This window comes from Winogradskyella eximia (assembly GCF_003386165.1).
GTDB lineage: Bacteria > Bacteroidota > Bacteroidia > Flavobacteriales > Flavobacteriaceae > Winogradskyella > Winogradskyella eximia.
This window is the reverse complement of the sequence record NZ_QRDV01000005.1, coordinates 230687-288357: the sequence shown is the minus strand read 5'-3', so window position 1 is coordinate 288357 and position 57671 is coordinate 230687. Positions and strand designations below refer to the sequence as shown.

61 protein-coding genes (1 of these 61 cut by a window edge) are annotated in these 57671 nt (G+C 31.5%); 46 read left to right on the top strand and 15 right to left on the bottom strand.

All coding sequences use genetic code 11. From position 1 onward, the window contains the following. Positions 1-141 precede the first annotated feature (141 nt). The 22 genes from DFQ10_RS12495 to DFQ10_RS12390 all read left to right on the top strand — a co-directional run bounded on the left by DFQ10_RS12495 (position 142) and on the right by DFQ10_RS12390 (position 17794). Positions 142-606 carry a hypothetical protein gene (locus DFQ10_RS12495; protein WP_115817765.1) on the top strand — a complete coding sequence of 155 codons (465 nt, stop codon included), beginning with the start codon at positions 142-144 and terminating at the stop codon, positions 604-606. Positions 607-740: 134 nt separating this feature from the next. Continuing rightward, positions 741-965, top strand: a complete 225-nt coding sequence (locus DFQ10_RS12490) for a hypothetical protein (RefSeq protein ID WP_115817764.1) — start codon at positions 741-743, stop codon at positions 963-965. 1 nt (position 966) lies between these two features. Then, the gene (locus DFQ10_RS12485) at positions 967-1332 is read left to right on the top strand and encodes an arsenate reductase family protein (RefSeq protein WP_115817763.1); all 366 of its coding nucleotides are present in this window, start codon (positions 967-969) and stop codon (positions 1330-1332) included. Positions 1333-1431: 99 nt separating this feature from the next. Continuing rightward, positions 1432-1818, top strand: a complete 387-nt coding sequence (locus DFQ10_RS12480; protein WP_115817762.1) for a hypothetical protein — start codon at positions 1432-1434, stop codon at positions 1816-1818. 174 nt (positions 1819-1992) lie between these two features. After that, the gene (locus tag DFQ10_RS12475; protein ID WP_115817761.1) at positions 1993-3267 is read left to right on the top strand and encodes an MgtC/SapB family protein; all 1275 of its coding nucleotides are present in this window, start codon (positions 1993-1995) and stop codon (positions 3265-3267) included. A 139-nt stretch (positions 3268-3406) separates the two neighbouring features. Continuing rightward, positions 3407-3679, top strand: a complete 273-nt coding sequence (locus DFQ10_RS12470; protein ID WP_115817760.1) for a DUF5661 family protein — start codon at positions 3407-3409, stop codon at positions 3677-3679. Between the two features lie 128 nt (positions 3680-3807). After that, complete coding sequence (locus DFQ10_RS12465; protein ID WP_115817759.1) at positions 3808-4317, top strand: ferritin; 510 nt, start codon at positions 3808-3810, stop codon at positions 4315-4317. A 56-nt stretch (positions 4318-4373) separates the two neighbouring features. Next, on the top strand, positions 4374-5192 hold the full coding sequence (locus DFQ10_RS12460) for a DUF1269 domain-containing protein (RefSeq protein WP_115817758.1): 819 nt from the start codon (positions 4374-4376) through the stop codon (positions 5190-5192). A gap of 43 nt (positions 5193-5235) precedes the next feature. Next, positions 5236-5619: a SpoIIAA family protein gene (locus DFQ10_RS12455; protein ID WP_115817757.1), complete on the top strand. Its 384-nt coding sequence runs from the start codon at positions 5236-5238 to the stop codon at positions 5617-5619. A gap of 64 nt (positions 5620-5683) precedes the next feature. Continuing rightward, complete coding sequence (locus DFQ10_RS12450) at positions 5684-6394, top strand: 2,3-bisphosphoglycerate-dependent phosphoglycerate mutase (protein ID WP_115817756.1); 711 nt, start codon at positions 5684-5686, stop codon at positions 6392-6394. Positions 6395-6398: 4 nt separating this feature from the next. Next, a complete protein-coding gene (locus tag DFQ10_RS12445) occupies positions 6399-6857 on the top strand; it encodes a hypothetical protein (protein ID WP_181897633.1) in 459 nt (152 codons plus the stop codon). A gap of 23 nt (positions 6858-6880) precedes the next feature. Then, positions 6881-7381, top strand: coding sequence for a hypothetical protein (locus DFQ10_RS12440; RefSeq protein ID WP_147299218.1), 501 nt, complete (start codon positions 6881-6883; stop codon positions 7379-7381). Between the two features lie 12 nt (positions 7382-7393). Next, positions 7394-7972, top strand: a complete 579-nt coding sequence (locus DFQ10_RS12435; RefSeq protein ID WP_115817753.1) for an HdeD family acid-resistance protein — start codon at positions 7394-7396, stop codon at positions 7970-7972. A 5-nt stretch (positions 7973-7977) separates the two neighbouring features. Further along, complete coding sequence (locus tag DFQ10_RS12430) at positions 7978-9570, top strand: oleate hydratase (RefSeq protein ID WP_115817752.1); 1593 nt, start codon at positions 7978-7980, stop codon at positions 9568-9570. A gap of 55 nt (positions 9571-9625) precedes the next feature. Further along, on the top strand, positions 9626-11218 hold the full coding sequence (locus tag DFQ10_RS12425; RefSeq protein WP_115817751.1) for an oleate hydratase: 1593 nt from the start codon (positions 9626-9628) through the stop codon (positions 11216-11218). Between the two features lie 62 nt (positions 11219-11280). Then, positions 11281-11925: a DUF2238 domain-containing protein gene (locus tag DFQ10_RS12420; RefSeq protein ID WP_115817750.1), complete on the top strand. Its 645-nt coding sequence runs from the start codon at positions 11281-11283 to the stop codon at positions 11923-11925. A 160-nt stretch (positions 11926-12085) separates the two neighbouring features. Then, a complete protein-coding gene (locus tag DFQ10_RS12415) occupies positions 12086-13438 on the top strand; it encodes a ferredoxin reductase family protein (RefSeq protein ID WP_115817788.1) in 1353 nt (450 codons plus the stop codon). 397 nt (positions 13439-13835) lie between these two features. After that, on the top strand, positions 13836-14489 hold the full coding sequence (locus tag DFQ10_RS12410; protein WP_115817749.1) for a BON domain-containing protein: 654 nt from the start codon (positions 13836-13838) through the stop codon (positions 14487-14489). 172 nt (positions 14490-14661) lie between these two features. Next, entirely contained in the window at positions 14662-15324 is a 663-nt protein-coding gene (locus tag DFQ10_RS12405) for a BON domain-containing protein (RefSeq protein ID WP_115817748.1), read from the top strand. A 37-nt stretch (positions 15325-15361) separates the two neighbouring features. Further along, on the top strand, positions 15362-16258 hold the full coding sequence (locus tag DFQ10_RS12400; RefSeq protein WP_115817747.1) for a 3-hydroxyacyl-CoA dehydrogenase: 897 nt from the start codon (positions 15362-15364) through the stop codon (positions 16256-16258). Between the two features lie 91 nt (positions 16259-16349). Further along, positions 16350-17003, top strand: a complete 654-nt coding sequence (locus DFQ10_RS12395) for a BON domain-containing protein (RefSeq protein ID WP_115817746.1) — start codon at positions 16350-16352, stop codon at positions 17001-17003. Between the two features lie 26 nt (positions 17004-17029). Further along, positions 17030-17794 carry an exodeoxyribonuclease III gene (locus DFQ10_RS12390; protein ID WP_115817745.1) on the top strand — a complete coding sequence of 255 codons (765 nt, stop codon included), beginning with the start codon at positions 17030-17032 and terminating at the stop codon, positions 17792-17794. A 22-nt stretch (positions 17795-17816) separates the two neighbouring features. Here DFQ10_RS12390 and DFQ10_RS12385 read toward each other — a convergent pair whose 3' ends face one another. The 5 genes from DFQ10_RS12385 to DFQ10_RS12365 all read right to left on the bottom strand — a co-directional run bounded on the left by DFQ10_RS12385 (position 17817) and on the right by DFQ10_RS12365 (position 20744). Next, positions 17817-18173: a hypothetical protein gene (locus tag DFQ10_RS12385; protein ID WP_147299217.1), complete on the bottom strand. Its 357-nt coding sequence runs from the start codon at positions 18171-18173 to the stop codon at positions 17817-17819. A 29-nt stretch (positions 18174-18202) separates the two neighbouring features. Next, positions 18203-18514, bottom strand: coding sequence for a thioredoxin (gene trxA / locus DFQ10_RS12380; RefSeq protein WP_115817743.1), 312 nt, complete (start codon positions 18512-18514; stop codon positions 18203-18205). Between the two features lie 65 nt (positions 18515-18579). Continuing rightward, positions 18580-18993 (bottom strand): hypothetical protein, encoded by a 414-nt coding sequence (locus DFQ10_RS12375; RefSeq protein WP_115817742.1) that lies wholly within the window; start codon positions 18991-18993, stop codon positions 18580-18582. Between the two features lie 15 nt (positions 18994-19008). Further along, positions 19009-19956 carry a DnaJ C-terminal domain-containing protein gene (locus DFQ10_RS12370; protein ID WP_115817741.1) on the bottom strand — a complete coding sequence of 316 codons (948 nt, stop codon included), beginning with the start codon at positions 19954-19956 and terminating at the stop codon, positions 19009-19011. 17 nt (positions 19957-19973) lie between these two features. Then, entirely contained in the window at positions 19974-20744 is a 771-nt protein-coding gene (locus DFQ10_RS12365; protein ID WP_115817740.1) for an RNA polymerase sigma factor, read from the bottom strand. A 168-nt stretch (positions 20745-20912) separates the two neighbouring features. Between DFQ10_RS12365 and DFQ10_RS12360 the strand changes: the two genes are divergently transcribed. The 4 genes from DFQ10_RS12360 to DFQ10_RS12345 all read left to right on the top strand — a co-directional run bounded on the left by DFQ10_RS12360 (position 20913) and on the right by DFQ10_RS12345 (position 23653). Beyond that, positions 20913-21563 carry a BON domain-containing protein gene (locus DFQ10_RS12360; RefSeq protein ID WP_181897632.1) on the top strand — a complete coding sequence of 217 codons (651 nt, stop codon included), beginning with the start codon at positions 20913-20915 and terminating at the stop codon, positions 21561-21563. Positions 21564-21695: 132 nt separating this feature from the next. Beyond that, on the top strand, positions 21696-22244 hold the full coding sequence (locus DFQ10_RS12355; protein WP_115817738.1) for a hypothetical protein: 549 nt from the start codon (positions 21696-21698) through the stop codon (positions 22242-22244). Between the two features lie 155 nt (positions 22245-22399). Beyond that, the gene (locus tag DFQ10_RS12350) at positions 22400-22795 is read left to right on the top strand and encodes a hypothetical protein (RefSeq protein ID WP_115817737.1); all 396 of its coding nucleotides are present in this window, start codon (positions 22400-22402) and stop codon (positions 22793-22795) included. A 15-nt stretch (positions 22796-22810) separates the two neighbouring features. Then, positions 22811-23653, top strand: coding sequence for a universal stress protein (locus DFQ10_RS12345; RefSeq protein ID WP_115817736.1), 843 nt, complete (start codon positions 22811-22813; stop codon positions 23651-23653). Positions 23654-23694: 41 nt separating this feature from the next. Here the strand turns inward: DFQ10_RS12345 and DFQ10_RS12340 are convergent, their stop codons facing one another. Beyond that, positions 23695-24177 (bottom strand): hypothetical protein, encoded by a 483-nt coding sequence (locus DFQ10_RS12340; protein WP_115817735.1) that lies wholly within the window; start codon positions 24175-24177, stop codon positions 23695-23697. 230 nt (positions 24178-24407) lie between these two features. Here DFQ10_RS12340 and DFQ10_RS12335 point away from each other — a divergent pair, with 230 nt between their 5' ends. Genes DFQ10_RS12335 through DFQ10_RS18670 form a run of 3 tightly spaced genes read left to right on the top strand, consistent with a single transcriptional unit; the run spans position 24408 to position 25307 of the window. Next, complete coding sequence (locus tag DFQ10_RS12335; RefSeq protein WP_115817734.1) at positions 24408-24740, top strand: YtxH domain-containing protein; 333 nt, start codon at positions 24408-24410, stop codon at positions 24738-24740. Positions 24741-24742: 2 nt separating this feature from the next. Continuing rightward, a complete protein-coding gene (locus DFQ10_RS12330) occupies positions 24743-25108 on the top strand; it encodes a hypothetical protein (RefSeq protein WP_115817733.1) in 366 nt (121 codons plus the stop codon). Next, positions 25089-25307, top strand: coding sequence for a DUF6327 family protein (locus DFQ10_RS18670; protein WP_115817732.1), 219 nt, complete (start codon positions 25089-25091; stop codon positions 25305-25307). The genes DFQ10_RS12330 and DFQ10_RS18670 overlap by 20 nt, the downstream gene beginning before the upstream one ends. An 84-nt stretch (positions 25308-25391) precedes the next feature. On the opposite strand, the gene DFQ10_RS12320 is transcribed toward DFQ10_RS18670, so the two are convergent. The 6 genes from DFQ10_RS12320 to DFQ10_RS12295 all read right to left on the bottom strand — a co-directional run bounded on the left by DFQ10_RS12320 (position 25392) and on the right by DFQ10_RS12295 (position 32894). Further along, complete coding sequence (locus DFQ10_RS12320; protein WP_245940702.1) at positions 25392-26465, bottom strand: response regulator; 1074 nt, start codon at positions 26463-26465, stop codon at positions 25392-25394. Next, positions 26462-28843 carry a sensor histidine kinase gene (locus DFQ10_RS12315; protein ID WP_115817730.1) on the bottom strand — a complete coding sequence of 794 codons (2382 nt, stop codon included), beginning with the start codon at positions 28841-28843 and terminating at the stop codon, positions 26462-26464. Before DFQ10_RS12315 ends, DFQ10_RS12320 begins: the two co-directional genes overlap by 4 nt. 34 nt (positions 28844-28877) lie before the next feature. Then, a complete protein-coding gene (locus DFQ10_RS12310; RefSeq protein WP_147299216.1) occupies positions 28878-29933 on the bottom strand; it encodes a mechanosensitive ion channel family protein in 1056 nt (351 codons plus the stop codon). A gap of 68 nt (positions 29934-30001) precedes the next feature. Then, positions 30002-30781 carry a patatin-like phospholipase family protein gene (locus tag DFQ10_RS12305; protein WP_115817728.1) on the bottom strand — a complete coding sequence of 260 codons (780 nt, stop codon included), beginning with the start codon at positions 30779-30781 and terminating at the stop codon, positions 30002-30004. A gap of 71 nt (positions 30782-30852) precedes the next feature. Continuing rightward, entirely contained in the window at positions 30853-32280 is a 1428-nt protein-coding gene (cls, locus tag DFQ10_RS12300) for a cardiolipin synthase (RefSeq protein ID WP_115817727.1), read from the bottom strand. Between the two features lie 14 nt (positions 32281-32294). After that, positions 32295-32894: a DUF6134 family protein gene (locus DFQ10_RS12295; RefSeq protein WP_115817726.1), complete on the bottom strand. Its 600-nt coding sequence runs from the start codon at positions 32892-32894 to the stop codon at positions 32295-32297. Between the two features lie 277 nt (positions 32895-33171). On the opposite strand from DFQ10_RS12295, the gene DFQ10_RS12290 reads away from it, so the two are divergent. The 5 genes from DFQ10_RS12290 (at position 33172) to DFQ10_RS12270 (ending at position 38792) form a co-directional block, all read left to right on the top strand. Next, complete coding sequence (locus tag DFQ10_RS12290; RefSeq protein ID WP_115817725.1) at positions 33172-34665, top strand: TolC family protein; 1494 nt, start codon at positions 33172-33174, stop codon at positions 34663-34665. Then, positions 34662-35636 (top strand): HlyD family secretion protein, encoded by a 975-nt coding sequence (locus DFQ10_RS12285; RefSeq protein WP_115817724.1) that lies wholly within the window; start codon positions 34662-34664, stop codon positions 35634-35636. Before DFQ10_RS12290 ends, DFQ10_RS12285 begins: the two co-directional genes overlap by 4 nt. A gap of 8 nt (positions 35637-35644) precedes the next feature. Then, positions 35645-36826 (top strand): ABC transporter permease, encoded by a 1182-nt coding sequence (locus tag DFQ10_RS12280; RefSeq protein ID WP_115817723.1) that lies wholly within the window; start codon positions 35645-35647, stop codon positions 36824-36826. Further along, positions 36823-38004, top strand: a complete 1182-nt coding sequence (locus tag DFQ10_RS12275) for an ABC transporter permease (RefSeq protein WP_115817722.1) — start codon at positions 36823-36825, stop codon at positions 38002-38004. Before DFQ10_RS12280 ends, DFQ10_RS12275 begins: the two co-directional genes overlap by 4 nt. Before the next feature lie 62 nt (positions 38005-38066). Next, positions 38067-38792, top strand: a complete 726-nt coding sequence (locus DFQ10_RS12270; protein ID WP_115817721.1) for a peroxiredoxin — start codon at positions 38067-38069, stop codon at positions 38790-38792. 87 nt (positions 38793-38879) lie between these two features. Here the strand turns inward: DFQ10_RS12270 and DFQ10_RS12265 are convergent, their stop codons facing one another. Continuing rightward, positions 38880-39314, bottom strand: a complete 435-nt coding sequence (locus DFQ10_RS12265; protein ID WP_115817720.1) for an Hsp20/alpha crystallin family protein — start codon at positions 39312-39314, stop codon at positions 38880-38882. Between the two features lie 362 nt (positions 39315-39676). Between DFQ10_RS12265 and msrB the strand changes: the two genes are divergently transcribed. The 10 genes from msrB (at position 39677) to DFQ10_RS12215 (ending at position 52586) form a co-directional block, all read left to right on the top strand. Next, complete coding sequence (gene msrB, locus DFQ10_RS12260) at positions 39677-40138, top strand: peptide-methionine (R)-S-oxide reductase MsrB (RefSeq protein WP_115817719.1); 462 nt, start codon at positions 39677-39679, stop codon at positions 40136-40138. An 18-nt stretch (positions 40139-40156) separates the two neighbouring features. Continuing rightward, on the top strand, positions 40157-41725 hold the full coding sequence (locus tag DFQ10_RS12255) for a protein adenylyltransferase SelO (protein WP_115817718.1): 1569 nt from the start codon (positions 40157-40159) through the stop codon (positions 41723-41725). Between the two features lie 42 nt (positions 41726-41767). Beyond that, complete coding sequence (gene msrA / locus DFQ10_RS12250) at positions 41768-42274, top strand: peptide-methionine (S)-S-oxide reductase MsrA (RefSeq protein ID WP_115817717.1); 507 nt, start codon at positions 41768-41770, stop codon at positions 42272-42274. A gap of 16 nt (positions 42275-42290) precedes the next feature. Next, a complete protein-coding gene (locus tag DFQ10_RS12245; protein ID WP_115817716.1) occupies positions 42291-43250 on the top strand; it encodes an aldo/keto reductase in 960 nt (319 codons plus the stop codon). Positions 43251-43293: 43 nt separating this feature from the next. Further along, on the top strand, positions 43294-43575 hold the full coding sequence (locus DFQ10_RS12240; RefSeq protein ID WP_115817715.1) for a DUF427 domain-containing protein: 282 nt from the start codon (positions 43294-43296) through the stop codon (positions 43573-43575). Positions 43576-43612: 37 nt separating this feature from the next. Next, entirely contained in the window at positions 43613-44128 is a 516-nt protein-coding gene (locus DFQ10_RS12235; protein WP_115817714.1) for a peptide-methionine (S)-S-oxide reductase, read from the top strand. A gap of 6 nt (positions 44129-44134) precedes the next feature. Continuing rightward, on the top strand, positions 44135-45358 hold the full coding sequence (locus tag DFQ10_RS12230; RefSeq protein WP_115817713.1) for a bifunctional alpha/beta hydrolase/OsmC family protein: 1224 nt from the start codon (positions 44135-44137) through the stop codon (positions 45356-45358). Between the two features lie 571 nt (positions 45359-45929). Beyond that, on the top strand, positions 45930-51563 hold the full coding sequence (locus tag DFQ10_RS12225) for a PAS domain S-box protein (protein WP_115817712.1): 5634 nt from the start codon (positions 45930-45932) through the stop codon (positions 51561-51563). A gap of 184 nt (positions 51564-51747) precedes the next feature. Continuing rightward, on the top strand, positions 51748-52176 hold the full coding sequence (locus DFQ10_RS12220; protein ID WP_115817711.1) for a hypothetical protein: 429 nt from the start codon (positions 51748-51750) through the stop codon (positions 52174-52176). Next, positions 52173-52586, top strand: coding sequence for a DUF7793 family protein (locus DFQ10_RS12215; RefSeq protein ID WP_115817710.1), 414 nt, complete (start codon positions 52173-52175; stop codon positions 52584-52586). The genes DFQ10_RS12220 and DFQ10_RS12215 overlap by 4 nt, the downstream gene beginning before the upstream one ends. Here the strand turns inward: DFQ10_RS12215 and DFQ10_RS12210 are convergent. Then, positions 52583-54388, bottom strand: a complete 1806-nt coding sequence (locus tag DFQ10_RS12210; protein WP_115817709.1) for an SLC13 family permease — start codon at positions 54386-54388, stop codon at positions 52583-52585. The two genes, DFQ10_RS12215 and DFQ10_RS12210, sit on opposite strands and share 4 nt — an antisense overlap. Positions 54389-54660: 272 nt before the next feature. Here DFQ10_RS12210 and DFQ10_RS12205 point away from each other — a divergent pair, with 272 nt between their 5' ends. After that, positions 54661-55518, top strand: a complete 858-nt coding sequence (locus tag DFQ10_RS12205) for a phospholipase A (RefSeq protein ID WP_115817708.1) — start codon at positions 54661-54663, stop codon at positions 55516-55518. A gap of 15 nt (positions 55519-55533) precedes the next feature. Here the strand turns inward: DFQ10_RS12205 and DFQ10_RS12200 are convergent, their stop codons facing one another. Next, positions 55534-56532: a metal-dependent hydrolase gene (locus DFQ10_RS12200; RefSeq protein WP_115817707.1), complete on the bottom strand. Its 999-nt coding sequence runs from the start codon at positions 56530-56532 to the stop codon at positions 55534-55536. Positions 56533-56663: 131 nt separating this feature from the next. On the opposite strand from DFQ10_RS12200, the gene DFQ10_RS12195 reads away from it, so the two are divergent. Further along, on the top strand, positions 56664-57671 hold the 5' portion of the coding sequence (locus tag DFQ10_RS12195) for a c-type heme family protein (protein WP_115817706.1). The gene runs 27 nt beyond the window's last position; 1008 of the gene's 1035 nt are visible here — the first part of the coding sequence; its start codon is at positions 56664-56666; its stop codon lies beyond the right edge, outside the window.

The window sequence follows — 57671 nt, the reverse complement described above, 5'->3', positions numbered from 1 at the left end:
TCTATTTAATAATACCTCATTAATATGTAATAATTCATATTTATGTTTAGACTGATTCAGGTCATTTTGTAACCCTTATTTCATTATTACTTTTAATTGTCAAAAGCTTTTTTTGATATAACGTTATAAACCAATGCAATAATGAAAGATTTTAGAATTAGACCAAAAGATAATTACATAAATGAAGCCAGTTGGGAACAATTGTATGTACTTACAGAACACTGGAAATCTGATCTTGTTTTCTACCATAAGGATTTAAGATTTTTACATCTTCTTATAGATAAATATTTTATGTGGATTTCTAATAAGGAAAATATAGATATGGTGTATGATATTGAAATGAATCTATTAGAAGTAGATAAACAATGTGCGTTACTGCTAGCTAAAGTGAATTCACATTTGCATCATTTGGCAGAGTTAGTTGATGATCCGCTTACCTATGTTTCTCCTAAATTTAGAGAAGAACATCAATTAATTGAGGATGAAATGGCAGATTTTGTGAAGGTGTTTAGAAACAACAGAAAAGAAATTTTTAAAGTCACTGAATACATGATTGATAAGGAGAAAATGGTACAACAATTAGATTTTACGCATACCAAAAATTAAGCAGTATACTTAATCTATAACGCTGTTTTACCTCTACCTATAAAATGGAGATGTAATTAGAGATATCGTTAATTTTAATTGAATGCGATGATGTTTTTTATACGGATAAGATCCTATTATCAAAGCTACTAATAATGAAAAGTTTACAGAATATACTAACAGAAATAAGTGCACTCACATTAAATATTGAAACCAACTATCCTGAGCTTTATCGCTCATTAGACGAAAGCCCAATGACCTTACCAGTAAGTCAACATCCACATTTAGACAAGGTGGTTATGGAGGAATATTTAACGGGTTTAAAAGCGTTATTAGAACATTATGTAGAAGAAGAAAAGATAAAAAATAAACTTAAGTGACATGGGAGAAATTGCGACATCAAACCGACAAATCACATTGTTTTATAACTCTAAATCAGTAAGAGCCAAACAAACTTTGGCTTATGCAAAATCAGAAGGTTTAAAACTTGACAACATTGATATTCTAAAAACAAATCTCACTGGTACTCAAATAGTAGAACTTGCCACTAGATTACACATGGAAGTAGCAGATCTAGTAAATCAAGACCATCCTGCTTACAATACAAATTTTGAGCCTCATAATTTTTCTACTGATGATTGGATTAAGATGATTCAACATCATCCTGAGATTATGAAACAGCCTATTGCATTGAGAGGCAGTAAAACTATTTTAATAGAAACACCTACAGATATTATTAAAATTTAAACACTTTTTTCTGAATTTTTTACCACAATGATTCAGATCATTTTGAATGTTTCAATATTAAACAACCTTTGTAATATAGAATTTTTAAAAAATAATACTATGAAAACTGATGTTTTATACAATTCGAACATGCATTTTGAACACGAACTTTGGAAAGGAGAACTCGACTTTTGGAAAGATGAATTAAAATCGTTCAATAACCGTTTAAGTGAATTAGTAACACGCTGGACAGATAAGGATGTTTTAGCACAATTAGAGCATTATCAAAATGAATTTGTGCTTCATGGTAGTGTCATTGAAGATTTAGAAGAAGTTATTGAAGAACACGAAACCCGTATTGAAGGTCAAAGTATCGAAGGCGAAGATGCTATAGATATGCCTTTAGCTAAAAAACATATCGAATTTAGAAACCGCATAGAAACGCAACGCGAAATTTACTCAAAACTAAAAAAAGAGTTTTTTAGATTTCTTGAAAAGTATATGTAAAATAAAATCAGCTATTGAGTATTTTAAATTTTACTCAATAGCTGTGAAATGGCTTAAATGCTATTATCAACGCTATACTATTTGCGATGATTATAGCCGTTTTAAGTAGTTGTTCTTCAATTCTTAATTTTTAAAAATTACCGCTTTTAATTCCTGATAAATTAAAAGACATTTATGAATGCTTTTCAAGGTATAACTGAATTTATGGACTCTTATATTTTAGGAGTACTCATTAGTTTGGGAATTGGCCTTATCATTGGATTAGAAAGAGAATATGATAAACTAAAAGAAGAAAAAGGCATCGCTGGCATACGCACTTTTCCTATCGTTGCTATTTTAGGTTTTTCTTTAGCCAACTTAACGGCACTTTATACACCTTGGTTACTAAGTATAAGTTTGGGTGCGTTTATATTGTTTCTAGCGTTTCATTACTTTGTACAAGAAAAGGAAGAATACAGCCAAGGCTTAACCACAAATTTAGCCTTAATAGCAACCTTTGTTTTAGGTATAATGGTTTCTGCAGAATATTACCGAGATGCAGTGGCTACGGCTGTTATTATTGTAACATTACTTTCTCTTAAAACACGGTTTAGATCATTTATAAGTAACATCACTTCAGAAGAGCTTTTTGCATTTATAAAATTCTCAATTATTGCATTGTTAATTCTTCCCTTTCTACCCAACAAAACATTTGGTACTAACAACTTATTAAACCCTTTTGAAATTGGTTCAATCATAGTAATTGTATCGTTTTTAAATTTTATAGGTTACTTTTTAGTGAAGTTTGTAGGTTCTAAAAAAGGCATCATTCTTACCGCTATTCTTGGAGGTCTTATATCTAGTACTGCTGTTGCTTGGAATTACGCATCAAGAAGTAAAGAATCACCAGAGCTTTCCAAAAAATATAGTGCAGGTATTATTGTTGCATCTGCCATTATGTTTCCAAGGCTGGCGCTGTTGGCTTATATATTTAATCTCGAAATATTAAAATATTTAGTCTTGCCATTTGGTTTATTAACATTGGTCTGTATCATAGCAACTTTAATACTAATGCATAAGGATGATAATAAACCAGATACAGATATTAAACTTGGTAACCCTTTAAATATTTTAAATGCAATAGGTTTTGGGGTTATGTATGTTGTGATTCTTTTTGCTGTGTTCTATAGTCATCAGTTTTTTGGAGAAAGTGGCTTATACTATTCTGCGTTAATTGCTGGTTTGGCAGATACTGATGCCATTACTATAAGTATGGCGAAGTTTTCATTAGATAACACAAAACTAGAGCTTGCTGCATCTGTTATTATTACGGCTACCATAAGTAATATGCTTGTAAAATTGGGTATTACGGTATTTAAAGGATCTAAAGCTACAGGAAAATTAGTAGCACTTGCTTTTGGAAGTGTTATTCTAATTGGTATTATCTACATCCTTATAAACAGAGGGTAATTAACTCAACTTTTCTTCTTTAATATTTCCTTAGTTCTTCATATTAAAACCTAAAAAATATAGGTTTTTTATCGCTCTGACCTAGGTCAGTGCTAATCTTTAGATATCCATCTAATTTTGAATATTAAATAGAAATGAAATGAAAAAATTGAATGTATTAGAAGCAAAAGAGATAGGTAATAATCTTGGTATTAATTGGAATAAAATACAATTGAATGAATTCACCAAAGGTGTAAATGTTGAATTTGAACATGGCACACGTTATCCAGAAACTAATGTTACTAATGATGATAAAGCTTTAACAGGAAAAATTGCTTGGGCACATTTAAAAGAGTTTCCAGATTACTATACACGCTTAGAAAAAATGGAAAATGAAGCTGAAGTATATTGGAAAGCACGAGCTTTAAAATGATTTGTGTCAATTTTAATGCGCTGACCCAGATCAGTGTAATCCGTTTTAGAACACTTTAATTTTGACATGTAATAACATATTTACAATAAACTATTACCACTATAATTCATATTTAAAACATAAATAAAATGAAAACTAAATCAGAATTTTTAAGCGAAGCAATGGTGAAATTGCTCAATTATAGAGTAGAACAAGAAGAGTTTTCTTCAAGAATATATTTAGCCATGTCAACCTGGTTAGATGATAAAGGGTTTGTAGGAGCTGCAAGGTTATTTAAGCAATATAGTGTAGAGGAACTAGTGCATGCAGAGAAAGCCAAAAAAATGCTTTTAGCTAATGGCATTAGACCTGTTACACCAGCATTAAAACAACCAAAACAAGATTTTATTAGCCTTCCGGATGTGATCATTTCTGCATTGGCACACGAAAAAGAAATTACCACACAATGTTATGCACTTACAGAAGCGGCTCATAAAGAAGGAAACTTTATGGTAGTAGAATTAGGCTTGTGGTATTGCAAAGAACAAGCAGAGGAGCTAAGCAAAGTTCAATATCTTATAGATAGATTAGAAGCTTTTGGTGAAGAGTCTATTATGCTAAGAGAGTTAGATGAAGAAATGGGAGAGTTAGCAGATTAGCTTCTAAATGAATTTAAATTAAGTAAATACATATTAATAATAAAAAATTAGAAAAAATGGCAAACATTATCGTCGTTTCTTTTAAGGAAGAAACAAAAGCTATAGAGGCTTTGCACAAAATAAAAGAATTAGATGCTTATGGAGATATTACACTCTATGAACATATGATGATTCGTAAAAAAGAAAACAATCATTACGAAGTATTAAATGACCAAACAGATGGAGAAGGCTGGAGAACATTTACAGGCTTAGCTCTTGGCGGTATTATTGGTGCATTTGCAGGTCCATTAGGATTAATAATAGGCTTATATACAGGTACAGCAGTAGGTGCTATTTGGGATGTTAGTCGCTATGATTTTGAAGATAATTTTATTAAAAAAGTCAGTAATAAAATGAATGTAGGCACTATTGCTATTGTTGCAGAAGTAGCAGAAGATAGTTCAGTGTTTGTAGACGATGCTCTTGTAGGATTAAGCTCAGAAATTATAAGAAGCGAAGCCGGATTAGAATTTGATGATTACGTGGATGATCAAATCGAAGATTTAGAAGAAGACATCGATGACCAACGTCAAAAACTTAAAAAAGCAACTGCAGAAGAAAAAACTAAAATTAAAGCTAAAATAGCCGACTTAAAAGCCAAACGAAAAGCTAAAATAGCTGAATTAGAAACTAAAAGAAAATCAGCTTTAAAGGAAATTAAGACATCTACAAAAGCACGAATTAACAAATTAGAATCACGTTTAGAAAGTTATAAAGATGCCATTTCTGATTCTTACAGTCAAGCAAGAAAAAACAGGCTAAAAAAACGTATTAAAAGAGAAGAAGAAAAATTATATCAACTACATAGTGCTTTAGGTGAAGACATAGTAGATTGATGCTAAATGTATCGAAGGCCTAATTTATTAAAATTCAAAAGTTATGATTGAGCAAATTGAAAAATTCAATAACAACACATTGTTTATAGAAGTTATTGACGGTTTCACTGAGACTGATGAAAAATATTGTCAACAGTTGTTTGAAGAAAAGATAGAACAAGGATTTAAGCAAGTTAACCTATTGGTTAAGCTCGATGAGATGAAACTATCAAATAGCAGTACAAAAGCTTTTTTTGAAGATACGCTCTATGTACTCAGAAATTATAAAAAATTAGGCCATTTGGCTATAGTTGCACATAGCAATATCTTAAAAGTATTAATTCCTATAGATAGTATTTTCTTTTCCAGAGCAAGTAAAGGAAGACAAGAACGCTATTTTGATGTTTCACAAATAGATGAAGCAAAAGCTTTTGTTATGCTTGAATAAAAACAAGATTGATGTTTTTTAGTATGGTATTAAATGCGATAGTAAATGATAAAGATAAATTGAAATGGGAAAGTTAATTCTTATAAGACACGGAAAAAGCATCTGGAATGTAGAAAACATTTTTACTGGATGGACAGATGTAGACCTTGCACCTCAAGGGATCGCTGAGGCTAAAATGGCAGGAGAGATGATTAAAGATCATAATGTGAACATTGATATTTGTTTTTCTTCTTATTTAAAAAGAGCAATAAAAACAGCTTCAATTATAATGGAGACTGCAGATATTACACACATAGATTTTATTAAAAGTTGGAAATTAAACGAACGTCATTATGGTGTCTGGCAAGGACAACATAAAGATGAAGTAAAACGTGAAGTAGGTGAAGACCTTTTCTGGAAAGTGAGACGAGGCTATAATGACGCAGCACCTGCGCTTTCAATAAATGATAAAAGGCACCCAAAATTTGATTATAAATATCAGAATCTAAAAAGCTCAGATATACCAGTAACCGAATCGCTTAAAGATACTAAGCAAAGAGCTGTTCAATATTATTTTGAAGCAATCGTGCCACAATTAGTAATGGGGAAAACAGTACTCGTTTCTGCTCACGGAAATTCTATTAGAGCATTAATGACAGAGATTTTAGATATACCAGCTACTGAAATTTCAAAAGTAGAAGTGCAAACAGGTGTCTTAAATATTTATGATTTTGATAGCACTATGGTTTTAAAAGAACACTATAAATTAAAACGAGAAGTTGAATTAGTAATGTAAAATTATGCTCAAAAAAACAAACATATTGTTCTTGTTTGTCATAGTGACTTTAATGGTAACACTATTAATAAGTTGTGGTTCTGTGGCTAAAAAAGATAAAGATCCACCAATAGGTTCTCAAAAAGAATTTAAAGTGACCGAAAATGTAGATTGGGAAAAATTTAGTAGTGATGCTCAGGTTGCAATTAAAGAAAGAGAAGCTCAAATAGAAGCATTACGAAAGGAAATTTTACTAGTCAGAAAAAAAGAACAACAAAAATTAAATACTGCACTCGATGTATTAGAGCAAAAAAAGAATAATCTAAAAAAGAGCTTAGCAGATATTAATAAAAAACTAAAAACAAATTTAAATAATGTTAATGAATCCGATAAAGTCTTAAAAACAACTTTTGAGCATGCATTTGTAAACGATATGAATGAACTTTTGGTTGGACTTAAAGATTTTTGGAAAACAAACAAATAAAATAATTTTTAAAACAATAAATTATGAAAACAAATATTTTATCCTTCATCATAATAATATTTATGACAGGAACAGTTTTAACAAGTTGTGGACAAACATCTAAACAAGATGCTAAACAAGTTAAAGAAGATGTAAAAGAGCTTAATAAAGATTTATCACAAGGAGCAAAGGATACCAGTGAAGAAATTAAAACGACAGTAAAAGCGGATTGGCAAAAATTTAAAACAGCTTCAGAAGCAACTATTGAAAACACAGAAAAGGAAATTGCAGCATTGAGATTAAAAATTTCAAAAGCTAATGACAATGAAAAAGAAAGATTGACAACAGCATTAGATAAGTTAGAACAAAAAAACATCGAACTCAAAGAGAAATTAGCTCAAAGATCTAAAAAATTCAAAGAAGATATGATCACTTTTAATGAAACCGCAAAAGCAAATGAACAAAAATTTGAACGCGAGTTTACTCACGATACTAATGAGCTAGGGACTGCCTTAAAAGACCTTTTTAAAGACAATGTAAATTAAAAAAATAAGGTTATGGCAACTACAGTTTTAAGTTCAGTACAGTCTGCTGTAAAACATTGGTGGATATCACTAATATTAGGTGTATTATACATTATAGCAGGTATTTGGGTGTTTCAAACACCATTAGCAAGTTATGTGTCATTAAGTATTGTTTTTAGCGTATTTATTTTTGTCTCAGGGATTTCTCAAATTGTATTTTCTATTTCTAGTAGAAATGAAATAAATAATTGGGGATGGTATTTGGCAGGTGGCATCATAGATTTAATTATAGGTCTATTATTAATAAGTCATCCAATGCTTACAATGGCAATTTTACCATTTTATGTCGGATTTTGGCTTTTGTTCCAAGGATTTATGGCAATAGGATTATCCTTTCAGTTTAAATCCATAGGAGTCGCTTCTTGGGGATGGCTTTTATTTTTAGGATTCCTTACGTTAATATTTTCATTTCTGTTATTAGCTAATCCTGTTTTTGCAGGTTTAAGTATTGTTTATATGACGGCTATGGCATTTGTTTCTGCTGGTATTTTTAGAATATTTCTGGCCTTTGATTTAAAGAGATTGAATAATATTCTAGACCAAAAAGTATAGAAATAATGAGAACTAATATAAAAGAAACTAAAGCCTATTTAGTAGGTGGAGGTATCGGGTCCATGGCAGCTGCTTCATTTATGATCAGAGATGCTAAGATTCCAGGAGAAAATATTACAATTTATGAAGCATTACCTGTATTGGGTGGCGTTTTGGATGCAGCTGGTAATGCAGAAAGTGGTTACTCAATGCGTGGAGGACGCATGTTATGTGCAGACATCTATGAGTGCATGTGGTCACTAATGAAAACAATTCCATCACTTACCGATCCTAATAAATCCGTTTATGATGAAACTGTAGAATTCAATAAAGTGGTTAAAACAGATGCTCACGCACGTATTATCAATAAAAACCGAGCGGTTCCAGATCTTTCTTCATTGGGTCTCTCAATGCACAATCGATTTGAACTTTTGAGGCTATTAGAAACCAGTGAGGAAAAGCTTGGTAATGATAGAATTACAGATTGGTTATCGCCAGAACTTTTAGAATCAAATTTTTGGTACATGTGGATTACTTCATTTGCTTTTGAACCATGGCATAGTGCTGTAGAGTTCAAACGCTATATGCATCGTTTTTTAAAGCAGTTTACACAAATTGCAACTATGGGTGGAATTTCACGTACGGTTTACAATGAATATGATTCTATTGTTCGTCCTTTAGAAGCTTGGTTGGTAGAAAAAGGAGTTAAGATTTTAAAAGGACACAAGGTTACTGACTTAAATCTCGATTTTGATGATGAAGATGGCAAATGGGCTGTAAACCAACTAGAATACGTTTTTGAAGGGAAAACAGAAACGATTCCTATTAGTAAGAATGACCTGGTATTTTTTCAAAATGGTTCTATGGGAGATGCAACCAGTATTGGGTCAATGACAAGTCCACCAAAGCATTTAACCAAGGAAGATAGTAAAGGTTGGGTTTTATGGGAAAAACTAGCAAAAGGACGTCCTGAATTTGGTAATCCTGCTGTATTTAATTCTAGCATACCAGAATCTAATTGGGAGTCATTTATTGTAACATTAAAAGACCCTGTGTTTTTTGATAAAATGGAAGCGTTAACAGGTAACAAACATGGTACAGGAGCACTAGTGACTTTTAAGGATTCAAATTGGTTATTGTCAATTGTATTAAAACACCAAAGACGTTATCCACAACAACCAGATGGCGTACAAGTGTTTTGGGGCTATTCTTTACGACCAGATCGTATTGGTGACTTTGTTAGTAAGTCAATGACTGATTGTAATGGTCAAGATATTCTTAAAGAAATCTGTGGTCATCTTCGATTTGATATGGATGAGGTATTTTCAAAAGCAACTTGTATTCCTTGTAAAATGCCATATATCACTAGTATGTTTATGCCACGTACCAATACGGATAGACCATTGCCAGTGCCAAAAACTTCAAGAAATTTGGCCTTTGTGAGTCAGTTTGTAGAAATACCACACGATACTGTTTTTACAGTTGAATATTCTGTTAGAGCAGCACAGATGGCAGTTTATGAATTATTGGATATTGATTTGGAAATTCCACCAATTACACGCCATGACAAAAATTTAAAAGTAAATCTTGAAGCAGCTCTTAGAACATTAAAACATTAAGTAAACAAGTCCTCAAGAAAAGTAGTCCCTTTTCTTGAGGAAATAAAATAAAATTATGAAGCGACATAAAAATAAAAACCCAGAAGACGCTAAAGTCTATCTCATTGGTAGCGGAATAGCTTCCCTTGCAAGTGCTGTTTTTTTAGTTAAAGATGCAGGCGTACAAGGACATAATATACATATTTTAGAAAAAGATACTATCCTTGGAGGAGCTTTGGATGGAGCAGGAGATAAAGACCAAGGTTTTGTAGTACGAGGAGGTAGAATGCATGAAGCACATTATGCTTGTTATTGGGATCTGTTATCTAACATTCCTTCTTACGATGATCCAAATGTTTCCGTACGCGATGAGTCGTTTGAATTTAATAAACGATTTGTATCTAACGGACAAGCGCGACTTTTGAAAGAAGGGAAAATAATGGATGTGTCTTCTTATCGACTATCTAAAAAACAGCAAGCAGAATTTTTAAAACTGATATTCGCTTCCGAGAAATCGTTAGGTAATAAAAGAATCGAAGATTGGTTTGATCAAGCCTTTTTTGAAACTAACTTTTGGTATATCTGGTCTACCATGTTTGCTTTTCAAAAATGGAGTAGTGTTGTTGAAATGAGACGTTACATGAAACGCTTTATTCATTTAATAGATGGTTTAAAACGATTGGGTGGAGTGATGCGTACCAAATACAATCAATACCATTCTGTCGTTATTCCATTAAGAAACTATTTAAAAGATTACGGTGTGCATTTTGATTTGGGTCACGAAGTCGTGGATATTGATTTCAATCTGTCTTCAGATAAAAAAACAGCATCTGTTATTCATTTAAAAGATAAAAATGAAATCGTACTCGGAGCAAATGATTACGTCTTTATTACCAATGGTTCTATTACAGAAAGCACCGATAATGGTGCTTGGGAAAGACCAGCAAAATTAAAAGGAATTGCGGAATCAGGATCTTGGCAACTATGGAAAACATTAGCGAAAAAAGATAAAGCTTTTGGTAATCCAAATCCTTTTTGTGATCACATCGATTTACAAAAATGGTACTCTTTTACAGCAACATTAAAGGATAGTACATTTCATGATTATATGGAGAATTTTTCGGGTAATGTAGATGGCACAGGAGGTTTAGTAACCATGACCGATTCTAATTGGCTCATGTCCATAGTCATTGCACGTCAACCACATTTTCCAAACCAACCAGAGGATGTAAAAATATTTTGGGGATATGGCTTATACCCAGATAGAAAAGGAAACCATTTAAATAAAACAATGGCAGAATGTACTGGTAGAGAAATACTAGAAGAATTATGGTATCATTTAAATGTACAAGATTTAATGAATCCGGTAGTACATGCAGGTAAGGTAAACTGTATACCAACAGCAATGCCATATATTGATAGTTTATTTATGCCAAGAAAAATTGGGGATAGACCAAAAGTATTACCTAAAGGCGCTACTAATTTTGCATTTTTAGGACAATTTGCAGAGGTACCAAAAGATGTTGTGTTTACCGTAGAGTATTCTGTAAGAACAGCGCAAACTGCAGTTTTTGGTTTATTTGAAACCGATAAAAAAGTATTGCCAGTTTACGATTCTATACATAGTCCGAAAGCGTTACTAACCGCTGTTAAATCTATTAGTGGCTAATGAAATTTTAAAATGAAAGTTAATTATTTCATTCGTTATTCATTATAAAGAATTATTTTAAAATGAAACTATACAGCAGTGTTATAACTGTAATGGGACATAAGCTTTTTTGGTATGGTTTGCTATTTGTTGTTGTTTGGTTAGATTCTTTAATTGGTACAACCGACCTAAATAATTGGCTTATAGAAAATACGTTAACGGTTATTGCACTGCTTTTTTTAATTCTTACGTTTAAAAAATACAAATTTAGCAACTTTAGTTATTTGCTGATTTGTATTTTTTTATGCCTTCATGTTTATGGTTCTAAATACACTTATGCCCATAATAATTTTGGTTATTGGCTTCAAGATATAATGCATTCTTCAAGAAATCAGTACGACCGATTGGTACATTTTTCTTTTGGCTTATTATTATATTATCCACTTCAAGAATTCCTTTTTAAAGGGTTTAAATTTACAAAACAGATAGCACTTAAAATTCCTGTGTTAATAATTCTTTCAGCAAGTGGATTATATGAAATTATAGAGTGGCTAGTTGCCGATATTTTTTTCGTAGAAGAAGGTGTTTCTTACCTAGGTACACAAGGTGATGTTTGGGATTCTCAAAAGGATATGGCAATTGCTTTTTTTAGTGTTGTGATTGCTGCTACCCTCTATTATGTGTACTCAAAATTAATAAATGCAAGAAAAGATTCAATACTGATTTAGGTCAGGTCTATTGTTAATTTCATCTAATATATTTACCTGTAAATAATTGAACGTGCTACATAACGTCTCTATTATTCCTTTTTTAAAAATGGATAAAAACGTTGTTATAATCTATAAATATTAACCAAATATGTTTGGTTATAGCCTAAAATAAATGACTATGCTTAGAAATATCAAAATCTCATTGTGGATAGTTCTAGTAGGTTTAACTAGTTTATGGGTATTTGCGAATGTACCTTTTCCAGATACAATGTCAGGTAAAACTATTCGCGGTTTATTCATTCAATATTCTGGAGTTATAGGTATTGGTGTAATGAGTATTGCGATGTTGTTGGCACTTCGTCCTGTTTGGTTAGAACCCATTTTTGGTGGACTAGATAAATCTTATAGGCTTCACAAATGGTTAGGGATTATTGGTTTTGGAGCTGCGATTTTTCATTGGGTAGCTACAAAAGCGCCACATTGGTTATCTAGCCTCGGATTAATAGAAGGTGGTCATGGTCGTGGTGGTGGTGGCTCACATTTAAAATCCAATTCACTAAATCAAGTTCAGGCATTTTTTGATAGTCTACATGGACCTTCAAAAATCATTGGAGAATGGGCTTTCTATGGTTTGGTTCTACTAATTATATTGGCTTTAATCAAGCGATTTCCCTACCGGCTTTTTGCCAAGACACACACCTTAATTGCAGTGGTTTATCTTGCTTTGGTATTTCACACAGTAGTATTATTTAACTTTACTTCATGGACAAAGCCATTGGGTATTGTAATGGGATTTTTGTTAATAGTTGGAGTAGTATCAGCTATACTTGTTTTGGCACAGCAGGTTGGTAAACGACGAAAAGTAGAAGGTACTATAGAGTCACAACACTATTTTTCAAAAATGAAAGTACTAGAAACGTTGATTCTACTTAAAGATGGTTGGAAAGGACATAAGAGTGGTCAATTCGCTTTTGTTAGTTTTGATAAGAAAGAAGGGCAGCATCCATATACTATTGCCTCTGATTGGGATGAAAATAATCCTCGTATTATGTTTATCACCAAAGCATTGGGTGATTACACAAATCACTTACCCGAAAAACTAAAAGTTGGCGACAAAGCAATTGTTGAAGGACCTTATGGCTGTTTTACATTTACAGATGATGCTAAACGTCAAATCTGGATAGGTGGAGGAATAGGAATAACACCTTTTATTTCTCGGATGAAATATCTTTTTCATAATCCAAAAGCTCAACCTATAGATCTATTTCACTGTACAAGCGAAATAGAACCTGATGCCTTGACGAAGTTAACTGCAGATGCTGCAGCTGCCAATGTGAATTTACATGTAATAATTGACAGTAGGGACGGTAAATTAAATGGAGAAAAGATTCGAAAATTAGTGCCAGATTGGAAATCGGCAAGCGTTTGGTTCTGTGGTCCTATTGGATTTGGGAAAGCGCTGCATAAAGATCTGTTGAAAAACGGTCTATCTACTAAATCTTTTCATCAAGAGCTTTTTAGTATGCGTTAAGAATATTTACAAATATATCTGAGGATACGAGGAACGATGTATTCTTTTTATGGAGTACCAATTTTGTGCTAGATAACTTGGTTTTGTAGGATACAACATGAAATAATTAGTTTAAAAGATATTAAAAAAAAATATAAGAATTTTAGATTGCTAGGTTTGTTATAAAAAGCTTCGAGAATAATTTCGAAGCTTTTTTATGGTTAAAAAAGGAAGCTCTGATTAGGTGTTAAATATGATAATAGCTTTTACTTAGTAAATCTTTTTATTTCATATTCTATCTAAAAAACAAAACCTATGTTAAAACTTTCAGAAAAAAAATGTGGTCTGATGTAGGTCAGTGTCAATGCTTTAAAACCACAATACCTTTATACTATTATTAATTTAAATATATAATATTATGAGAACAGATTTAAGTATCAAAGAAGATGTTTTGGAAGAATTACAATGGCAACCAAACATCGATGAGACACAAATTGGAGTCGTTGTAAAAGATGGTATTGTAACACTATCAGGTACAGTAAATAGTTATGTAAAAAAACGTGAGGCAGAAAATGCAGCTAAAAGTGTACTAGGAGTAAAGGCCGTGGCTGAAGATATTCAAGTACAATATTCTAGTGGTTTTGATAAATCGGATACAGAAATTGCGAGCTCTGCTGTTAATGCTCTAAAATGGAATATTTCAGTACCTCAGAATAAAATTGATATTAAGGTAGATGATGGTTGGATTTATTTATCTGGTGAGGTCATGTGGGCTTTTGAAAAAAATGCAGCTAAAAAAGCTGTTGAAGATTTACCTGGTGTTAAATATGTAGTCAACAATATCACTTTAAAAAACGTAGTAGATTCTGGTGATATAAAAGATAAAATTAAAAAAGCCTTTGAACGCTCTGCAGATATTGATTCAAAAGGAATTAATGTGCTTACAGAAGGACACACCGTGAAGTTAACAGGTAAAGTACATTCATTAAAAGAAAAAGATGATGCCAGAAGAACAGCTTATTATGCACCAGGTGTTTGGACGGTTGACAATGAGTTAGAGGTTGTTTATTAATTATTAATGTAGAATCTAAGAAATCCATTTTATGGGTTCTTATAGAAAATTGCCCTAATTCAATACTATCAATTAGGGCAATTTTTTATACTGATCTGGGTCATTAATTATTGCTATTAACTGTTCTAATTTTACAATAAACAAAGCGTAATTGAACTAAAATAAAGAGACCATGAAAACAGATTTAGAAATTAAAAACGACGTTTTAGAGGAACTAGAGTGGCAGCCAATTCTTAAAGACGCGCAATTAGGAGTAGACGTCGTTAATGGCATTACAACGCTTACTGGCACAGTAAACAATTTAGCTGAAAAAGTAGCTACAGAAAACGCTGTAAAAGGTGTAAAAGGAGTAAAAGCGATTGTAGAAAAGCTAAAAGTTAGAAATGATAAAAACGTTACAGATAAAGATGTTGCAAAAAGAATTATAGATGATTTAGAGTGGAATGCGTCAGTAGAGCAAGAAGATATTAATGTAAAAGTTGAAGATGGTTATGTTTTCTTATCAGGAAAAGTAAAGTGGGCTTATCAAAAAAATGAGGCAGAACAAAGCTTAGAATATATTGAGGGTATAAAAAGTATTACCAATGATATTAGGGTAACAGAAAAAACCATATCCAACAATGTCGCACATCAAATTAATAAAGCCTTTAAGCGCTCAGCAAGTATTGATGCTCATAATGTTTCTGTAACTGTTGAAGGTAATACAGCAACGCTACAAGGCACCGTAAATTCAATAAAAGAGAAAGATGATGCATTAAGAGCAGCATATTTAGCAGATGGCATCACTGATGTAAAAAATGAACTTAAAGTAGAGTACGATGCCATCTATATGTAAGTACACTTCTTTATGTTATTAATAAAAAACTATTAAAATGAATTATAAAAATATAACCATAGCAGGAAGCGGAGTTTTGGGATATCAAATTGCATTTCAAACCGCATTTCATGGATTCAATGTCACTGTTTATGATATTAAAGATACCACTTTAGAAAAAGCAAAACTAAAGTTTAATACCATGAGTGAAGCATTTAAAAGAGATCTAAATGCCACACAAGAACAACTTGATAAGACGTTTAAAAACTTAAGCTATACTTCGGATTTGGCAGAAGCAGTAAAAGATGCAGACTTATTAATTGAAGCTGTGCCAGAAAACCCGAAAATTAAAGTAGATTTTTACAATAAATTGGCAAAAGTAGCTCCTGAAAAAACCGTTTTTGCAACCAATTCTTCAACCTTATTGCCAAGTCAATTTGCAGAAGCCACAGGAAGACCTTCAAAATTTTTAGCCTTGCATTTTGCTAATACCATTTGGATTCATAATACGGCAGAAATTATGGGTCATCCTAATACGGATCCAAGTGTTTTTAAAGACGTTGTTGCATTTGCAAAGGCCATAGGTATGTTAGCATTGCCATTATATAAAGAGCAACCAGGCTACATTCTAAATTCATTATTGGTGCCATTATTGAGTGCTGCAACTAGCTTATTAGTTAACGATGTTGCAGAACCAGAGATTATAGATAAAACGTGGATGAAAGCTACAGGTGCACCATTAGGACCATTTGGTATTCTCGATGTTGTTGGTATTACTACAGCCTACAATATTGATAAAATGGCTGCTGAGAAAACTAATGATCCATTAAAAATTAAAACAGTAAAATACCTAAAAGAGAACTTTATAGATCAAAATAAATTAGGAGTTTCAACAGGAGAGGGCTTTTATAAATATCCAAATCCGACTTATAAAAATTCAGATTTTTTAAAATAGATATTACCAATTAAAAGTCTTTGCAAACTAAAAATTACATCTTAATAAATTATTAATGCTTAATTAAATTAAGTTCTAACAACTAGAAATCATGAGAACAGATTCAGAAATTAAAAGTGATATATTAGAAGAGTTAGCTTGGCAACCTAATGTAGATGAAACCGAAATTGGAGTGGTAGTAGAGGATGGTACCGTAATGCTTACAGGTGTTTTAGATGATTATCGCAAAAAAGTGGCAGCAGAAGACGCAGTGAAAAACGTAAGAGGAGTAAAAGCTTTAGTTGGAGATATTCAAGTTAAATATGGTGCAAATTACCAAAAGACCGATTTAGAGATTAGTAAGGCTATAGTGAAAGCTTTTGAGTGGAATACAGCTGTGCCTGAAGATGAAATTTCGGTTGAAGTCCGTGATGGTTGGGTTAATTTATCTGGTGAGGTAGATTGGGCTTACCAAAAAGATGCTGCTAAACGTGTGGCAGAAAATATTATTGGTGTAAAATGGATAAATAATGCCATTACTATTAAACAATCCATACAACCAGCAGATGTGAAAGAACAAATAAATAAAGCTTTTTTGCGCTCAGCAGATATTGAAGCGAATGCAATAACTGTGGAAGCCACAGAGGGTTTAGTAAAACTATTTGGTACAGTACATTCCATCGCTGAAAAGAAAGCAGCTGAAGATGCAGCTTATTTATCTCCTGGTGTTCATATTGTGATAAATGAATTAGAAGTTATAGATTAGTACACTAAATTGAAACAAAATATAAAATGAAAATAGTCTCATGGAATGTTAATGGTATAAGGGCCATCGTAAAAAAAGATTTTTTTGAAACTATTGAGAAATTGAATCCAGATATTTTGTGTTTACAAGAAACAAAGGCGCAAGATAAAGAGGTACAGAAAGCCTTGGCGCAATTAAATGGTTATCAACAATATTATAATTCAGCAGAAAAAAAAGGGTACTCTGGGACTGTTATTTTAAGTAAAATAAAACCAGTTTCAATGACTAACGATTTAGGAATTACTAAACACGATGCAGAAGGGCGATTACAATGCGCGGAATATGAGAGTTTCTATTTAGTAAATGTTTACGTGCCTAATTCTGGTCAGAATCTAGATCGGCTTGATTATCGTAAACAGTGGGATTTAGATTTTTTAAACTATGTAAAACAGCTAGAGCGCACTAAACCAGTAATTATTTGTGGCGATTTAAATGTGGCTCATAAAGCAATCGATTTAAAAAATGATAAATCAAATTACAATAAAACAGCTGGTTATACTCAGGTTGAAATAGATGGCATGGATAATTTTATCAATGCCGGATTTGTAGATACCTTTCGGTATTTAAATCCAGAAGAGGTTGCTTATACCTTTTGGAGTTATCGCTTTAACTCTAGAGCAAAAAATGCAGGTTGGAGAATAGATTATTTTTTGATTAGTCATTCGTTGATTACAAAAGTAAAATCAATAGACATAAATTCCCAATACTTTGGGTCAGACCATTGTCCGATAAGTTTAAAGATTGATTTGTAATTACATTTAATTAATTAAATCTTTACAAGGTATTGAGATACCCTTTTAAAACATCAATTTGAAACTCACTCACAACAGGCAAGCTTGTGTCTGCATTCATCAATACTAATCCGTAGCCTAAATGAGAAAGTTTGCAATCTTGAATAATTCCTTGGCCTAATCCACTAAATACAGGCATAAAATGTTTGTTGGTATCAATACCCGAAGATTTAGCCACTTTTATGGCTTCTAAAACGGCATCATTAATTTGATTAGCTGATAATCCTTTTTCTAAAAGATCGCTTGCTAAATGGTTTAAATTAATAGCGTGATAAAAATTCATGAAAGTCTGAATAGTATCTTCCATATCATACGTACTGCTGTATATTGCTAATTCCATAATCGTACTCTTTTTAATTAATATTTTTTTTAACTCATTACTGTGGTGTATTGTTTAATCACACTTAGAAGTTGAGATTTACTTTGTACACCAGATTGTCTCCAAACAATTTGTCCTTCATTGAATAAAACCAATGTTGGTACGCCTCTTACATTATAGCGTTGAGCAATAGCCTGATTTTTATCAATATCTATTTTTATTACACGGACTTTTCCACCTACTTCTTGGGCCAATTCCTTAATTATAGGTGATTGTGCTTTACATGGTCCACACCATTCTGCATGAAAATCAACCAGAACTGGTATATTTCCATTTACTATTTTATTAAAATCCCCTTTCATGAGTATATTTTTTTAATTGTTAACTATTAATTCGTGTTTTGATATTCACGAATTAATGGCGTTTTTTATAACTTTAGACGTTTTGAATAATCAAAAACGATTTTTTTAAACGTTTTAAAATCATTAGAAAAAGTGTTCATTTTATTATAAATGTGTTGGTGCTTTTCTCTGTAATCGTTATCAGATAATCCCTTTTCAGCGAGTTCTATTCTAGATAATAACTGTTCGTGCTTTATGATGCTTTCTTTTAAATCATCAAATAAATCTTTGTGAATTTTATCTAGATCCTTTAGCATTTTCTCATATTCGGGATTATTGTTTTTTGAAGCCTCTTTTTTATTCAATAAGTTTTCAAAAAATCTAACTTCATCGGTGTAGAAATCTAGGGTGTCTAGCCATTCTCTGCTTTCAAAGTGTAAAACATCTAGTCCTGCACCTAAAAGATATTGTGCTTTTGGGTTTGCAATTAAAGTATTCATAATTCTATTTTTTTTTTAGTTTGTATTTGCAGTTTGTGGTTCTCTTAAACCTTGTAGCTTTTTAAATAAATTCTGTTCTTCAGTAGTTAAGTCTTTAGGCATACTTACATTTAGTTTTACTAGTAAGTCTCCATGGGTTGAAGGTTTACCATATTTTGGCATGCCTTTACCTTTAAGTCTAAGTGTTTTTCCTGTTTCGCTACCTTTAGGTATCGTTACCATAACACTTCCGGTAAGAGTAGGGACTTTTATTTTTCCACCTAATATGGCTGTATATAAATCTACAGAAGCGTTATATATTAAATTGTCCCCTTTTCTTTCAAACTGAGCATCTTGTTGTACTCTAAGTATAATGTACAAATCTCCTCTATGACCACCTTGTACTCCTTGTTGACCTTTGCCTTTTATTTTTAGTTGTAAACCATCATAAGCGCCAGGTTTAATGGTAATACGTAATTTTTCGTTATGTATCTCAAAAGTACGTTTGCTACCTTTGTAGGCTTCTAAAAGTGTTATGGGCATTTCCGCTTGAGTATCACCACCAGAATGTGTTGGGCGTTGACCTCTTGCGCTTTGTCCACCAGCTCCAAAGAATGTTTCAAAAAAGCTTGAAAAATCACCACCTCCTTGACCAAAGATATCTGAAGGATCTCCTTGATACGAATAAGAATTTCTTGGACGTTGACCTTGCTTTGCACGATTAGCATAATCTCGCCAATCATCGCCAGTGTTTTGGTAAGCATCCCAATTAGAGCCTAATGTGTCGTATTTTTCTCGTTTTTCTTTATCGCTTAAGACTTCATTAGCCTCATTGATTTCTTTAAATTTTTCTTCAGAAGTTTTATCATCCGGATTTTTATCTGGATGAAATTTGGCCGCTAATTTGCGATATGCTTTTTTGATCTCCTTGGTAGTAGCATCCTTACTAACACCTAATATTTTATAATAATCTTTGTAATTCATTTTACAATGATATTTTGTTAATTCACTGAATATCTATTGAATAAGCTGATTTGTAATGCTTTTTTTGCATCACTTAAAAGTTGTTTAACTTCCTCTAATGTATTATGTCTTATTTGTGCAATTTCTTCGAGTTCTAAATGTTGAGTAGTAGCTAACTCAAAAACAGTACGCATGTTTACAGGTAAATTATGTAATACCATTTCTATGTGATGTTTTACATCTTCATCATTTAGGTCTTTATCTATTTTTTGTACTAAAGCTTTTTCATCATTCTCTATAAATACTTGATTTAGAGTATAGTCATTGTGATTATAAGACATATCATCTAATTCTTCTATCAATAATAAATCACCACCACCATCTGTACTATATTTTTCTTGCATTTCATCCCATTCTGGTCTGGTATAATCATCGATGTTTTTAAAGAAAAATTCATCAAATTCTTCCTCAACAGTGATGTCTTCTAATAAGTCATTTGTTTTTTTAAATAGCCATACATAAAAATCGTTTTCTTGTTTAACGTCTTCTATATGGTCATAGATTTCAATAAAAAGCTGATCTATAATATCATCTGCCTTAAACTTATTTTTAGAGAAGTGCCCTTTTCTTATGGCTACGTTTAGTTGGGTATTAATATACTGTCTAATTTGAGGCATAATTTTAAGCACTAAGGCATTAAAAGAAGCTTGATCTCCTTCTTTTTTCAGTTGTATTAATTGAGAATAGGATTGTGTTACGAATAATCGGAACTCCTTTTTATTTTGATAATAAGAAACATTGGTTTTCATAAGTCAACTACTTGAAAGTTATAATATAAAGGTCTAAAATTCATTGTTTTGGTGAAATGACACAGATCAGTCTGTAAAATAATTTTGTACTGACCTCTATCATTTGAAAGGCTGTATGAGCTAATTAATTTTGAATAGAAATTAGGTGTAATTAAAAATCAGATGATTATGAGGTCAGATTTAAGTATTAAGGAAGATGTGCTTTCAGAATTAAATTGGCAACCCAATATAGACGAAACGCAAATAGGTGTAACTGTAAAGAATGGTGTGGTTACTCTTAGTGGTGTTGTGGATAATTATACTAAGAAACGTGCTGCTGAAAATGCTGTAAAAAGCGTTGCTGGAGTAAAGGCTATAGCAGAAGATATAAAGGTGCAATATGCAGGCAACGATAAAAGAACTGAAGCAGAAATTGCTAAAGCATCAGTAGATGCGTTGATGTGGCATTCCTCTATTCCCGAAAACGTAGTTGAGGTTAAAGTAGATAATGGTTGGGTTTATTTGTCTGGAGAAGTGGAGTGGGATTATCAAAAAGACTCTGCTAAACATGCCGTTGAGAATTTAAAAGGAGTGCTTGGCGTTACGGATGACATCACTTTAAAACGAGTAATAAAACCTATTGAACTTAAAGAAAAAATTAGAAGAGCTTTTGAACGGATGGCAGATAGGGAGTCTAATAATATTAGCGTTGAGGTAGAAGGACATACGGTAAGGTTAAGCGGAAAAGTACATTCTATTTTAGAAAAAGATGAAGCTCGAAAAATGGTTTTTAATGCGCCTGGAGTGTATGAGGTTAAGAACGAAATAGAGGTGATCTAGTGAAATGAATATAAAATATTAAAAATCTGAGCGGTTGATCTAAGTCATTCTGCGATTTTATAGACAGCTTTAGATTTGTGATACAAATTATTATAATAGTGTAATATCAGTAAAAACTTAAATATTAATAAAATGAAAAAAATAATTTTAGGCCTGTTTTTAATAGGAATAGCAATGCATTCCTATGGTCAAGATGTGGTTTTTAAAGCAAAAATCAAAAGAGAAATCGTTCCAGTAACAATTATAGAAGCCATTGATGTTGACTTTAGGGGTTTTGAGGTGATTGAGTTTTATGGAGTACCTGTAGAATTTATAGAAGAAGATGTGTATATCAATGATGATATTGAAAGCGATGAAGATTATGAAACCTTTCAGGTTACTTTAAAAGGTGAGCATGGCAAATTGGTGGTTACTTATAATAAAGAAGGGCAATTATTAAGTTCTGTAGAACATTTAAAAAATATCTCACCTAATATTGATGTTAGAGAGGCTGTTGCTAAAGCTTTTCCGGGTTGGACACTCACAAAGGATTATTATAAAATGACTCATTTTGCTAACAAAGCCACTAAAGAACGTTACAAACTTATTCTTAAAAAAGGAGATGAAGAAAAAGTGGTTTTTATGGATGGTAAGGGAGAGATTTTAAAAGTTCATAAAAAAATAAATGTAAACCTTAAATAGCACTTGTATCAGTTTATACTTTAAAGAAATTTTATAGTATAATTGATAACCGAACTTATTAAATTAAGTTCATTAAAAAGGAAGTCTTGGTTGGTTGGCTTCCTTTTTTTTTAGTTTCAATGATATGTTTTTAATCACTTTAAAATAGTAATGTTATGGCTTATAATTTTCATTCAAAAATGTTTAGAACTATAATACCCATTCTTCTTTTTATGTTTATCAGTTGTTCGTATCCATACACTTATGGTGCTAACGGTAAAACTATAGAATTAAGTGAAGATGATCCATTTCAAATTGTATTAGAAGGTAATTCTGGTACCGATTTTTATTGGGAAATTATTTCTAAAAACACCTATGTTAAATTGCAAAAACCAGTATCCATAACTACAGATGCTGAAAAAAGCATTTACACATTCGATTTTAAAACGGTCTCTGATGGTGAAGAGCATATAGAAATAATCTACACTAATGGTAAGACTATTGAAAATACCTTTCAATTAAATGTTATTGTTGGCACTATTGGACTTATCACTTCAGAATTAATACAATAATACCAGTTTGTTAAAATGGAAAAGCGAATTTTATGTTACACAGATTTTTCTGAAAATGCCCAAAATGCTATTGATTATGCTGTACAGCTTTACAATCAGCAGACTTGTACATTTTATTTTTTAAATGCCTTCCAGGCAGATGCAGATGCCTCAGATATTGAAGCGCTTATTCCAGATGTAGAAAATGACATTTTTAAATCAGAAAAGAAAACATCAGAAACGGGTTTAAATAAAATAATAAACACCATAACATTAAAGTATAAAAATAACAAGCATAACTACAAAGTGCTATCAAGCTATAACGCTTTACTTTATGCTTTAAAAGATTCAATTAAAACGAATGCCATAGATTTATTAGTCATTGGTGCCAAAGATGTATTCGATAACCAAGAAGATAGACAAATACCAACCTTAGATATTATGGAATATATTACGGAATGTTCCATATTGGCAGTGCCTGGAGACTTTAAGTTTTGTAGTCTTACAGAAATTGTACTTCCTGTTAATTATGAAGAAGCATTGCTTGAAACTAGTTTTTCAGAATTGCTTAATCTTGCCAATTTATACAACACAGAGATACAAATTCTTCACATTAAAAAAGAACATAATTTAGATGATAATCAATTAGAAAATAAAACCAAGTTAGAGCACATTTTTAAAGGTCTAACATGTAATTTTCATACCCTTGAGCGCATGAATGTGAATAAAGGTATTAACAGCTTTGTAGAGAATGATCGTTGTAATCTCATCGCATTTATAGGAGAACAATCTAACTATATTGGTAATGATCTTCCGAGACCTTTATTAAAAGAATTAGATACTCATTTATCGGTACCTGTATGGTTGATAAATAGATAACGCTATGTTTGCACTAAATTACTATTATACAAAGCGTTTGTCTATATTTTTAGGAGCGTTTCTAATGCAATCATTTCATCTTTATTGCCTCTAATAATCAATAAGAAGTTGTTGGTATGTAATGCTTTTGAATACGTAACTACGCTATTTTGGTCTATGCCAAGACCTCTTAAGATACCATACAAACCTGTAGATAAGGAGCCTATTTTTTTACCATCAATTTCTTGAAGAAACATTGGTGCTAAAAATCCGGCAATAAATAACGTGCCTATTTCCGGATTTGAAACCATTCCAAAATTTGAAGATAAATGTAACTCATTAGTGCAGTAGTTTTTTAAATCCATCCAAGACGGTTTAAAATTTGTGTCAGAATTTATGCTTTGCATTTTACCTATTACTGAAATCTGGATATTTTTCATATCTAAATGGAAAATACGTTTTATTAAGTTTTCAATATGTTGAATTTTTGAAAATGATGCAATATACACACGCTTTTCTCTGGTTATTTCTACTTTGGAGTTCATTAGTAATCTATTAGATACAACATTATTTCCTCTTCTTCTGCTAAGTTAATTCTATAAGTTCCTATAAGAAATGACCTACATCAATCTTGGTGGCTTTTTGTTTTGTAAAATATTTTTACAGAATGATGTGGGTCATTCTAATTACAGGTTATATGGTCTAATTTTGATGTATATAAAATTATTTATTAATCAAACCTAACAACAATTTGTTAGGTTAAAAAAATAGAATCATGACAAATAATAGCGAAAACACACTATTGGCTTTATTAACAGGAGCAGCAATAGGTGCCGGAATTGGAATTTTGTATGCACCAGCTAAGGGCACAAAAACCAGAAGAAAAATTAAACAAAAAACAGAAGAAACCAAACACGAAATCTCAGAACGTATTTCTCATGCTAAAGCTGAGCTTACAAAAACTGTGAACGATAAAAAGGAAGAGTTTGAGCAAAAATTAGATGACACAATTTCTAATATGAGCGGTAAAGCAGAGGATATAATTTCTAGTTTAGAAAGTAAATTAGAAGAACTTAAATATAAAAATACGCACGCTCAAAAAAACTAATTATGGCTTTTGAGACCTTAAAAGAAAACGTATTAAACACTGATGCTAATATTCACAGATATTTAAAAACTAGTGAAGATTACATTAAGCTACAAAGTTTTAAAGCACTTATGATTGGCATAACCTATATGGCTAAAATAATGATTATAGGTGCTTTAGCTTGTGTCGCTTTGTTAATAACCTCTTTTGCTATAGCCTTTAAATTAGCGCAAGTTCTACAAAATACGTTTTACGGCTTTTTAATTGTAGGTTTATTTTATGTTTTGGTTGTAGTACTTTTATATTTGTTTAGAGCTAAACTAAATGCACCTATAATAAGAAAATTTTCTAACTATTATTTTACAAGAGATGATACCAAAACGTTATAATTCGTTTGACGAAATAGATAATGACTTAAAGATTTTAAGTTTGCAAAAACAGATCTATAAAGAGCGTATAAAGTTGAATGTAAAAAACTCTAAAAACAGCTTAAAATCTGTAAACATTAAGAATGAGTTGAAAGGTTTAATACAAAACCAGTTGCTTACTTTTGTAAGCGATAAAGTTTTAAATCAGCTTAAAAAATAGTAAATCGTTTTAGCTATAGTTTTTTTTATCTTTAACTATAATTTCTTATTGCTTAAGAGATTCCCAAATTCCATAAAGTTTAGTTTATCCAAATTCTGCGATATCTCTTAAACTTTCTTTATCCAATAATACGAGTTTTCTGTTGGTTTCAATGCTAATTAATCCTTCGTTTTTAAACTCGGTTAACATTCTAATCGCTGTTTCTGTTGCCGTACCAATTAAGCCTGCAAAATCTTCTCTTGGTATGCTAATACCTTTATGAGTGTCATCTTTTATCATGCCTTTGGCATCTAATTCTAATAGTGCTTTTGCTGTTTTTTGTCTTACTGTAGCAAAGGCCATATCTACCAAGTGTTCTTGTAAATCAATTAAATTATGAGAGATGATCTCAATAAATTTATTAGAAACGTCTTTATTACTATACAACAGTTTTGTGAAATCGGCTTTAGGGATACCACAAACCTCAGCTTGTTCTAATACACTTGCTGTTTCTATGTAAATGCCAGCATCATCAAGTAATGATAACTGTCCTATAAAATCGCCAGCACCAAAAAATCCGGTTACAAATTCTTTACCAGATTCTGTTGTGCGGTATGTTTTTATAGTGCCACTTTTTATATAATATAATTGATGTGCCGCGTTACCTTCGTTAAAAATATGTTCTTTGTTGTTATAACTCTCAATACTACGATCATTTATTAAGGCTTCTAAGTTGAGGTATTCCGAAGCTTCATTTAAAAATTGGTTGATGCCTTTAACGTTTTTTGAGAATTCTTTTTTTAGAAAATCATTTTTTTTGATTCTGCACTCAATAGCTTCTAGTAATTCGTTCTCTTCAAAAGGTTTGGTTAAATAATCATCTGCACCTAAATTCATACCTTTTCTTAAATCCTCTTTTTCGGATTTTGCAGTTAAGAAAATGAATGGAATACTTGCCGTTTTGGGAGTGCTTTTTAGATTCTCAAAGACCCCAAAACCATCTAATTCTGGCATCATAATGTCACAAATAATTAAATCAGGAATTATTTTTAATGCTTTTTCTACACCTATTTTTCCATTTTCGGCAGTGCTAACAGTGTAATTTTCTAACTCAAGAATTTCGGCTGTATTTTCCCGAACATCTTTGTTATCTTCTATTAATAAAATTTTTTTCATCATTTTTCAATATTTAAAGGGAACTCAATGAAAAAAGTAGAACCTACATTTAATTCGCTTTTAAATGTAATACTTCCTCCCATCAATTCTGTATATTGTTTTACTATGTTTAAGCCTAAGCCAGTACCTTGAATGTTTGTGGTGTTATTTGCGCGATAAAAACGTTGAAACATACTATCCAAATCCTCTTTAGGGATACCAATACCTTGATCTGTTATTTCTATTATTACATGTTGCTCTGTAGCTTGTATTTTAAAAGTAATAGCTTTGTTTTCTTCAGAATACTTTATAGCATTAGATACTAAGTTAAAGAGAATATGTTTTAATAATTTGGAATCTAGATATATATCAATTTTAGGTTGTTGATGTATAAGTGAAATAATTTGACCATCCTTTTTAATGCCTTCAATTTCTTCAATCACAGATTTTGAAAAATTAATAAGATCAAAAGATGAAGGTTGCACCAAAACTTTGCCTTCTTGTAATTTACTTAAAGATAAGAAGTCGTTAAGAATTAGAACCAAGTCTTTAACATTAGATCTAATTTTAGACACATGATTCAATCTTTTTTCTTCATTTCCTGGCTTGTTTAGTTTTTCTATTAAGATTGCTGAAGATAATATGGCACTCAAAGGCGTCCTAAACTCATGCGATGCCATAGAGATAAAACGAGATTTTAATTCACTTAATTCTTGTTCTTTTTTTAGTGTATTTAAAATTTCAAATTCTGCCTTTTTTTGTAGTGTAATATTATTATGTACCAGCAAAACTTGCTCTATTTTGTTTTCTAAATTGTATAAGGGTGTTGTATTTACTAAAAAGGTTCTGTTTTGATATGCAATTTCAAAAGAGCAATGTTCTCCTTTAAAGGTTTTTACAATATTGTTTCTAATTGTTTGTTTAACATCATCAGGTACACCTATAACATGGTCTAATAGTGTGTTTGAATCCGCTAATCCTTTAAAACCTAATTCTTCAACTTCTTCACCCTCAACTAAAAGAATCTTGAAATCAACATCAAAAACGGCCACAAATCCTTTAGGAAAGTTTTGAGAAATATTATCAAGTAAATATTTATTTTGTACAACTTCTTTTTCTGCCGACTTTGTAATTTGTATTTGATCCTCGAGACTTAAGTTAGATTCTACAAGTTTTTGAACTGTTGTGGTCAATTCCTTGGTTCGCTCTTTTACTTTGTTTTCTAATTTTTCTGTATAATCACGTAAGGCTTCTTCATCATCTTTTAATTTTTGTTCTGCTATTTTCTGTGCAGTAATATCATGTGTGACTCCAATGACTCTTAGGGGCTGTCCTTTTGTGTTTTTAAAAATTTTTCCTTTTTCGTGAAGCCAGTGAATAGAATTGTCAGGATGAATTATTCTATAATCTACAACATAACTACTTGCATTTTTTACAGCTTCAGATATCTCAGATTTTAGATATTCTCTATCTTCAGGGTGTACATTTTCTAAAAATGATTGAAATGTAATACTACTTTTTGCTGCTTTGGTGTCAGTTGATTTTATACCAAATAGAAGATTTTGATAGTCGTCTCTTAATATTTTATTGGTCACTAAATTCCATTCCCAAGAGCCTAGTTCTCCAACTTCTAAACTAAGTCTCAGTCTTTCTTCATTTTCTTTAATTATTTTATCTGTTTGTTTTATTTTGGTAACATCTCTTATAACAGTTAAATAATTACCATTGTCTGTTGGAACGATACGCGATTCTAAATGTCTTAACTTATCATCTATAACAAGTGCATATTCTAAAATTTGAATATCTTTTGTTTCTTCGCAATTAACAAAAGCTTTCTTAATCATTTTACAAACTTCTTCAGGAAAAACAGCGTCTATGTTTTTGCCTATATTGTGTTCATATAGTGCAGCGATTTCAAAATTATTAGGAGCATGAACCTCTAAATGGTTTCCGTTTTTGTCGTAGAGAATTACGATATCTGGTAAAGTTTCTAAAATAGCTTTTTTTTGAACCTGCTTAATTAATAGTTTTTGTTCTGTTTCTTTTTGTTTTGAAATGTCTTGCACAAAACCCTCTAAAGCAATAACACAGTCATTATTGTCGAAAATAGCTTGTCCTTGTTCCCAAAAATATTTAATACTACCATTTTTATGCTTAATGCGATATTCAAGATTATATGATGTTTTATTTGCAATAGCTTTTTGAGTTTTTTGCCATACCAATTTGTAATCTTTTTTTAAGATAATTTCACCTAACTGAATACGGTTATTCATAAAATCCGCACTGTGGTATCCTGTTAAAGCAAAACAGCCATCACTAATGAATTCGATAGTCCAATTTTTATCGTTTTTGCAACGATATACCAAGCCAGGCAAATTTTTGATTAAAGCATCTAATTTCATATGGTTAGTTTTTCTAACATTTTAGAAAGCTAATTTAGTTTTCATTTGAATTTATTTGTCGTATTGTTGGAAGACCATTTCCTTGATTTTTTTGAATGTAATTTATCATTTCTTCTCTTACATTGCAACGTAGATTCCAAATGTCAGAGGCGTTTTTTGCACTAAAAGTAGCTCTCAATTCCATGGTTGTTTTGTCTAAATTGGTAACTAAGAGATCGGCAACATTATGATCCCATAGTTTGTTGCTTTTTAAAATTGCTAAGAGTTTTTTTCTAAAATCACTAATAGGAAACATATAATCCACATGAAAAAAGACACTTCCAATGAGTTCTTGCGAACTAAATGTCCAGTTCACAAAGTAGTTGTCATTAAAGTAATTAAGTGGTAATACAAGTCGTCTCCAATCCCAAGTTTTAATTACAACGTAAGTAAGTGTTATGTCTTCTACCGTACCAAATTCTCCTTCTATCATTACTTCATCGTCAATTTTAATAGGCTGCGTAAAGGCAATTTGAAAGCCAGTAATTAAATTAGCTATTGATTTTTGAGCGGCTACACCAGCAATAATTCCTATGACACCAGCAGAAGTAAGTATGGTTGTACCTACTTTTCTTACTGAAGAAATATTCCATAAAATAGCTGCTATTGCAAGTGTAATTATAATAACAACAGTTAGATTTTTCATAAAGCGTAACTGAGTCAATACTTTTCTTTCTTTTACTTTATGGCTATCATTAATAGTGAATTTTTGTTTCACAACTTCTTCTATGGCATTTAATGAGGCAATGATTAGCCAAGAAAAATTAATGATAATGAGGCTTTCAATACACTTATGCCAAAATGAATTGAGATTAAGAAAACTAAACGCACTAAAAATAAATAGAATTGGAAAAAGAAACTGAGACGGAATTTTTAAATGTTTGAGCAGTTGGGCTTTTAAAACAGTAGGTTTTCTACGATTAGAAATTTTAATGATTAAAAAGATAATCCATTGTAAGAGTAAGCCAAACAAAATTGAGCCAAGGATTACTAGAATATAGGTAAACCAAGATTCTAATTCAAATGGTGTTTTAAATTGGCTAAAATCCATATTTTTTGATAAATCTATTGCTACATTTTTCAATTTAAAATGACTTGGGTCATGGGTTTAATAAATATTTATTTTCCGTTGAGTGCATTCAATATTTTTTCGTTTTTTGATAGAATTTTTTGTGTGTAATTATAACCTAGATTAAATATAGCATCGACATTATTCATCCCAAAAGTGCTATATTTTACTAATTCTTGTGGGTTTATAACCAAATCGCAATCTGGGAATTTTGATATGGATTCTGCTGCAACTTTAATTTTGTAAGCTCTTTCTACAACCGAATAAGAATGTTTTAAATCTTCAATGACAACGGATTTTAAAGGGTTTACATAAACGCCAATAATTTTATTACATGCATCTTTTAATGGTTCTACAGGGAAGTTGTTTAAAGTACCTCCATCTACATAGTATTCGCCATTGATTTCGGTAGGAGTAAAGACGCCAGGAAAAGAAGCTGATGCTATAATAGGTTTAATAACTTCTCCTGAGCTAAATATTTTTGAAGTGCCATCTATAATATTGGCAGCAGTAACAAAAAGTGGTTTTTTTAAAGCATCAAAACTATCTTCTGGGAAATACGCTTTAAGATCACCGTAAAAGTTTTCAGAATTTAAAAACCCAGGTTTATTACGTGCATATCTATAAGTGCTGAAAATAGTGATTGTTTTAAAGAAACGTAAAATTTCTGACCAAGAAATACCTGCAGCATATAAACCACCAACAATGGCACCTGCACTAGTGCCAGCAATATGTGTTGGGAAAATACCATGCTCTTCTAATGCTTTAATCACTCCGATATGAGCTGCTCCACGAGCACCTCCTCCAGAAAGTACTAATCCTATAGTCATTTTGTGATTTATCTATATTTAAACAAAGGTATAAGGTTGATTACTAATGACTGATGATATTAATCAGTTTGTTATAAAACCGGACTAAAAACTTTAGCAATACCTTCTTTAAGTCGTTCTTTTTTAGGTCTTTTTAGGTATTGTTCATAATCTAATGGTTCACTTTTTTCACAATCTTTTAAAAAGTCTTGCTTTAATTCCGTGGTAATATTACTATCGTAAATTAAAACGTTGACTTCATAATTCTCTTCAAAACTTCTAATATCGAGATTTGCAGTTCCTATAGTTGCAAGTTCATCATCAGAGATAATCACCTTGCCATGTAAAAAGCCATCTGGATATAAGTAGATTTTAACACCTGCTTCTAATAAATCTTCAAAACTTGAGCGCACAGTCCACTTCACCAAAAGACTATCTGAATTGGTAGATAATAATAATCTAATATCTATACCACTCATTGCAGCAACTTGTAAGGCTTCTTTTAAAGCTTCGCCTGGAATTATATAAGGATTGGTTATGTAAACATATTTTTTAGCACTGTTAATTATTGAAAAATAATGCTGATGTATGGAAGAGAAATCAGAATCTGGACCACCAGCAACTACTTGTGCAATAGAATGTTTTTCAGTTATATGTTTTACTAAGTATTTTGTGTTTAATAAGTTGTCTGTACCACTAGCAAAACTCCAATCCATAGCAAAAACGGCTTGTAGACTGTTAACGACATTGCCTTTTAATTGCAAGTGCATATCGTACCAAGTCCCTAAAACAGGATCACCAGAAATATATTTGTCAGCGACGTTAATGCCGCCTGTAAAACCATAAATGCCATCCACAATAACTATTTTTCGATGGTTTCTGTAATTAATAGATGAAATAAGTTTACCAAAATGCATGGGTAAAAATCCATAAACTTCTATGCCTTCTGCTTTAAGACTGTTAATATATTTATTACTCAATGATCGGCTGCCTAAGGCATCATAAAGAAAACGTACTTCAACACCTTCTTTTACCTTTTGTATTAAAATGGATTTAAATCTTTCGGCTAAATCACCTTCTTCAAAAATATAATACTGAATGTGAATGAATTTTTTGGCCGTTTCCATAGCCGAAAAAATGGCTTCAAATGTAGTTGAGCCATTTTTTAAAGGAATTAATTCATTTCCAAAAGTGGGAGTAAAGTTAGAACCTTTTGTGACCAGTTTAACTAGTTTTAAGTGGTTTTTAATGGCAGTTGGGACGTTGTTTTCTTTGTCTATAGGATCATTGTTTTCAACCTTTTCTAGATATTCTGAAACGGCCTTAGTTTTCTTAAGTGTATAGAATTTATTCTTTTTTCTGTTTCTGCCAAGTATAAAATAAAACAGCATACCACCAACCGGAATTGTAAAAATAGCTAACAACCAAGCCAACGTTTTTGTGGGACGTACACCGTAAAGTAACAATCTGCCCATTAAAACGAACGCCATAAGAAAATATATAATTAGAGCTATCGTCATAATTTTAAGTTGTATTAGTTTTTAGCAACAATTTCGAATTTAATTAATCCGCCATCTATGGTTGCTTTTTTTAAAATGCCTTTGCTGTAGTAGTAAATATTTTCTCGTCCTTTTGAATTAATTTTTTTATACGAATGATTTCCTAATGCCATTATGGTATTAAAACTTCCATCTTGTTCAGAATAGCACTTTTTTATGTTTTTTGGCTCTTTAAAATAAAGTTGAACCGTTGCATAATTAATAGAGTCTGTTAAGATTTCTTTATTCTCACCATCCTTTGTAACTTGATAATCTGAATCTTTCCATAAGGTGTGCGTTTTGGCATGTGGTTTTTCATTTACGGTAATATTGACATAAGAGGATTCTAATAGGTTGTTTTCAAAAGCGACATCATATTTGTAGTTTACTCGTATTTCTTTTATAATTCTGGTTTCAATGGTTGTAGAGCTTTGATAATAGGTTACAGAGTTCTTGTGCGTTTTAGTGGCATTTAGACTCCCAATTACTTTGCCATTGTGGACGACATCAAAATAGAGGTTTTTTTCGATAGAACTTTTGCTGCTTACCAAAAATAGGAAACAACTAATCCATATTAAGTTTTTTAAAATCTGCATTGATGTGTTTATTTAGTGCAAAATATAGTTTTAAAAAGGGACCTGAAATGATTAAAGTCATTTTCAAAATAGTATTATTTAAAGTCAATTGATGACTATAAAAATATGAAATTGTAAGTGTCAAATTATTTGGGCTTTAATTAAGCGATATACTTGAAGTAATGTTGCAAAGTATTATATACCGAAGTGAGATAAAGACTGATTTAGGTCATATTTATTTTTAAAAGTGCATTGTAATTTTACACTAAAAATTTTGCACTCACCTTTATACATACAGATGAAACATTGTATTTATATTTTTTCAAAAAAAGCAGTACATATCATTAATACGTTTATACTAATACTGCTATGCAGCAATTTTGTATTTGCACAAGAAAGAGAAATCAGTATCTCAGAAGCCTTAGAGATTAGTTACAAGAATAACGAAAATATAAAACGTTATGCGGAACGTGTTGAGCAAAAGAATTATGAGGATAAAGCGGCAAAAGGTAATTTTTTGCCGTCTATTAATTTGATTGGAGGTTATACTTATTTAAGCGAAAACATGGAGATAAATACATCTCAAGTTCAAAGCTCTTTAGATGACTTAGGAGGAAAATATGGTGCTGCTTTTATACAAGCTTATGGTGACCAGATTGGTCTATCTGGAGTATCTGCAGAAAGTGCATTTGGTACTTTAGTGGGAGTTTTAGAGCAATTTCCGGCTTATCCCAATGTTATTGTGGATAACCAACAAATTTCAACAGCAGCAGTAACTGCAACACAACCCATATTTACTGGAGGAAAAATCATTGCAGCAAAGCGATATGCAAAAGCAGAACTAGAATCTTCTGAAATAGAATTGAAGCAAGTAAAAGATGAAATTGCCAATGAGCTTATAGATCGATACCTCACTGTGGTTTTGTTAAAGCAAGTGATAAAAACCCGTCAGCAGGTTTATGAAGGAATGCTAACACATAAAGCACAAACAGAACGTGCAATTGAATTAGAGATTCTGCCAAAGCATGTATTGTTAAGAGCGAAAGTAGCCGTTGCTGATGCCGAAAAAGATCTAAACAATGATAAAAACAAATTAAAATTAGCAGAATTAGCTTTGCGCACCACTATGAATTTATCTGATGCTGTGCCACTTAAAGTAATGGATAGTATTGGTTACCAAAACCTCAATTTCAATTTTAATGAACTTTTAGAAACAGCAAATACAAATCAACCCATGTTAGAATTAATTGACCAAAAAGAAATTATGGCTAAACAGGCTTATGCGCTAGAACGATCTAAGTTTATGCCTAATATTGCTGCTTTTGGTACTTATAACATGTTTCGTGAAGATTTGCCCATTATTCCTCCAAAATTTATTGTTGGTGTGCAAGCACAGCTTAATATTTTTAATGGCTTTAAAGACGTCAATAAACTTAAAGTCAGTAAGCATTTGAAAGAGGAAGTGAAAAATGCAAAAGCATATGCTTCGCAACAAATTAAATTACTTGTAGAAAGTAATTATATGAATACGCTTAACCAACAAAAATTATATAATAGCCAAATAACTACAGTAGAACTCGCAAAAGAAAATCTTAGAATTAATACCAGACGTTTTGAAGAAGGACTTGGTAAATCTATAGATGTCATTGATGCCTCTTTGCTCTATGAAAAATCTAAAATAGAACAACTAGTTGCTTTAGACGGTTATTACAAAGCTATGGCTAATTTATACAGTGCAATTGGGCAACCAGAACAAATAATTCCAATTATCAGTAACCAAATATTACCATGAAAAAATCTTACATCATATTAACCATTCCGATACTTATTATAGTATTCTCAATTATATATTTTTTAGTCAGATCTAATACTCCAGAACAAGACATATATGTTGGTATGCTTGAAACTACTGAGGTAAACGTATCGTCAGAAATTCCAGGACGTGTAAATACTATATTAATAGAGAAAGGAAGTTCTGTGAAAAAAGGACAGGTTTTAGCCACTTTAGAAGCTGATATTTTAGATGCCAGAAAAGGTCAAGCAGAAGGTATGGTAAAAGCCGCAGAATCTTTAATTGAAAAAGCACAAACAGGTGCACGTAAAGAGGAGATTAGTGCGTTGCAAAATCAATACTTAATGGCTAAAAGTCAGTTTGATTTTGCTGAAAAAAGTTATAAAAGATACCAAGCCCTTTATGCAGACAGTATAATTTCTAAACAAGAAATGGATGAAGTACAGTTTAAGTACGATGCAGCAAAAGAACAAATGAATGCAGCAAAATCCATGTGGGAAATGGGCAAAAAAGGGACTAGAAAAGAAGATATAAAAGCCGCGCAGGGAAGTTATGAGAGAGCTCAAGGTGCTTACAATGAAGTTGAAGCTTATTATAACGAATTAGATATTGTTGCACCAGCATCTGGTATTATTAGCAATCAAATTGCAGAAGAAGGTGAGGTTATGGCTTCGGGTTATCCAATAGTCACTATTCAAATACCCGAAAAAATATATGCTATTTTAAATATTAGGGAAGATAATTTATCTGATTTTAAAATGGGAACTACGCTCAAAGCTAAAGTACCAGGTTTAAATAATGAAATGGTTAATTTTAAGGTGACTTACATTTCTCCAATGGCAGATTTTGCAACTTGGGTGCCTATAAAAGCAAAAGGTGAATATGAATTAAAATCTTTTGAAATTCATCTAAAACCACAAGAGCGTATTGCAGATTTACGACCAGGAATGTCTATTCAAATTATAAAATAAACTTCTCTATGAAATGGTCTTTATACCATATTTTTAAAAGGGAAATGAAGAGATTGTCTCGGCAAAAATCGGCTAGAAATCTATTTATAATAATTCCAATTGTTGTTTTTCTTTTACTAGGCTTCATTTATTATAAAGGTGCATTGAGAGAGGTGTCAATTGCTGTTTACGATAATGATAATAGTGAATTAAGTAGAACTTATATTCGTTCGTTAGAAGCGTCTCCTAATTTAGATGTCAACTATTATATGTCTTCAGAAGACGATTTGGAAACTGTGTTTGTAAAAAATGAAGTTCAAGGTATCTTCTACATTCCTAAAGATTTTCATAAAGAAGTACTTAAGGGAAATGCTGTGCAAGTAAAGATATATACCAATTCTACCAATATAGTTTTCGGAAATCTGTTATACAAATCTGCAGCAGAAGTCACACAATTACTCAGTGCAGCTGTAGTTGTTAAAAATATGGCACCTTTAGGTATTAATCCCGATAAAATATTGGGCATTGTAATGCCTATAGATATTAATACTAAGGTTTTAGCAAATCCACAATATAACTATGTTTACTATCTGTTACCTGGTTTAGCAACGGTTTTAATACAAATGATTATGTTTTTTGCCGCTTCAAGAGCGTTTAATAATGAGTGGAAATTAGAGACTTACGCAGATTTATATGCAACAGCTAATGGAAATATAATATCTATGATTTTAGGTAAATATTTAGCTTATATGGTATTTGGATTAAGCTTATGTGGTTTCCTTTTTGCCATCGTTTTTCCCATTTTTGGTATTCCTATTTATGGCAATATAGGTTCGCTTTTAGTTTTACTTTTATTTTTCCTTACCGTTAATATTTTTCTTGGCTTTGGCATTTCGCTACTTTTTAAGGATGAAATAATAGCACTCGATATCGCTATTTTTTATAATTCTCCTGCCTTTGTCTTTAGCGGTTTTACGTTTCCAATTTGGGCAATGCCTTGGCTAAATAGTTTATATGCTCAAGTTATTCCATATACTCACTTTTTAACAGGTTTTCTTAAAATTTACCAGTTAAATACACCATTCAAGTTTATACTGCCAGAAATACAGAAGCTATTTATATTCCTTATTATTGGTGTCGTTATCATTGGTATTGGTCTTATTGTTAATAGAAAGAAAATTTTTCTACAACCTAAATTGAGCGCAATATGAACCTGAAAACTATTTGGATATTGCTCAAAAAGGAAGCTACTTTAGTGTATAACGATCATAGTATTCTTTTAGCTTTATTGGCCGCACCATTGCTTTATTTTGCATTAATGGGTTCTACTTATTTTAATAAGGATGAAGAAGAAGTGAGTGTTGGTATTGTAGATTTAGATAACTCGCAGAGCAGCAAATCTTTTTTAAATAAAATTAACGCGACTCAAAAAATAAATATAACACATAGTTATACTAATATGGCAGAAGCCAAAAACGGAATTTATAGCTTTGACGTGCAAGGATTGGTGCATATACCAAAAGGATTTGAAGAAAAATTAATTGCCAAAGAAAGTACACCAATTGGCTTAATTCTTAATAATTCTAAGTTTCTATCTTCTAACGACATTAACAAAGCCGTTAATTTGGTTGCTATGGAATATGCAGAGAACTCTCGTCAGAAGTTTTTTGAATCTAAAGGCATAAATTCTTCATTGGCCGAATTAAAGTCTCAGCCTATAACTGCGCAGATTAATACAGTTTATAATCCAACCAATAATTATGGTAATTTTTTACTGCCTGCATTATTCATTCTAATTTTGCATCAAACTTTACTTATTGGTTTATCTGAAAGTGTGGCTTATGACCGTGAAAAAAAAATAATGAAACTTAATTTTGAAGAAAGCCAATTCAGTTTTTTAAATTACATTATTGGTAAAACAGGATTCTATTTATTACTGTATTTTGCCTATCTATTGTTTACTTTTTTGGTTGTATTTCCTGTATTTGATTTGCCATTAAACGGTAGTTTGTTTTCATTGATTGTAGTGTCCTTTTTGTTTTTTATGGCAACTATATGTTATGGATGGTTTGTGTCATCGTTCTTTAAATCTCAAGCCAGAGTAATGGAAATTATGGCTTTTACATCATATCCAGTTTTTTTAATTACTGGTATTACTTGGTCTTTTAAGGATATGCCAATAGTACTTCAGTATATTTCTAATTTAATGCCATTAAGACCTTATTTCGAGTTTTTAAAGAAACAAACAATAATGGGTGTAGAGAGTTCATTGTATAATTCTGAAATTATGCATTTGCTTGTTTTACTTTTAGTTGGTTATGTGGCTGCAATGCTAAGATTCTATTATTTAAAAAAGCGCTTTTTAAAAATAAAACCTAGACTGATTTAGGTCATTTAGCTTGGTGTAACGGTATCTTAATTTTGTATAAAATCTTTATAAAATTAGATATTATGGAAACATTACAAGAAAAAGAGCAGATCACTGCAATGCCAAGAATAGGTGATGCAGCTCCAGAATTTAAGGCTGTTACAACTCAAGGAGATATAGATTTTCCGGAAGATTATGCTGGAAATTGGGTGATTTTATTTAGTCATCCAGCAGATTTTACTCCAGTCTGTACTTCAGAATTTATAACATTTGCGCATTTAGAAGATAAATTTAATAAAGCCAATTGTAAATTAGTGGGTTTATCAATTGATGGACTATACAGTCATATCGCATGGTTAAGAACCATTAAAGAAAAAATTGAGTTTAATGGTATGAAAAATATTGATGTCAAATTTCCTTTAATAGAAGATATATCTATGGAAATTGCCAAAAAATATGGAATGGTGCAGCCAAATGAAAGCAAAACACAAGCTGTTAGAGCCGTGTTTTTTATAGATCCAAAAGGTATTATTAGAGCAATTATTTACTATCCATTAAGCTTAGGTAGAAATTTTGATGAAATTTACAGAGCTTTAATTGCTATGCAAACTGCAGATGCCTTTAACGTAGCAACTCCTGCAGATTGGAATCCTGGTGATGATGTTATTGTATCTCCAGCAGGTTCTTGTGGTGTTGCAAAAGAAAGAATGGATGGTAATAACGAAGACTTAGATTGTAAAGATTGGTTTTTCTGTACTAAAAAAATGGACAAGACCACTGTTCTAGAAAAAATTCTAAATAAGCAATAATTCAAAATTTATAAGTTTAAAATAGAAACAAAAAAGTAGGAAATGATAATATTCATTTCCTACTTTCTTTTTTTAAGGTTTAGATAATTAAGCAATCTCTACTTTTTTTGGTTTATGATTCTTAGCATCTGCTTTTTTAAGTAAATTAAAGCTAAGAATACCATCTTTGTATTTTGCTTTAATATCTTCATCTTTCACAGAATCTGGAAGTTGTAATCTTTTTTCAAAAGAGTTATAACTAAATTCTTTTCGTGTATAGTTGTCCTCTTTTTCTTCTTTAGAATTTGAACTTTCTGCAGCAATATTTAAACATCCCTCATCGATGGTGACATTAAAATCATTTTTTGCATATCCAGGTGCAGCTAATTCTACCTCAAAGGCATCATCAGTTTCTTTAATGTTTAAAGCTGGCTCTTCCAGTTTTTGATGAAATAATTGTCGGTCTAGGAAATTGTCATTATCAAAAAAATCTGATGTAATAAGTTTTCCCCATGGTCTTTTACTAAACTTTACTAGTGACATAATTTTATAATTTAAGTTAAACAATTTATTTACCACTAAATTATAACGAAACCAGTTTTTTTGAAATGATCTGGATCAGATGACAATGTGTTTTTGTTAATAATTTCTAAAAATTTATAATTGTTAAATACTGATTCATATGCAGTTAAATTCTTCAGGTGTATTTATTATGTGCTGCTTATCTTTGCACGTCTAAATACTTTAATTTTGAAGTAATACTAGGTTTAACTTATGTCACTATAAATTATAAGTGTGTTGTATTTGTTGCTTTTTCCAATAAGCATAAATATAAGTTACATGCGTTGTGTATAAGAAGTAATTTTTAGTATTTCATTTCGACTAAAAATCAAAAAAAGAAAGCTATGTTAACGTGGAAAGATATTATCAATTTTTCGATTAACGGAAATCCAAAACCAGATCGAAGAGTAGAAAAAACCGAAGATGAATGGCGTGCTATTTTAACGCCAGAACAATTTAGAATAACTCGAATGGCTGGTACAGAAGCTCCAAATTCTGGAGCATTATGTAGCAGATACGATGCTGGGAAATATAATTGTGTTTGTTGTGATACACCATTGTTTGATTCTACAATTAAATTCGAATCAGGATCTGGTTGGCCTAGTTTTTCACAGCCCATTAAAGAAAATGCTATTAAGTATATAAGAGATACATCTTTTGGTATGGTTAGGGTAGAAGTGCAGTGCAATACGTGCGATGCGCACCAAGGTCATGTTTTTCCTGATGGTCCTGAACCAAGTGGTTTAAGATATTGCATTAATTCAGAATCTATGGTGCTTCAATCTCAAAAAGAAGAAAAAGAATAGTGAAAGCATAAAAAAACAATGACATTAAAACTCAATATAAAAGATAAGTTTAATAAAGAGCTTCCGGCAGATCCAATTCTCGAAAATAGTAGGAGACAAGTAAGTGAAGCCTGTTTTTCTTTTGTGACACCTAAAATTCCTAGTAATCCTTCATTAATTCATGTGTCTCCAGAAATGTTGAATAATCTTGGACTAACCAAGGAGGATAGTGAAACTAAAGACTTTTTAAACTTAGTTACAGGCGCAGAAATTTTTCCTAACACTAAGCCTTATGCCATGTGCTATGCAGGCCATCAGTTTGGCAATTGGGCAGGACAATTAGGTGATGGTAGAGCTATTAATTTAGCTGAAATAGAACATAAAAATAAACATTGGGCATTGCAATTAAAAGGTGCTGGTGAAACACCGTATTCTAGATCTGCGGATGGTTTAGCGGTTTTACGCTCATCCATTAGAGAGTATTTATGTAGCGAAGCCATGTTTCATTTGGGTGTGCCTACAACACGAGCTTTGTCGTTGTCATTGTCTGGTGATCAAGTGTTGCGTGATGTAATGTATAATGGAAATCCAGATTACGAAAAAGGAGCAATTGTTGCACGAGTATCACCTTCATTTTTGCGCTTTGGTAGTTATCAAATTTTTCCATCGCGAGGAGATGTAGATACCTTAAAAACGTTAGTTGATTTTACTATTAATACGCATTATTCACATTTAGGTAAACCATCAAAAGCAGTGTATATCGCTTTTATGAAAGAAGTGGCTACAAGAAGCTTAGATATGGTAATTCATTGGCAACGTGTCGGTTTTGTGCATGGTGTTATGAATACAGACAATATGTCTATTCTTGGTTTAACTATAGATTATGGACCATATGGCTGGTTAGAAGGCTATGATCATGGATGGACACCAAATACAACAGATAATACTCATAAAAGATATAGTTACGGTTCGCAAATGCAAATTACACATTGGAATTTATTTCAATTAGCCAATGCCATTTATCCACTAGTAGAAGATGCGGAACCTTTTGAAACGATTTTGAATGATTTTCCTAAAGAAGCAGAAACAGCATATAGAGATATGATGCGTTCTAAATTAGGTTTAAAAGTTGAAATTGAAAGTGATGGTGAATTAATTGAAGAACTAGAAAAAGTACTGCATACATCGGAAACAGATATGACTATATTTTTTAGAAATTTAGCCAATTTGAAGACTTCAGAATATCAAGAATGGTGGTCTATTATTAGTAATGCCTTTTATAAACCAAATGAAATAAATGGTGATATAAAAGACAGTTGGAAGCATTGGTTTAGTAATTATGGTAAGCGCTTGGCAAAAGAGCAAAGTACAGACCAAGAACGAAAACTTGAAATGAACAGTATAAACCCTAAATACGTCCTTCGTAATTATATGGCTCAATTAGCCATAGACGATGCGGATAAGGGAGATTATAAGTTAATAGAAGAGTTTTTTAATTTACTTAAAAAACCTTATGATGAGCAACCAACATCAGAAAAATGGTTTTCAAAAAGACCAGAATGGGCTAGGAATAAAGTAGGTTGTTCTATGTTGTCTTGTAGCTCATAATCAAATTAAAAAAAATAACATTTTTAACAGAAAAAGAAAACAATGGAAAATTATAAAAAAGCATATATAGCAGGAGGCTGTTTTTGGGGAATGGAGGATTTATTTAGAACGCAACCTGGAATAAAAGATACAGAAGTGGGTTACCAAGGAGGAGAAAATGAGAATCCGAGTTATAAATATCATCCAGGCCATGCAGAAGGGATAGAGTTAATATACGATCCTACTGAAACCTCTTTTAGAAAAATTTTGGATTATTTTTTCAGAATGCATAATCCAACAACTGTAGATCAGCAAGGCAATGATAAAGGTTCTAGTTATAGATCTGCTATTTTTTATCAAAATGAAGAAGAAAAGTCTATAGCAGAAGAAATGATTAATATAGTCAATGCTTCTGGTAAATGGGATGGTGAGGTTGTTACAACTTTAGAGCCATTCTCTCCATTTTGGAAAGCAGAAGAAAATCATCAGGATTATTTGGTTAAAAACCCAAATGGTTACACATGTCATTTTTTAAGATTTGATGAAAGTTTTATAAAAGAAGACAAATAACATAAATATCGACTAAGTGATAAACTCAAAACATATCGGATTAGGAACAGCAGCTATTGGCAGACCACTTTATATTAATATTAAACAAGATGCTAATACAGAGCCATTTTCTCTACCAATATTTAAAGAAAACGGATTAGAGGTGCTAGAAGATGCTTACAATAAAGGGATTCGGTATTTTGATACTTCACCAGGTTATGGTATTGCAGAGCAATTGTTGTTACAATGGTTGAAAACTAAAAATGATCCAAGTATTCAAGTCTCTACAAAATGGGGTTACACTTATGTTGCCAATTTTGATCCAAATGCAACGCAACATGAAGTTAAAGAGCACTCGTTAAATAAGCTGAATGAGCAATGGGAATTTTCAAAAGAACTATTGCCTTATTTAAAAGTATATCAGATTCATTCTGCTACTTTTGATACTGGAGTTCTTGAAAATGTTGAAGTTTTAAAGCGTTTGCACGAATTAAAGCAGGAGCATAATATCATTATTGGTTTAACCACGACAGGTGCCAACCAAACCGAAGTTTTAGAAAAAGGGCTGTCTATTCAGGTTGAAAATGAAAGCTTATTTCAATCCTTTCAGTGTACCTATAACATTTTAGATCAAAGTGTATTTAAATATGCTGAAGCGTTAAAAAGTCTTAAAGGGCCATTCATTATTAAAGAAGCCTTAGCCAATGGTAGATTAATTCCTAATGAAGATTACCCTCAATATCGTAAGCTTTATGATTTGATAAATCGTTTGGCAAAGCAGTATAATGTTGGCGCAGATGCTATTGCTTTGAGATATTGTATCGCTGTTTTTCCAGAGGCATTAGTATTAAGTGGAGCAAACAATGCTGAGCATTTGTCAGCTAATTTAAAAGCAGATCAATTTTCTTTAACCAATTCTGAAATAGAACAATTAAGCGCTTTTAAGATTTCAAATAGTAGCTATTGGGAAGAAAGAAAAGCGTTGACATGGAATTAAGTAATACTAGAACAAGTAATTAGTCCTAAAATAAAAGTACATTATGAAAGCAATTTGGAATAATAAAGTCATCGCAGAAAGCAATAATACAGTAGTTATTGAAGGAAATCACTATTTTCCTGAAGAGAGTTTAAATAAAGCGTTTTGTAAATCTAGTGATTTAAAATCTACATGTGCATGGAAAGGAGAGGCTTCTTACTATTCTCTAGAGGTTGATGGTAAAGTTAATAAAGATGCGGTTTGGTATTACGAGAATCCTTCAGAATTGGCAAAAGCCATAAAGAATCATGTTGCATTTTGGCGAGGCATAGAAATAACTGAATAATGGTATCTTTTAATGCTTTGGAGCATCCTATTTTACGATGAAGAACCTTAATAGAATAGGATTCGGTGGAGGATGTCATTGGTGTACAGAAGCTGTATTTCAGTCCCTTGTTGGTGTAGAAAATGTGCAACAAGGTTGGATTGCTTCAAGTGGAAATAACGCTAGTTTCTCTGAAGCTGTAATTGTAGAGTATAATGCGGCTATAATACCAATAGAAGTATTAATCGAAATTCATTTGCATACACACAATAGCACATCAGCTCATAGTATGCGTAAAAAATACCGTTCTGCGATTTATGTTTTTGACGAGAATGAAGAAAGTGAGGTTGTAGATGTGCTTAAAACACTTCAACATAAATTTAATAATCAACTAGTTACACAGGTGCTTAAGTTTTCAGAATTTAAACCATCTAGAGAAGAGATTCTGAATTACTATTATAAAAATCCGGATAAACCGTTTTGTGAAACATTTATAAATCCAAAATTAAAGGTACTCTTAGAAAGTTTTAGAAACTATACCGACATAACTAAAACAAGACATTTAAAATATTAAATCATTATGAAAAGCAATAAAATAGAAATTAAAAATAGTAAAGGTTACACATTAGCTGCACATTTAGAATTACCGGCAAATCAAAAGCCGAATTATTTTGCTGTTTTTGCACATTGCTTTTCATGTACGAGTAACTTAAATGCAACACGAAATATTTCAAGAGCATTAACAGCACATGGTTTTGGAGTTGTTAGGTTCGATTTTACAGGTTTAGGTAGAAGTGAAGGAGAGTTTTCTGAAAGTCATTTTTCTGCCAACGTTGACGATTTAATTGCTGTGAATGATTATATCACAGCGCATTATAAAGCTCCTAGTTTGTTGGTAGGGCATTCGTTAGGAGGAGCAGCTGTGATTGTTGCAGCATCAAAATTAGAAAACATTAGAGCAGTTGCTACAATAGGTGCTCCAGCTGCTGTAGATCACGTTACACAACATTTTTCACATGCTATAGATGAGGTTGCTGATAAAGGTGAAGTAGAGGTAAATATAGGAGGACGACCATTTAAGGTGAATCAAGAGTTTATACAAGATTTTAGTAAAACAGATTTGCCAACCATAACGAAAAATCTACGTAAACCAATACTTATAATGCACGCACCTTTTGATACTATTGTAGGTGTTGATAATGCACAGCAATTATATAAAGAAGCGATGCATCCAAAGAGTTTTGTGAGTTTGAATGATGCCGATCATTTACTTTCAAATTCAAAACATAGCGCATACGCAGGAAGCATGATTGGAGAATGGGTAAAATTGTATTTGCCAGAATTAGAAAACGAAATGTTGAGTACCGAAGGAGAGCAATTGGTGGCGCATCTCAATTTAAAAGAAAACAATTTTACAACCCAGATTCAAACCAATAAACATAGTTTTATTGGAGATGAACCAACTAGTGTTGGTGGAGATGATTTTGGTCCGTCACCATACGAATATCTCAATGCAGCCATTGCCACATGTACAGCTATGACTTTAAAGTTGTACGCAGAACGTAAAAAATGGGATCTACAAGAGGTTTATGTTTATATTTCTCATCAAAAAAAGCATAGTGATGCCTTAATGTTAGATATTGAAAAGCCAGGATACTTAGATCATATCTCAAAACAGCTAAAGTTTATTGGGAATCTAGACGAAAAGCAAAAGCAGAGATTAAAGGAAATAGCTTCTAAATGTCCTGTACATAAAACGGTGGCTAGTGAAGTGATATTTGATACTAAAATAATAGAATCTTAATTATTCAAAATAATCTTTGTTATACTTTTATTGATGACATAACAAATCTGATAGCATTTCTAAACCTTTAGAAATTGAATGTTCATGTGTTTTGTTCAGTGTTTTTGATGTAACTATATTACAATAGAACCTCTAGGACGTAGATATCCATCCATTTAGAAATTTTAATAGTTTATGGTAAATAAGGATTGCCTTCAATTGATTTGGGTATGGCGTCAAGGTTCTTAGCTTGAGTGATCCTTGTAATTTGAAAGGGAATTGGTGTTTTATGGTGTTGACATATAGTAATATACGTAAAAATAATTTTTTGTATTTAAGTTGTTGTGAGCGTATTTTTTCAGAATAATAGTATATTTTTGTCCGAATTTTTTTTGTATATTATTACCTTAATATGTTGGTATTAAAATTCTTACACTAACAAATCACATGAATCCTACTATTTTAAATTTTGAAGATCTCGAGCAGCCCAAGCATGCGTTATTGTACTTGCCTAGTAACAATGGTTCTATCCTATTTATAGTCAATTCTTTCGTTGAACAATTAGGGAATATCTTTAAAAAATAATTGAGATATGAAAACCATATTAATTGTAAATGCTGCGTTAGAAAATCTAACTTTTCTTAAAACAATACTTGAAGAGGCAGGCTATGCTGTTATTGAAGCCGAAGATGGTAAAATAGGTTTAGAGAAAGTGTACAACCATAAAATAGATTTAATTATCTCAGAAACATTAATGCCTGTTATGGATGGGTATTTGTTTTGTAAAGCTTGTAAAAAGGATAAGCTTTTAAAAGATATTCCTTTTGTTGTTTATACCTCTAATTATACTGATGAATCCGACAGACAAAAGGCATTAAAATTAGGTGCTTCTAAGTATTTAATTGATCCTGTAGATTCAAGTAAAGTACTTACAGAAATTAAACATCTTTTTGCTGAAAAAAAACCTAAATTAAAGCAAAAAGAAGCGAAGAAGTTTATTAAGGATGAAGTTTCTAAGCTATATAATGAGCGTTTAATTGGTGATTTAGAGCAAAAAAACATAGACCTAAGCAATGAGATTATAGAGCAAGGTAAAACAGAGCAGCTGTTAATTAGTAAAAATGAAATTCTAGATTTATTCACTAAAAACATACCTCTAAATAAAATTTTTGACCAATTACTCTTAAATTTCGAATCAATTCATCCAGATTATTTTGGTTCTATTAGTTTAGTGGATAAAGAGGGAGTTAATCTTATCTTAGAATCTGCACCATCCTTACCAGAATCGTATTGTTTGGCTATTAAAAGTTTACCAATACTTAATAATTCTGGCTCTTGTCCTACTGCAGCATTTACAAAAAAGCCCGTTATTGTTACAGACATAACTACAGATGAGTTATGGGTGAAACATAAAGATCTTGCTTTAAAGTACGGTTTAAAGTCGTGTTGGTCTATTCCTATTTTATCAAAAGACAATCTTGTATTAGGAACCTTTGCAATATACAGTAAGTCCGTAAAATCACCTACAATGGATGAGATTAGGGAGGTTGATTTTGCTGTAAGCTTGGCTAATATTGCGCTTGAGAAGTCTAGAATAATTTTAGAAATTAAGAAAAAGGATGAATCGTATTATGCATTAATAAATCAGGCGAGTGATGCCATTCTAACGTATACATTCGATGGTGTTATTCATGAATTTAACCAAGCAATATACCAAATCTTAGGCTATACATCAGAAGAGTTTTCAAAGCTAAAGATTCAAGATATTATTGTTGGTGATTTTATTACAATGCCAGATGTTTATAGCCGGATTCTTGAAGGACAATCTGTATTTTTTGAAAGACAACTAATATGTAAAAATAAAGCAATTGTAGATGTAGAAATTTCAGCAAAAAAACAAAAGGACGGAAAAGTATTATCTATAGGGCGTAACATAACTGAACGTAAAAAAGCAGAAGCGAAACTTATAGAAAACGAATACTTTTTAAGACAATCTCAAAAAGTAGCTAATATTGGTTCTTATACTGTAGATTTAAAAACTAAGAAATGGATAACTTCTTCCGTGTTAGATGAAATCTTTGGTTTGGATGAATCTTTTGTAAAAACTGTTGAAGGTTGGAATAGTCTTGTGCATCCAGATGAAAGAGAAGCTTTGTTAGAATATTTTAGTCACTGTGTAGCAAATAATAAAAAGGTTAGTATAGAATACCGAGTTATAAAACACGATACTCAAGAAGAAATATGGGTGAATGGTTTTGGTGAGTTAATTTTTGATAGTGAAAACCAGCCTACAAAAATGATAGGTAGCATACAGGATATTACTTATCAAAAAAAATCAGAAATAAAGCTTAAAGAAAGAGAATACTTTTTAAGACAATCTCAAATAGTAGCCAATATTGGTTCTTATAGCTTCGATATTAAATCTGGTATTTGGGAAAGTTCTGCAGTATTAGATGGCATTTTTGGAATCAATAAATCGTTTTTGAGAAATGTTGAAAATTGGATTGGCCTTATACATGATGATGATAAAGAAGTAATGCTAAATCATTTACAGCTAGACGTCATTAAAAATCACAAAAAATTTAATAGAGAATACAGGCTTAAAAGGCGTGTTAGTAATAAGGATATTTGGGTCCATGGTATCGGTGAATTAATTTTTGACAGTGAAGGAAATCCGGATAAAATGATAGGTGTTATCCAAGATATTACTGAACGTAAAACGGCTGAGGTAAAAATTTTAGAAAGAGAATACCATTTAAGACAATCTCAAAAAGTAGCTAATATTGGTTCGTATACGGTAGATATAGAGAATGAAACTTGGACAGGTTCTTCCGTGTTAGATGAGATTTTTGGTATAGATGAATCATACCCTAAGACGGTTGAAAGTTGGAATAATCGTATCCATATAGACGAAAGAAAAGAGTTGCTAAATTATTTTAAATATTGTGTAGCAAATAATGAAAGATTTAACAAAGAATACCGAGTTATAAAACATGATACTCAAGAAGAAATTTGGGTACATGGTATTGGAGAGTTAATTTTTGATAGTGAAAATAAGCCTACAAATTTAATAGGTACTATTCAAGATATTACACAGCGAAAACAATCCGAAATTAAACTTCAAGAAAGCGAGTATAGTTTAAGGCAATCTCAAAAAGTTGCTAATATTGGTTCTTATGTTTTGGATCTGAGTACAAGAACTTGGGAGTCTTCTACAGTACTAAATAGTATTTTTGGTATTCACGAATCTTATGTGAAAACTATTGAAAGTTGGGTAAATCTTATTCATCCAGATGAGAAAGAAGAGATGTTTAATTATTTGGAAAATAATATCATCAACAAAATTAATTTCAATAAAGAGTATCGGGTTGTAAAACCAGATTCTAAAGAAGAAATTTGGGTTTATGGTATTGGAGAATTACTTTATGATAGTGATGGAAATGCTGTAAAGTTGATTGGTACAATGCAAGATATTACCGAGCGTAAGCGTTCGAGGATAAAGCTTCAAGAAAGTGAAAAATCTCTATTAACAGCACAGAAATTAGCTAAAATTGGGAGTTTTAATTTAGATATAAACAGTTTGGTAGGTGAGACTTCTATCACCTTTAAAGAAATTATTGGAGTGGATTCTACTACTGTAGTTAGTTTTCCATTATGGAAATCTATTGTGCATCCTGAGGATAGAGCTCTGATTAAAGACGCAGTAATACATAGCCAAAAAAATAAAGAAAATTTTAGTTTAGAATATAGAATTATATCCAAAGATGAAAATAAGTTAAAATGGATTCATGGTTTAGGAGAAATCATTTATGCTAAAGGCAAAGCTATAAGTTTCATTGGTACAATACAAGATATTACAGAGCGTAAAAAAATTGAATTAGATTTAAGTATTGCAAATAAATTTTCATCTAGTCTTTTAAAATCAATGCATGAAGGTTTAATTGCAATAAACTTAGATTCTGAAATAGTTAGCGTAAACCCAGCATTTTGCGAAATGACAAGCTTTGCAGAAGATGAATTAATAGGTGTTAAGCGTCCTTATCCTTTTTCTCCACCAGAATTAAGAAAAGAAAATGATGCTCGTTATAAATTATTGTTACAAAATAAAAATGAAAGCGATTATGAGAATACATACATGCGTAAAAATGGTGAACGTTTTCCGGTGCATGTTATGGTTTCAAGTATTTATGATGAGAATGGTGAAAAAACCGCGAATTTTGCTACCATAGAAGATATTACCGAACGAAGAAATGCAGAAATAAACTTACAATTAGCAAAAGCTTTTAATGATAAGCTAATTATGGCTATGCAAGAAGGTTTGCTTATTCTAGATATGTTAGGGAAAGTGATAAAAGTAAATGATTCTTTATGTAAACTTCTTGGATATTCTGAACAAGAACTAATTGGGCTCGAGTTACCTTATCCATTTGCTCGAGAAGAAGACTTTGAGAGAATGCAAGAGATTAAAGCTAAAGTGGCTAAAGATGAGGCGCCAACTTTTCAGTTAGAATTTACTAGAAAAAATGGTTCACAGTTTTTAGCTTCATTTTTGGCAGGTACTATTAAAAATGACAATGGAGATGTTATTGCCATCTTTGCGACTATAAAAGATGTTTCAGAAGAAGAAAAAGCGAAGAAAGTATTAGAGGAAAATGCTAAAAAATCATTTGAGAGAAAAAATGTTATTATAGAATTAGCCAGTTTAGTGGGTACTGATTATAAAGACGCCTTAAATAAAATTACAGCACTATCTGCAAAAACGTTAAACGTTGAAAGAGGAAGCGTATTAAAATTTAATAAAGAAAAAACAGAAATATTTTGTGAAAAATCATACACTAGAAAAAATGATCGTTATGAGAGTGGGCAAGTGTATAGCAGAGAAATCAACGAGAAGTATTTTGAAACCATAAATAAAGGTAAAATAGTTAGATCATCTAAAGCTCAAACCTATGATATTTTTAAAGGATTTTTAGAAGATCATCTTATTCCATTAAATATAAAATCTAAATTAAGCATCCCAATTCAAGGTATAAATGAAGTATACGGAATTCTTTGTTTTGAAGAAATAGGTGTAGAGCATTTTTGGACAACCGATGAAGAGGAGTTTGCAACTTCTATAGCCAATTTAGTGTCATTGATGATTCAAGCAAATGAACGAAAACTAGCAGAAGAAGCATCCATTTTAGCAAATAATCAGCTTACACTAGCTAATAATGAACTTAACAAATTACGAAACCAATTAGAGCAAGAAAATGTATATCTAAGAAATGAGTTAGATTTGGTATTTAACTATGAGGACATGGTTTATGGTAGTGCAGAATTTAGCAATGTTTTAACCGAATTAGAAAAAGTTGCACCTACAAAAGCTACGGTTCTACTACTAGGAGAATCTGGTACTGGTAAGGAGTTATTAGCAAGGGCTATTCACAATATTAGCACGCGAAATAACAAACCTTTAATTAAAGTTAATTGTGCAGCAATACCAAGAGAGCTCTTAGAAAGTGAATTGTTTGGACATAAAAAAGGATCATTTACAGGAGCATTTAATGATAAAATTGGAAAATTTGAATTAGCAGATCAAGGCACCTTGTTTTTAGATGAAATTGGTGAATTGCCTATAGATATGCAGCCAAAAATTTTAAGATTTTTACAAGAAGGTGAAATTGAGGTTGTTGGTGGTGCTGTAACTAAAAAGTTAGATGTTAGAGTCATTGCAGCAACAAACAGAGATTTAAGAGAAGAGATTGATAAGAAACGTTTTAGAGAAGATTTGTTTTTTAGGCTTAATGTATTTCCTATAAGAGTTCCTGCGCTTCGTCAACGAAAAAGTGATATTCCATTATTAGTAGAGCATTTTGTAGAAAAATTTAATAAAGATTACGGTAAAAACATAAAGTTTATAGCGGATGAAGCTATGAATAAGCTTAAAAACTATAATTGGCCTGGCAATATTAGAGAGTTAGAGAATTTAATTGAACGCGCTGCTATTTTATCTACAGACGAAACATTGTCTATACCAGGATTTGAGTCTTCAAATCAAATGGTAAATCCAATAAATAAAAAAGATTTGTCATTAGATGTGGCACAACGTAATCATATTCTTCGAATTTTAGAGCAATGCGACTGGAAAATAAGCGGACCAAATGGTGCCTCTGAGCTATTAGCAGTTAAACCTAGCACATTACGTGATAAAATGAAAAAATTAGATTTGAAAAAACCTGATTAAAATCACGGTATTCCGTTAAACCTTAGTTTGTGTGCAAAGCGGTCACGGTATTTCGTGACTAATCTAAGTTGTTTATAATCTTGTTAATTATTTATATTGCTGATAAACAGTTGTTTATGTTGTTTTTTGTGCTACAGATATCTTTTGGCATACCTATTGGCATAACGTTTTAAAACAGATTAATATGAGGAACGTAGTGCAATATGAAGGTATCAAGCTTTGGGTAGATCAAGATGTAATTCACTGTAAACTTAGGCCTGATTTTTTTAAGAATTATGAAAAGGATAAAACAGAGGAAGCTTTGTTTAATGCTATTTCTATTTTATACGATAGAGAATACAGACCTCTATTGTTAGATTTAAAGCAAATAAATAGTACTGATGCTATTGAGATATTTATGCTCATTTCCAATAGTGTGCCTATAAATACATTAGTGCTTTCAAGAGCATTTTTGGTGCGTTCTACATGCTTAAAGTTTTTACTTGCTTTAAATAATATTACAGGTAATAGAGTTGTTCCTAATAGAATTTATACAGATTTTGATTTAGCACTGCTATACTGTAAAAACAAATACAAGAATTTTAATACAGTAAGCCAAAGAAGTTTTACATGAGCAAAGTAATTGGATTTAATAACGCCATATTTTGGACAGATGATTCGGGAATTCTTTATTGCGAATTTAGTAGTAGTTCTAATCTTAAATTAGAAACACAGAATATAGAATTATACATCAATGCCATTAAAACCTTATGCGATGGTAAGCCGATGCCATTTCTTATAGATTTAAAAGACATTCGTGGTACATTTTCCGTTGCTGCTACTAATCTAATAACTAACAATCCTGAAATTGTTAAATTAAGAATTACAGAGTCTTACCTTGTTAATACTCTAAGAACGAAATTATGGCTTGCATGTTATAAGCGATTGTATGACAGAATTACTCCCTTTGCAACCTTCAATGATATCAATTCTGCTGAGAGATATTGTTTAGAAGCAAAAAATAGGTTTTACAAAAGTGCTTAAAAAAGCATTGATAACAGTAATGTTCCTGAAATCCATAGTGTAAAAGACAGTATGCCTCCAATGATTAAAAAGTGCTTAAACTTATAAGCGCCAGTACCATAAATAAGTGTATTGGTTTGGTAGCCTACAGGAGTGAAAAAACTAAAATTAGATCCAAACATTACCGCTAATAAAAATGGTTTTATGTCTAGTGATAAACCGGTAGCAAGAGCAATAGCAATGGGTGTCATAATAATTGCAGTCGCATTGTTAGATATAACACCAGACATAAGCATTGTAATGCCAAAAAGCATTCCCAATACAATCATAGGAGTTTGATCTTTCATTAGAATAAGTAAATGTTGAGATAGCCAAGTATCTGCACCGCTATTAGACATCGCAATTCCCAGAGGAATCATACCAGCCAATAAAAATATTATTTGCCAATTCACTTTTTGATACACTGTTTCTAGCTGAATAATATTTGTTAAGAGCATTGCAGCTACACCAACCAATGATGCTGTTAATATGTTTAATAAGCTAGTAGCAGCAAGAGCAATAACAGCTAGTAATATTAGAAGTGCGATTACCCTTTTAGATTGAGCAATATCGGGTTTAAATTCGTGCTCATTTAAAATTGCAATATTTTCAATTTTATATAAATCTGAAATTTTATGTTCTTGCATTTCAAGTAATACACGGTCTCCTGGTTTAAGAACAATGTCCTTAATGTTTTTTCTTAATAGGCGTTCTCTTGTATTTCTAATATTTCTTCGTTTTTTTATCGCAATAGGATAAGCACCTTGAAATGACATACTACGCAAACCTCTTAATGTTTTTCCAATAAGATTAGATCCTGGGAGGATAAGAGTTTCAACATAAGTCATGTCGTATTCAGATTCATCTTTATCAGCATCTTCATTTTGTTGTCTTTGCCTTTCTTCATTTAGTACAAAACCATTTGCCTTCATAAATGATTGAAAATTCTCTAAATTGCTCATTAACACTAAACTATCGTTAGTCATTAGTTTAATGTATTTACCAGGATCGTTAATGACTTGGTTATTTCTAATGAGTTTTAAGATTTTTGCATCTTCATTGTTAAAAAAATCAATATCACCAAATCTTTGTCCGATTAAGGGTGCGTCCTCAGTCACTTTAACCGTAAAAACATAAGATTCAATATCATAATCTTTAGATAAATTACTTTCTTTTTTCTTAGGTAAAAACCTAGAGGCTATGGTCATTATTACCAGTCCTATTAAAAAGAAAATAATTCCGTATACAGAAAATTCGAAAAAACTAAAAGCTTCAACTCCTTGCTTTTTTGCAATAGCATTAACAAGTAGATTCGTCGATGTACCCATTAACGTGCAACTTCCGCCTAATATACCAGCAAATGATATAGGCATTAACAAACGCGATGTTGAGAATCCGTATTTTTCCGATAATTGATTTACAATTTTTATGAAAATAATTACAACAGCCGTGGTACTTATAAAAGCAGAAATGCTCGCTGAAATAATCATAAAAGCAGGAGTGATTAAAATAAGAGGTAGAATCCGTAATTTTTTTATACCATCTGAAAGAAGTTGAATGACTCCATTTTCTTCAAGACCAACGGCTAAAATCATTAAGGCTAAAATGGTAATGGTTGCAGGATTTGCAAAACCACTTATAGCTTCTTCTGGTGTGGTTAATTGAAGTAATACTAATGCAACAATAATAAAAAATGAAATTTTATCTACAGGAAATAATTCAGTAATAAATAACAAAATACTGACTCCGATAATGATGAAAACCAAAATAATAGGTAGATCCATAATTAGTGTTGCATTAGATTAAGTGTGCGATTATTAAACGAGGTATTTATTTGTTAGAACTCTCATGCGTAATTTTAAATTAAGGTTTTTAAAGGTAGTTGAGAGCCAGGTAACTAGAGTAACCTTAATCGTAATATTTTTACCTCATTTGCACTTAGTTTAAGTAAAAAAAATGAGTACGATTTTTAATGTTTCAGAGGTACTTTAATTTGTATTTGAGTTAATCCATTGTATAGGCTAATCCTAGATTTGTAAAACCATTTAAATTTTACATGAAAAGATTTCAACTGAGCCAACTACAATTACTATTACTGAGCATTATAATTACTGCTGTTCTTTCTGTTAAAGGATATTCTCAAAGCTATACTAAAGGTGAGTTTAGAGATTCAATTGCAAATCAGCCTTATTTTTCAATCCACAAGGATAATTATTTTATTACAGGTGTACCAACCAATAAAACAATTGATAGAACAACGGCTAACGCGAAATATCAAATTAGTTTTAAACAAATTCTTACACGAAGCAGGCTGCCGTGGGACACCTATTTATTTATGACCTATACACAGAAATCTTTTTGGAATATATATAAAGAATCATTTCCGTTTAGCGATATTAATTTTAACCCTTCTATTGCTGTAGGAAAAGCTTTTTTTGATAAAAAAGACAAATTAAAGGGTATTGCAAACCTGTCCTTTGAGCATGAATCTAATGGAAGAGATAGTATCTTTTCTAGAAGTTGGAATAGGCTTAGCTTAGAATACACTACCAATGTTGCTAAAAACACAATAGGAAGGTTTAAAGTTTGGCTGCCATTTGGCTATAAAGAAGGAAATCCAGATTTATTAGAATATGCAGGTTTAGGTCAAATAAATCTTTCGCATATAATAAAACCAGATAAGTTTTTTTTCGATATAAGGTTTAGAAAAGGCTTGAATTTAGATCTTAAAGGTTCGGTTAGAACACGTTTGTATTTTAATCCGTTTGATAATAATATATCTAATCAATACTTAATGCTCGAGTGGTTTGTTGGCCAAGCAGAAGGGATGCTAAACTATCAGCAATCGCAAAGTATGATTAGGCTTGGTTATGTGATAAGAACTAATGAATTTAAATGGTTAAGTGGCAAATAAGATGTTAAAGCAGCCTTAGTTTCCTTTTATTCTTTGCCATAAATCTTTCATTAGTTGTTGGCCATCTCGAGGTGTTTTTTCTTGTTCTATAAAAGTTACATTTCCAGAAGAATCTACTTTAATTTCATATTTAAATACAAAATCTTGAGAGTTGGCTTCTAAATTCATTAAGCCAAAACGTAAATCATTATAGAATAATTTATCATCTATTTTATTAATAGTATACCAGCCTTCGGAAATCGCGATCATACGTTTTATTTTTTCATGTTCAATGAGGCCTCCAAGCAAGTGATGATTTTTTGGATAAATCTCAAACGAGATATCTTTAGTGTCAAAAAATGAATAGGTGCCTAATAAATAACTATCTTTAGTGTCTACATTGGCATTCCATAATATGGTGTTAAGAGGCGAAGGTCTAGTGTCTAATTGTAGATAAGTGATGTCTTCAGTTAATAATTGGTCTTCAAATTGAGTTAAGGCTATATCTTTTAATATAAAGGTTAGAGCTAAATATGCAGTACTAATAGTTAAGCCAATGCCGTTGTAAAGCCTTCTTTTTTCAGAAGTTCGTTTTTGAAACATGGTTAAAACTAAAAACACTAAAAAAGGAACGGTATATAAAGGATCTATAACAAAAATGGTTTTAAAAGCCAATCTTATATCCAAAGGCCAGAACAGTTGCGTGCCCCAAGTGGTATGTGCATCTAATATAGGATGTGTTATCAGTGCCCAGAAAAATAACCAGGACCAGCCTTTAAAATCTTTATAGGTTTCGTAGCGAGAAACTAGCCAACCCAGAATAGGAGCAAAGAGTACTGAAAATATAATAGAATGTGTAAAACCACGATGAATCGCTAAAGCCGAAACCGTATCTGTAAAATGAGAAGCAAAAACATCTAAATCTGGTATGGTACCAGCAATGGCTCCATATAAAATAGCTTTATTGCCTACTTTTTTTCCTAAGACAGCTTCGCCTATAGCTGCACCTAAAACGATTTGTGTGAGTGAATCCATAATTAGTTGTAAAAATACATTTTCTAATGTAGAAATAAGTCTAATTTTTATAGTGCTTTAATGTGAGCATTGTAACATTAGTTACCTAACTATTTTGTGGTGCTTAGTATCTTTATTCAAACTTAATTTATATGAAAAATTTTATTGGATTTCTTGTGTTACTTGTAACTTTAGTGAGTTGCAACTCAAGTAATAAAAAAAAAGACGCGTATAGTAGTGTTGATAAATCTAGTGCAGCAACAGAGCATCCTGGTAAAAAGTTAATGGAAGCTAATTGTTATGTGTGTCATAATCCTACTGCAACTGAAGCCGATAGAATTGGGCCTCCAATGATTGCCATTAAAAAACATTATATTAATAGTGAAACGAGTAAAGAAGACTTTATTGCTTCAATGCAAGCTTGGATTAAAAATCCAAATGCAGAGGATGCTAAAATGTATGGAGCTGTAAAACGATTTGGTGTAATGCCTAAACAGGCATTTGCAGAGAAAACTATAGAACAGATTGCAGATTATATGTATGATTTTGAAATTGAGCAACCAGTATGGTTTGAAGATCACTTCAATAAAGAACGAGGTAAAGGCATGGGTAATGGTAAAGGCATGGGTAATGGTAAAGGCATGGGAAATGGTCAAGGTAAAAAGCATGGTATGCAACAAGCCCAAACTAATTTTGAAGATTTGTCTTATGGAGAGAGAGGTTTAAAATATGCTTTAACAACAAAAGCGGTTTTAGGTAAAAATTTAATGGGAACCATTCAGCAAAAAGGAACTTTAGAAGCCTTAACATTTTGTAATGAGCGTGCTTATCCTTTAACGGATAGTATGTCAGTGGTACATAATGCGATTATAAAACGCGTTTCAGATAAACCAAGAAACCCTAAAAACAATGCGAATTCAGAAGAATTAGATTATATAAATACATTTAAAAATGTTATTGCTAATAATGAAGAGGCAAGCCCAATTGTAAAAGAATTAGATAATAAAGTAAAGGTTTATTACCCAATTACGACAAACACAATGTGTCTTCAATGCCACGGAAAACCGAATGAAACTTTAGAAAACACAACATTAACACGCATTAAGAGTCTTTATCCATTAGATAAAGCGATAGGTTATAATATTAATGAAGTAAGAGGT

Bases quoted from the DNA above. Each gene is read 5' to 3' on its own strand.
- DFQ10_RS12495 (WP_115817765.1), top strand. From the start codon at position 142: ATGAAAGATTTTAGAATTAGACCAAAAGATAATTACATAAATGAAGCC.
- DFQ10_RS12490 (WP_115817764.1), top strand. From the start codon at position 741: ATGAAAAGTTTACAGAATATACTAACAGAAATAAGTGCACTCACATTA.
- DFQ10_RS12485 (WP_115817763.1), top strand. From the start codon at position 967: ATGGGAGAAATTGCGACATCAAACCGACAAATCACATTGTTTTATAAC.
- DFQ10_RS12480 (WP_115817762.1), top strand. From the start codon at position 1,432: ATGAAAACTGATGTTTTATACAATTCGAACATGCATTTTGAACACGAA.
- DFQ10_RS12475 (WP_115817761.1), top strand. From the start codon at position 1,993: ATGAATGCTTTTCAAGGTATAACTGAATTTATGGACTCTTATATTTTA.
- DFQ10_RS12470 (WP_115817760.1), top strand. From the start codon at position 3,407: ATGAAAAAATTGAATGTATTAGAAGCAAAAGAGATAGGTAATAATCTT.
- DFQ10_RS12465 (WP_115817759.1), top strand. From the start codon at position 3,808: ATGAAAACTAAATCAGAATTTTTAAGCGAAGCAATGGTGAAATTGCTC.
- DFQ10_RS12460 (WP_115817758.1), top strand. From the start codon at position 4,374: ATGGCAAACATTATCGTCGTTTCTTTTAAGGAAGAAACAAAAGCTATA.
- DFQ10_RS12455 (WP_115817757.1), top strand. From the start codon at position 5,236: ATGATTGAGCAAATTGAAAAATTCAATAACAACACATTGTTTATAGAA.
- DFQ10_RS12450 (WP_115817756.1), top strand. From the start codon at position 5,684: ATGGGAAAGTTAATTCTTATAAGACACGGAAAAAGCATCTGGAATGTA.
- DFQ10_RS12445 (WP_181897633.1), top strand. From the start codon at position 6,399: ATGCTCAAAAAAACAAACATATTGTTCTTGTTTGTCATAGTGACTTTA.
- DFQ10_RS12440 (WP_147299218.1), top strand. From the start codon at position 6,881: ATGAAAACAAATATTTTATCCTTCATCATAATAATATTTATGACAGGA.
- DFQ10_RS12435 (WP_115817753.1), top strand. From the start codon at position 7,394: ATGGCAACTACAGTTTTAAGTTCAGTACAGTCTGCTGTAAAACATTGG.
- DFQ10_RS12430 (WP_115817752.1), top strand. From the start codon at position 7,978: ATGAGAACTAATATAAAAGAAACTAAAGCCTATTTAGTAGGTGGAGGT.
- DFQ10_RS12425 (WP_115817751.1), top strand. From the start codon at position 9,626: ATGAAGCGACATAAAAATAAAAACCCAGAAGACGCTAAAGTCTATCTC.
- DFQ10_RS12420 (WP_115817750.1), top strand. From the start codon at position 11,281: ATGAAACTATACAGCAGTGTTATAACTGTAATGGGACATAAGCTTTTT.
- DFQ10_RS12415 (WP_115817788.1), top strand. From the start codon at position 12,086: ATGCTTAGAAATATCAAAATCTCATTGTGGATAGTTCTAGTAGGTTTA.
- DFQ10_RS12410 (WP_115817749.1), top strand. From the start codon at position 13,836: ATGAGAACAGATTTAAGTATCAAAGAAGATGTTTTGGAAGAATTACAA.
- DFQ10_RS12405 (WP_115817748.1), top strand. From the start codon at position 14,662: ATGAAAACAGATTTAGAAATTAAAAACGACGTTTTAGAGGAACTAGAG.
- DFQ10_RS12400 (WP_115817747.1), top strand. From the start codon at position 15,362: ATGAATTATAAAAATATAACCATAGCAGGAAGCGGAGTTTTGGGATAT.
- DFQ10_RS12395 (WP_115817746.1), top strand. From the start codon at position 16,350: ATGAGAACAGATTCAGAAATTAAAAGTGATATATTAGAAGAGTTAGCT.
- DFQ10_RS12390 (WP_115817745.1), top strand. From the start codon at position 17,030: ATGAAAATAGTCTCATGGAATGTTAATGGTATAAGGGCCATCGTAAAA.
- DFQ10_RS12385 (WP_147299217.1), bottom strand. From the start codon at position 18,173: ATGGAATTAGCAATATACAGCAGTACGTATGATATGGAAGATACTATT.
- trxA (WP_115817743.1), bottom strand. From the start codon at position 18,514: ATGAAAGGGGATTTTAATAAAATAGTAAATGGAAATATACCAGTTCTG.
- DFQ10_RS12375 (WP_115817742.1), bottom strand. From the start codon at position 18,993: ATGAATACTTTAATTGCAAACCCAAAAGCACAATATCTTTTAGGTGCA.
- DFQ10_RS12370 (WP_115817741.1), bottom strand. From the start codon at position 19,956: ATGAATTACAAAGATTATTATAAAATATTAGGTGTTAGTAAGGATGCT.
- DFQ10_RS12365 (WP_115817740.1), bottom strand. From the start codon at position 20,744: ATGAAAACCAATGTTTCTTATTATCAAAATAAAAAGGAGTTCCGATTA.
- DFQ10_RS12360 (WP_181897632.1), top strand. From the start codon at position 20,913: ATGAGGTCAGATTTAAGTATTAAGGAAGATGTGCTTTCAGAATTAAAT.
- DFQ10_RS12355 (WP_115817738.1), top strand. From the start codon at position 21,696: ATGAAAAAAATAATTTTAGGCCTGTTTTTAATAGGAATAGCAATGCAT.
- DFQ10_RS12350 (WP_115817737.1), top strand. From the start codon at position 22,400: ATGGCTTATAATTTTCATTCAAAAATGTTTAGAACTATAATACCCATT.
- DFQ10_RS12345 (WP_115817736.1), top strand. From the start codon at position 22,811: ATGGAAAAGCGAATTTTATGTTACACAGATTTTTCTGAAAATGCCCAA.
- DFQ10_RS12340 (WP_115817735.1), bottom strand. From the start codon at position 24,177: ATGAACTCCAAAGTAGAAATAACCAGAGAAAAGCGTGTGTATATTGCA.
- DFQ10_RS12335 (WP_115817734.1), top strand. From the start codon at position 24,408: ATGACAAATAATAGCGAAAACACACTATTGGCTTTATTAACAGGAGCA.
- DFQ10_RS12330 (WP_115817733.1), top strand. From the start codon at position 24,743: ATGGCTTTTGAGACCTTAAAAGAAAACGTATTAAACACTGATGCTAAT.
- DFQ10_RS18670 (WP_115817732.1), top strand. From the start codon at position 25,089: ATGATACCAAAACGTTATAATTCGTTTGACGAAATAGATAATGACTTA.
- DFQ10_RS12320 (WP_245940702.1), bottom strand. From the start codon at position 26,465: ATGATGAAAAAAATTTTATTAATAGAAGATAACAAAGATGTTCGGGAA.
- DFQ10_RS12315 (WP_115817730.1), bottom strand. From the start codon at position 28,843: ATGAAATTAGATGCTTTAATCAAAAATTTGCCTGGCTTGGTATATCGT.
- DFQ10_RS12310 (WP_147299216.1), bottom strand. From the start codon at position 29,933: ATGGATTTTAGCCAATTTAAAACACCATTTGAATTAGAATCTTGGTTT.
- DFQ10_RS12305 (WP_115817728.1), bottom strand. From the start codon at position 30,781: ATGACTATAGGATTAGTACTTTCTGGAGGAGGTGCTCGTGGAGCAGCT.
- cls (WP_115817727.1), bottom strand. From the start codon at position 32,280: ATGACGATAGCTCTAATTATATATTTTCTTATGGCGTTCGTTTTAATG.
- DFQ10_RS12295 (WP_115817726.1), bottom strand. From the start codon at position 32,894: ATGCAGATTTTAAAAAACTTAATATGGATTAGTTGTTTCCTATTTTTG.
- DFQ10_RS12290 (WP_115817725.1), top strand. From the start codon at position 33,172: ATGAAACATTGTATTTATATTTTTTCAAAAAAAGCAGTACATATCATT.
- DFQ10_RS12285 (WP_115817724.1), top strand. From the start codon at position 34,662: ATGAAAAAATCTTACATCATATTAACCATTCCGATACTTATTATAGTA.
- DFQ10_RS12280 (WP_115817723.1), top strand. From the start codon at position 35,645: ATGAAATGGTCTTTATACCATATTTTTAAAAGGGAAATGAAGAGATTG.
- DFQ10_RS12275 (WP_115817722.1), top strand. From the start codon at position 36,823: ATGAACCTGAAAACTATTTGGATATTGCTCAAAAAGGAAGCTACTTTA.
- DFQ10_RS12270 (WP_115817721.1), top strand. From the start codon at position 38,067: ATGGAAACATTACAAGAAAAAGAGCAGATCACTGCAATGCCAAGAATA.
- DFQ10_RS12265 (WP_115817720.1), bottom strand. From the start codon at position 39,314: ATGTCACTAGTAAAGTTTAGTAAAAGACCATGGGGAAAACTTATTACA.
- msrB (WP_115817719.1), top strand. From the start codon at position 39,677: ATGTTAACGTGGAAAGATATTATCAATTTTTCGATTAACGGAAATCCA.
- DFQ10_RS12255 (WP_115817718.1), top strand. From the start codon at position 40,157: ATGACATTAAAACTCAATATAAAAGATAAGTTTAATAAAGAGCTTCCG.
- msrA (WP_115817717.1), top strand. From the start codon at position 41,768: ATGGAAAATTATAAAAAAGCATATATAGCAGGAGGCTGTTTTTGGGGA.
- DFQ10_RS12240 (WP_115817715.1), top strand. From the start codon at position 43,294: ATGAAAGCAATTTGGAATAATAAAGTCATCGCAGAAAGCAATAATACA.
- DFQ10_RS12235 (WP_115817714.1), top strand. From the start codon at position 43,613: ATGAAGAACCTTAATAGAATAGGATTCGGTGGAGGATGTCATTGGTGT.
- DFQ10_RS12230 (WP_115817713.1), top strand. From the start codon at position 44,135: ATGAAAAGCAATAAAATAGAAATTAAAAATAGTAAAGGTTACACATTA.
- DFQ10_RS12225 (WP_115817712.1), top strand. From the start codon at position 45,930: ATGAAAACCATATTAATTGTAAATGCTGCGTTAGAAAATCTAACTTTT.
- DFQ10_RS12220 (WP_115817711.1), top strand. From the start codon at position 51,748: ATGAGGAACGTAGTGCAATATGAAGGTATCAAGCTTTGGGTAGATCAA.
- DFQ10_RS12215 (WP_115817710.1), top strand. From the start codon at position 52,173: ATGAGCAAAGTAATTGGATTTAATAACGCCATATTTTGGACAGATGAT.
- DFQ10_RS12210 (WP_115817709.1), bottom strand. From the start codon at position 54,388: ATGGATCTACCTATTATTTTGGTTTTCATCATTATCGGAGTCAGTATT.
- DFQ10_RS12205 (WP_115817708.1), top strand. From the start codon at position 54,661: ATGAAAAGATTTCAACTGAGCCAACTACAATTACTATTACTGAGCATT.
- DFQ10_RS12200 (WP_115817707.1), bottom strand. From the start codon at position 56,532: ATGGATTCACTCACACAAATCGTTTTAGGTGCAGCTATAGGCGAAGCT.